We start from the raw sequence: 54,367 nt of genomic DNA on the forward strand, positions 1-54,367 counted from the left end.
TTTGCGGCTCCAGATGCTAAGGTGAGCTCCGATCGTTTTCGCTCGTTCTCGCATCCCGGGTAAACCCCAATGTCCAGGAATGCCGCCGTTTTGGACGACGATCGGCTCAATGCCGATGCCATCGTCTTGAACAAGTAGTCGAAGTTCGGCTTCGGTATAGTCCACTTCTACTGTGATTTTGCTTCCCTTTGAGTGTCGGAACGCGTTGAAGAGCGCTTCTCGACCAAGCTTGCTCAATTCTTCAACAACAATCGGATGAAGGCTTGCTGCTTTGCCATTCACCACAACGCTGAATCTGATTGAGCCGTCTTGCTGGAACCGTTGACCTGCTTTCGTAAACATGTCAGCGAGGTCAACCAATTCTTCTTCGTGCCGGACGTCCAGCACATGCTCGCGACCCTCCAACATCACATCGTCTGATTGCTCGAGAGCCTGCTCGAAGATCACTCTCGCCGGCTCGTGTCTTGGGAGCTGCGATGTTGCTGTTTGAAAGCGAAGAAGCAAACCCTGCATGCCCTGAAAGAAGGTGTCGTGCAGATCCCTTGCGATCCGCTCCCGTTCGTCCATCTGCGCGATGAGCCGTGCTTTCACCGCCTCAGAGGCTTGCTCAAGGCGCACGGTATACAGGATCCACAGGGAAACTAAGAGTACCGACAGGACGAACAGCTTGAACCAAAGTGTCTGGTAGGGTGCAGCGGCCACAACGATGTCGAGCGCTGCTCCAGTTGTATTCCACACCCCGTCGTTATTACATGCCATAACGGAGAATCGATAATGCCCTGGGGGAAGCTGGTTGTAAAAGGCACTCCGCCGCGTACCTACCTCCTGCCAGGTATCGTCCTGCCCTTCTAATTTGTAGCGAAACACTACCCTGCGTGGTTGAACGTAGCTGAGTCCGCTGTACTGAATCTCGAGGTCCTTAGTATTTGGAGGCAGCTCAAGCTTTCCAAGAGGAGTGGAAACTCTATGGTCAGCGAGCACTGTGTCGATGTGCACTGGCGGAGGCCGTGGGTTGTCGCGCAATCGCTCCGGGTCAATCATTTGCAGAACGACACCATTGGTGAACCACAATTTGCCCCCGACAGCCATGGCAGCACTTGGCTGCCCATCTTGCCCCCCGGGGAAAACACCTTCAAGCCTCCCGAATACGCGAGGGTGTACTCGAAACAGTTCATCTGCCCGAAGTCGTTGAAGGTCACCGGTGCTGACCCTCAGCAATCCGCACTCGCCAAATAGCCAGAGGTTCCCATCGCTATCGTCGAGTGCGGAGTAGATGGTCGAGCATGGTAAGCCCCGATCTTGATTCAGCACTCTCCACTGCTGCCTCGTCTTTAGAAAAAGCCCAATCCCCGTGCTGAGGAGCAGGGTGTTGTCGGGCGTTACCCTTAGATCGGTGACACCGAAGGAAACGGAGCTTGTTGGAATCTTGACGAAGGACCGTTGCCCATTCTTTAGGTAGCTCAGTTCCCCACTGTTTGCTCCAACCCAAAGTCCACCGTCCCTATCAGGCGCCAACCACTTTGCTCGATCCTTAGCGGGCAGCTCGATGGTTCGGACAACCTGGTAGTTCTCGATCTGGAGAAGCGTTCTCGCCCCGCTCCGAGAGAGGACTGCCCAAAGTGCGCCTGTCTCATCCTGTGCAATGGAGCTGATAGTCTCCGCCATGTGCTTCTGATCGCGCTCCCTGCTCGCAGGAACATCCCGTACACGGCCGTTGTCATAAACAAGTAGCTGGTTGTCTGAGGCAATCCAGACGCGGTGGCTCCTGTCCTCGTATAAGGCCCGTATAGTCTGCCCAACGTTCGCTTGCAGCGGAGTGATTGTGCCGGCGCGCCAAACATCGATGCCCCCATTTTCTGCGATCCAGACCGATCCATCGGGACGCGCAAGCACAGGACCATTCAAGCTTCGAGTCAGTCCCCTATGGGGTGTGTAATCCGCCACTGGAATGTCTCGAAAGCAGTCGACTCCTGCGATGGTGGCGACCCAGATGTTGCCCTCGGCATCCTCGCGCACTGCGTTCACTTGATCGCTGGAAAGCCCGTCACTCATCGTGAAATGATCGGCTTTGCCGTTCCAGATTCGGTACAGCCCTTCATCCACCGTACCTACCCAGAGCGCACCTTCCCTGTCCCGAAATAGGATGTTTGCAGTAATGCTTGAGCCATGGAAGCCAACAGCGTTGTATCCCTTCCAGCTGCCGTTCGCGTACTCCTGCACACCGCCGAACATGCCTTTCACGTCTAATGCCGCCAAAATCACTGTGGGCTGCGGAAGGAGATAACGGACACTGCCTTCGCCTAAAATTGTTTTAGGCTGTTCATTCAGAGATGACTGGACCTTGCCATCACGCCAGGAACGCACCGACGACGAGCCAAACCACTTTGCTCCCGCGCCATCTTCGGCCAGCGCAGTAGCAAACTTCTCGGGAATCCCCGCGTCTGCACCGAAGCAGCGCAGATCTGAGCCCACGACCTCGCATAAAGGTCCTTTACCATCTCGAATTCTCAGCCGCGTGACCCATATGGTCCCGTCACTTGCCTCGATTACGGAGCGGATCTCGGCCTGCCAGGTGGATACTTGAAGAAGCTGCCCATGCCGAATCGCTTGGAGGCCGCCAGGACCACCAAACCAGATTGTTCCATCTCGCGCGAGGACAAGGCTGTTCACACCGGCAATGCTTCTGCTCCTTGCAACGTCAGGTGAAGTAAACGACCCTCCCACCAGGCGGGTCAGATTGGTGCTGGTCCCCACCCAGATGTATCCATCAGCGTCCTGCAGGATCTGCGTAGGTGTGCCCTCAAAATTGCCTTCTTCGGTCCGCCACACGTTGTGTGCATATTGATAGAGCGCGCGCTGTGGATCGAGCGCTACAGCGAAGGTGCTCCACGTCGACCCCGCAAGAAGTAGGGCAAGGATCCTCAGCAGAAGGGCATACCCGCGGGTTCCTTCCGTGCGCAACATCGCGGATTTCATTGAGCACCCTCCTTCGTCTTCGCAGGCACCCCTGATGTTACCTCCCCAACTTCGCGCAAGGAACTCGAAAGAGCTATCCGTCATTGGCTCTCATGAGGCTCGAAGAAGAGTGCTCGGTGGGCTAGAATCCCCAAAAAGCGGCCATCCTGAAAGCGTTCTCCGGGTACAACCAGGTCGTTGGTGACTCCTTGTGGTGGTCATCTGATCCAACTTAAGTGAGGGAATTCTATGTTCCGGGAAGAGATTAGCCGGTCCAGTTCGGTCATCGTCCCAGACTTCCGTCCAGAACTTGCTTTCCCGAAACTTACAGAAGAACAAATCGACAAAGTTCGATTTTATGGAGTTGAAGAGACGCTACCCCCAAACCGACTACTCTTTACCCACGGTGCGCGCGAAACCGATATGTTTGTTGTTCTCGACGGCGCGATCACAATCTCTCTCCCGGTCGTCGGTGGGGAAAGAAAGATCATCGCGCAGTACAGAAGGTTTGACTTTACCGGCGAACTGGATCTTCTCAATTCGCAAGGGTCGCTTGGCGAAGCCAAGACGACTTGTAGGAGCCTCGTCCTTCGTATACCTCGCCTTCGATTTCAGCATCTGATGCGCGCCGAAGGAGAGATCGCGAACGTCATCACCTCTGCGGCAATCTGGCGGCGGGTCGGCATTCTTTGCGAGATCTCCGGTGGCGTGGAGCTGATGGGGAATGCGGGAGATCCGGGAATGCGGCTAGTGCAGCGTTTTCTCGTTCACAACGGCTATCCCCATCATATCGTCACAATCATCGGCGACGGTACTCGCCAACAAACTGCAAACACCAGCGAGGCATTCCCGCAAGTGACGCTCACCGACGGTCGAGTAATGCATCGCCCGACGATTGCGGAGCTGGCCGATGAACTGGGCATCACGGAACGACCTGATGCCGCGATGATCTACGATGTGGCGATTGTAGGTGCCGGTCCTGCAGGACTGGCGGCGGCTGTACACGCAGCTTCAGAAGGGCTATGCACGATTGTCGTGGAATCAACGGCTCCCGGGGGGCAGGCGGGAACCAGTTCAAAGATCGAAAACTACCTCGGATTCCCGACTGGCGTCTCCGGTCTACAGCTCGCAAGCCGTGCTCACTCGCAAGCCTTGAAGTTCGGAGTCAAGTTTGCCATCTCAAGAGAAGTCGTAACGGCTGAGCAGGTACATGGAATTCATATCCTTACTCTCTCCGGCAGGATTCTGCTCCGTGCGCGCTCGGTGGTCGTGGCCTCCGGAGCGCAATACAGACAGCTCGCAGTGCCCGACTATAGTCGCTTTGAAAATCAGGGAATCTACTATGCCGCCACTGCGATGGAATCGCAGCTTTGCCGCGACCGGCATGTAGTGGTGGTCGGAGGAGGAAACTCCGCAGGACAAGCAGCGCTCTTTCTTTCGGGCTTCGCATCGCAGGTGCATCTGGTTGTGCGCGGCAAATCATTGTCGACGAGCATGTCGCAATATCTCGTGTCGCGCATCGAAAGCTCGTCTCGCATCACGCTCTGCACGGAAACAGAGATCGTCAAGTTGGAGGGCGAGAAAAGCCTGGAGTGGGTTAGCTTGAAGGATCTCAGAACCCGGGAGACAATTCGCAAACCGATCAAAAGCGTGTTTGTGATGATTGGTGCGGAGCCCAATTCCGGATGGCTGTTCGGCACCGTCAAACTGGATCGAAAGGGCTTCATTTTGACAGGGGGTCCAGACGCTTTCAGTAGAAGTCCCTACGCGACCAACGTACATGGCCTGTTTGCAGTTGGCGATGTTCGTTCCGACTCTCTTAAACGCGTTGCATCAGCCGTTGGTGAAGGATCCGTTGTCATTTCTGACGTCCACCGATATCTAGCCGATCTAACCGCGCTTGTAGCTGCGGGAACCCTTCCTCCGATAGGGACACTTCATGGCGCTCAGGAAGTGATATAGCCTGAGGAATCTTGTCTGACGGACGCCAGGATCTCCTCAGACCCCACCTTGATTTCCTTGCGGTCAAACAATGACACAGGAATAGCCGCAGTCCTGATGAGGTTAAAGTTAAGGGCTGTTTGCTCGTGACCTGTGGGGTGCTGCTCTCTCCAGAGCTCCAGGAGCAGGGGCGGCATCGCGGAGAGAGCGGCTCTGGTGCGGTGGATCTTTGCATGGCAAGCAGGACACAATGCCAGCATCAGCTTCAGAATCTACTTGCCCGGCACCCGGTGATGCACGATGATCGAGCGCTTGTCCCGACCCGAGGCGTCACAGACCCGGCAACGGTACCCGTCTCGTTCCAGAACCGCTTCTCGCAGCCCTCCAAAATACTCCTCATCCTGCCTCTTAAGCGTGTAACAGGTTGCACACATGCCGAGCGCGAGTACCTTTGCGTTTCCGCAAGGACAGTGCAAGACCTGCTGACGGCCGCTCTTCAATTCCCTTCTCCTGCGACATACCGGTAGAGCGTCTGCCGACTGATTCCAAACTCGACGGCAAGCTTAGTCTTCGACTCTCCTCTACTGACCCGGCTCCGAAGCTCCTTCGCTTGGATGAGGCTGAGGGAATGCTTTCTCCCAACGTAAGCGCCCTCCCTCAACTTCGCAAGAGCGATCCCCTCTCGCTGCCGCTCACGGATCAGATCGCGTTCAAACTGCGCGAACGCTCCCATGACGCTCAAAAGCAGGTGTGACATGGGCGAGTCGGCCCCCGTAAAGGTCAGGTTTTCCTTCTCAAATCGAACGTGTACCCCACGCTCTGTTAGACCAAGCACGATTTTGCGGAGGTCGTCCAGATTGCGGGCCAGCCGGTCCATCGCATGACACACAACCGTGTCGCCGTCGCGAACATACTCCAAAAGAAGCTGAAGTTGGGGACGGTGCATGTCCTTTCCCGAAGCTTTATCAGTGAATCGCTTGTCAACCGTGATGCCGTCGAGCTGGCGAAGCTCTTTCTGGTCCAGGGCGCTAACGCGAAGGTAGCCGACCATTTGGCCTGGACGCCGCTTCCCTTTTGTCACACTAGGTTCTTTAGCCTTTACCATCTTGTGTCACACTATCAGAAATGCAACCTCTATGAGACGCAATTTTGTCACATAAGCAGCGTCTCGCAGGGGTATACCTCAGCAAAACCAGCGTAATAGGCGACAACGGCGTTTCTCGAGACCAATGCTGCTTTGCAGCTAAAAAACGCATACCTTCACCATTCGAATGCCTTTTCTCTCTCCTCGAAGCGCTCTGTGCTGCAGTTCAATGTGGCGCAACCATGCATCTTACGGGTAAAGGAGTATTCATGAGCAAGGAAGCAAACATCGCGGCACAGAAGAAGATGGGCGAGATCATCAACAGCTACCAGTTCGACAAGCTGAACGAAGTCATGGCTCCCAACGTCAAGGACCACGATCCTGCGGACGACCAGGGCCCCGGCCCTGAAGGATTCGCCCATTGGTTTACCCAATTCCATTCCGCCTTCCCCGATTTCAAGATTGCCGTCGAGCACCTCGTCGCTGACGAGGATAACGTGGCCTTCGCCTACACCATCACCGGCACGCAGGGCGGCCCGTTCAACGGCATTCCCGCAAGCGGTAAAAAGATCAAGGTTCGCGGGATGCAAATCTCCAAGTTTAATTCGGATGCGAAGATCGTCGAACGCTGGGGAGCTTCGCACGAAGTTGGCATCCTGCAGCAGATCGGTGGCATGAAGCCGGTTGCACACCTTGACGAGCCGCCCGTCATCTCTGCTCCAGCCTTGTAAGCATAGATCTCGTCACCTTGAGGAGGGGCTCCGTGCGGGAGTACCGCATGGAGACCTCCAGCCCGATCTCTCTTTTACCTGCCGCCTGCAATCTGCATACTGACCGTCGGCTATGCGTCTGTAGAAAAGCGTATTCTGAAGGGGGCAGCTCGTTTGAACGTGATCCCGTACGGAACCACTCTCAAAAGAGATCTGCATGGAATTGATTCAGGACTAAACCTTTGAAGGCGAGTTGCTGTCGATTGACGAAAAGCAATTCGTCGATTGCACCCTCATCAACTGCACTTTAGAGTATCGAGGGCTACCAGTCAGCTTCACGAGAACGCGTATGAGAGGATGCCGCTACGTCTTCTTTGGAAGCGCGCGGAGCACCGTCCATTTCCTGCAGGGCGTCGGGCTCATGACCCATGTGCTTGGCGAATGGGGGGAGCTTTCGGAGACTGTGAATTAGGCTAAGCCGCAGGTTCAGGACCAATCCCGTTCTGCGCACATTTAACCAATACGCTCTTCAGCTAGTAGTCCGGCTCTATCCGTGCCGCTAGAGCTCTGGGTCTCAACGGTCGGTCAATCGCCTGGCTGGCTATTCTTTTTGACCAGAGCGACCTTATCAGCCTGCGGACCCTTTTGACCGGTGATCACATCGAATTCGACTGGATCGCCCTCTTTCAAGGTCTTGTAGCCGTCAAGTTTGATAGAGCTGTAGTGTACGAAAACGTCGTTTCCACTGTCCCGCCCAAGAAAGCCGTAACCCTTCGCACTATTGAACCACTTCACCGTACCTGAGTATTGAGCCATGTTCGTACCTCGTTCTTGACCGTGTTTCGGACACGCGGCAGCTAAATGCATGCAGATGGATTGCGATGCGTGGTCTCTCAGTCCCGTCAAGGTTTGCGCGAGAACGAACAGACCGAGTCCTCACCTTTGTTGGAAAATCTAGAGATGGATTCGCTGGAAAGCTCTCATATCATCGCCGTTGAACGGCATAACACCGGGATTGTCATTCAATTTGCGGACGGAAACTGCTTCTTCTATTCGCAAGAGATGCTTCAGAAAATGCAACCCGAGGCGGAAGCCCTGGATGAGTCGAATGTCGCCTGGTAAACGTTAGGGCTTGTCTCTAGTTGCGACAACTTCATTAGGCCTGATCATGTTCCTTTGGTCTGTGCGAAGTCGCACAGACCAATTGTTATGCAAGACACGTCAGGAAGTGAACCCGGTATCGAAATGCAGGAAGTTTTCCAGGTGCTCACGGACCACGCGATAGCACTCACAAGCCTCGTCCTCGAGGCCTTTGACATCCAAAATCTGAATAGACCCACGATGGTAGTCGATCAAGCCTTTGGCTTTCAGGGCTCCAGCTGCGATAGAGACAGTGGAACGGGTACTCCCGAGCATCTGGGCAACGAACTCCTGCGCCATTTCTAGATGCTCCTGTTTCGCCCGATCGCCGCAGATGAGTAGCCAGCGTGCCAGGCGTTGCTCGTAGGTATGCATCGCGTTACAGGCGGCATTCTGAGTGGAAAGAGTGAGTTGAGACTGAACGTACCTCAAAGCCAAGTGTAGGAATTCACCGTGCCGGCGAAACTCCTCCTGGGCTGATCGGACGGGTACGGCATAGCCGGACCCACTCAACTGCATGAAGATTCGATTGAAGCTATGTTTGGCACCCATGAGAGCGGAGATGCCAATCACCGATTCATAGCCGAACATGCTGGTTTCCACCTGGGCTCCATTCTCGAAGCTTGTGGTCATCGAACCGATGCCTTCTTCCAGAAAAAAGAGGTGCTGAATCGGACGGCCCGGCACTTCCAGGTCATAAAGGACGGGAAGGTCGACGCGTCTGAGATGAAGACGACTCAACGTATCTGGATCCAGATGTTGCAGCAGCAGGTTCTTGAAGTTAGTTGCCATGAAGCCATCCTTCTCGGTTCATAGGCGGCTGCCGGTCACAGAGATCCCTTCGTCTTTTGTGAACTTGAATGCCGTTATGTTATCTAGAAAACAAAATCTAACAACAGCTTCACTGTACATGAATCGCGGAAAGTGAGCTGTTCTCCCTGATTTGTGCTGATCTTTGAGGCCTGAAGAGCATCTGTGCGAGCTCACACAGACGCGGACGTTGCTCATACGACATTCTTATCTCGCCGGTGCTTCATATCCAGTCTTCTCCGGTATCAAAGGGGGCCCTTTATGAACACGATACAAACGACGGAAAATCAGCACAGCCGGCTCATCTCGCAAGGCTTTGGACTGAATTCGTCCCGTCATCATCATGATGGTTTGCGCGAGACCGATGAAGATTTGATCGTGGCGCTTGGGTTCAGGGCTCCGCCCGTGCAAGACGGCAATAACTTCCGGCCAAAGAGCATTCTGCTGGTCGAAGACAACGATGATTTGAGAGAAGTTTGCGACATGTTTCTCAACATGGTCGGATTTAACGTGGTGGCATGTGCCGACGCGCAGATCGCGTCTTCGGCCTTCCGTTCAAGTATCCCTGTGGACCTGCTGTTGAGCGACCTCGAAATGCCAGGGCGCTCCGGCCTGGAGCTCGCTCGCGAACTCACCGGCATCCGCCCTTCGTTGCCGGTCATGATCGTTTCAGGCGCATTCATTACCAACGACATGTCCTCCGAAATGCAGATGCGGAACTGGAAGTTTCTCGCAAAGCCCTGTGGTCTGCCCGATATTCTTTCGAATCTGAAGACCCTGCTCAATGCCCAGCTCCAGGCTGCCGCCTAGGTGGTAAGCACCCAAGTCCAGACGCGGGTTCGCATCCATGACACCACACTGCTCGACGATGTGTTGCGAGGCGAGGAATGCGCGATGGAGCAACTTTTTGATCGTTACTCAACCGCTGTGTACTCAGTAGCGAAGCGCATCCTGCAGGATGCTCCCTCGGCGGAAGATGTCATGCATGACGTTTTTATGCAGATATGGCGAGAACCAACGACCTTCCTTATGATGGATGGGGATCTTGGAAACATCCTCGTGGTTCTGTCGAGGAATCGGTCTATCGTGGTCCTGCGTGACAGAGTCAGCAAGGGGATGCAAGTTGTCGCATCTGTGATCGATAGAGGTAAGAAGGTCGAACGAAGGAGCGCCACGGCGAAAGCCATCCTGACCGTTCCTTGTTCGGACGAAGACTTTCGGGCCTTAGACATGGCTTTCTATAAAGGTTTGACTCTCAGCGAGATCGCAGTAGGGACAGGGCGCTCGCCTCAGTCCATAAAGAAGAGTTTTTGTTTTGCCCTCCAGGCACTACATTTGAGCATGACTCCTCAGGTCGCCACAGGTGACCTGTAGGCGGCTTTGAGGTCGCCCATGCTGCATCGCGAATTTCGCAATAAGATTCTCCAAAGTCTCGACGAAAAGACCCTGGCTCGGCTTCGCTTGGAGCCCGTAGAACTCCCTGTTCGGCATCCTTTGGAAAGCCCGGGCCGACCGGTTCGAAACATCTTTTTCCTGGAATCTGGGATTGCAAGCGTGACCACGCTGTTCAAGGACGGTTTCGAGGTTGAGGCCGGAATGTATGGACGTGACTCGCTTAGCGGTATTTCCGCCTTCATGGGTACTCGTGAAAGCCTGAACGCCTCCTACATGCAGATAGCCGGTCACGGCTTCATGTGCGATGTAGAGCATGCGGCGACGGAATTTCAGCGTGCCGGCCACTTCCACTCGCTCGCTCTGCGAGCGGTACAAGCTCAGTTCGTCCAGTCCATGCAAAGCGCCGGCTGCAACGCACACCATGAGATTGGACCACGTTTCGCCCGCTGGATTCTGCTTTGTGCTGACAGAACCGAAAGCGCCACCTTTGCCCTTTCGCATGAGTTCCTCGCTACCATGCTGGGCGCTCGTCGAACGACGGTAACCGTCGCCGCTGGCAAGCTCAAAAGAGCCGGGCTGATCCGGTATACACGGAATAACGTTCAAATTATGGATCGTCCCGGTTTAGAAGCAATTGCCTGCGAATGCTACAGCGTTCTTCGTGAGCACCTGCGGAACCTCTCCGAATACGACAGCGGCCTGACACGGCCACCTGAATAGTTCCTGCTCCTGCTCCCGTCGCCCAGTCGGGTCGGTGTGGGACGTGGGCCTCAGCCGCGTACGATCCACAGCGTGCACAAATGCTGAAGCTGCTGCTCCTGCTGCGCGGCAACAGCGCATTATCGTCATCAACATCCCTTGGTACCTTTGCCGCGTGGTTACCTTCCGCGCTCGGTCTCCTCACCGCACGAAAGCGGTGCTTTCGGCCATGCCGCCGCTCCTCTTGGAACTGTGGCGTGAGCAGCATCCCAAAGGCCATGAACAGAAGCAGCTTGACTTCAGCTCGAAGAAGCCTGCGGCGAAACTGGTTCCACTCTTCAGGGACGAGAAGGAATCGAGCGGTTAGGGTTCCGGCTGCTGCTGGTGTAAGCGGCGTTTATAGAGATTTATCTGTGGGGCATCGGTCGCTCAATAAATGTGGGCGGACCAAAGAGCTTGTAGCCGTTCCACGTGCCGGACCGAAGGAGACTACCTTACCTTCCTTGTTGGATTGGTCTAGTGTGGGAGTAAGGGAAGCCTATGACAAGTCGCCATTTACTCGATCCGGAACTCGTTCCCTCCAGCCAAGAGATTCCCTTCATAAGCTTTAGCACTGACAAGCTCCCGCAACTGCGCGCCGAAATGCTGAAGAAAGCGATTGCGGCGTCCACAGCTTCCGAAAATCCCTCAGTTGCGACCGCCACCATCCATGTTTCAGGCTCAGAGGGCGCACCAGCGATTCGTGTTCTCAGCTATCGCCCGGTAGTCGCAGACGGCCCATTGCCAGTCTTGCTGCATTTACACGGGGGCGGCTTTGTCTCCGGCTCGCCGGAGAGGAAAGGGGCAGCACACCGCAAACAGTGTCTGGAGCTTGGGTGTGCAATCTTCTCGGTGGATTATCGCCTGGCGCCAGAGACACCATTTCCGGGAGCGATCGAGGACTGCTACGCAGTCTTGGGGTGGCTGACTGGAAATGCTGAGCAGCTTGGCATCGACAAAAGCCGAATCGCGGTTTCGGGCGAAAGCGCAGGCGGTGGTTTAGCGGCGAGCTTGGCTTTACTTGTTCGCGACCGCGCCGAACTGTCGCTTTGCTTCCAACATCTGATCTCCCCGATGCTCGATGACCGAACCGCCATCGAGACGAATACAAGCCCGTTTGCGGGTGAATTCGCGTGGACCCGTGAGAACAATGCGTTCGGCTGGTCCGCTCTTCTAGGGCCCGATGTGGGCAAAGTCGGTACATCCCCGTATGCTGCAGCTGCTCGGGCGTCAGATTTCAGCAGTCTTCCGCCAGCCTTCATTTCTGTCGCCGCTCTCGATCTCCTCATGGAGGAGCAAGTGGACTACGCAACTCGCTTGGTTAAGGCCGGCAGCCCCGTCGAGCTACACCTGTATCCCGGCAGCTATCATGGGTTCTCTTCTGCATGCCCTCGCGCAGAGGTTTCCATCGCTGCCGAACGTGATAGCCAAAGCGCTCTCAAACGAGCGTTGCACGGGTAAGGGCTTGAACTATCGTTCAGCGATCCGCTGATGTCCACGGCGGGACAAAGACACCTTCCATTGCCGACAGCGCCACAGTGATGCCGAAGCTATGAGCATTCCGGCTCTTCGCCGAAGAGCGGCCCCCCAAAGTCACACAGGCGAAGTTGACCCCCCTCGGATGCATTTTTTGGGCTGGCTTGGCTTCCTGGCTGGCGTGAGCGGCGTTTCTTAGGACTTAAATTCGTCGCTCACACAAGATGCTTGCTGAAAAGGTCCACCACACTCTGTGGAGCGTTGTTATCGAAGAATTTCTCCAGGTTCTGTGCAGTTTCACGAGCGAATCTTTCGCTTCGCGGGAAGAGTTCGTTCTCGTAGGCTGCAAATGCGGCTTCGTTGTCCTCAGGATGGGCAAGCAGGGCTCGAGCAAGTTCAGCGCCATCGTACATGGCGAGGTTGGCACCCTCGCCTGCGAACGGGCTCATTAAATGGGCTGCATCTCCGAGCAGGGTTACGCCTGGAACTCGTTTCCATCTGTGATCGACCGGCAGAGCGTAGATTGGCCGGAGCAATGGATCGACCTCACTGTCAACAATCAGGGCGGTGAGTTGCGGAGCCCATCCCAAGAATTCTTCCGCGATATGAGACAAGCTCGATTGAGCGTCGCGGGAATTGAAGGAAGCAATCCAGCTCTCCGGCTTTTTCAACGCAACATAGGTCTTGAGCGTCCCATCGGCGTTGCGATGCGCCAGGATGCCCTTGCCCGGGGCCACTGCCATACAGGTGCCGTTCCCGATTGCATCGGCGCTTGCTTTGTGGCGCGTGTCACCGTCAGAGAGAAAGGTTTCGATGAAGCAGGTGCCGGTATAAAGCGGTTTTGCCTCTGATACAAGTGGACGCACCTTTGACCACGCGCCATCGGCTGCGACCAGCACGTCAGCGAGAACCGTCGAGCCATTGGAGAAGGTCAGCTCATGTCTTCCATCAGCACTCGCGGATACGGAGGCCACCTTGTGACCCCATCGGATCATTTCCTCAGGTATGGAATCGATGAGCATTTTTCGCAGTTCGCCGCGATCTACTTCGGGCCGCTTGAGAGCATATCCACCAGGTTTGTCCAGGAGGATAGTGCCGTGTTTGTCCACCACGCGTTTTGCATCCTCACCCGGACGGACGAGGGACAGAAAGGACTCGAACAAACCCGCAGCTTTGATGGCAAGCTGTCCGTTGTATTCATGAAGATCCAGAAGACCCCCCTGCGCCCTTGCATGAGCCGAGGCTTCCGCTTCATAGACGGTAGCTCTCATACCATGGAGATGGAGAATCCGGGCAAGCGTAAGGCCGCCGAGTCCGGCACCGATGATTGTGATTGGGTGTTGCATGAGAGCGCCCCTTTTGAACGTAATCAGCCTTGTGGGCTGACCGTCGCAACTTGCACTGGGCAGTTGCATTCGGAGACGCTGGCCGAATCACACAGAACGCGTGATTGACTTGTACTCGACAACCCCTATCAGCCAATTGCTGACTCAGGAATCGTTTTTCGCGACTGTTGTAAGCTTAACGCATCTACACGGCTTGGCAAAGCCTATCGTGTTCTGGGCAGTCCTCCGCTCAGTACTAAGCCGATGCTTAGTACCGGTATGTCGCATTATCGCCAGTCACGGGACTGTGAAGGATGCCGGAATCTGCTACAGGTGCGTTGAGGCCGGGACCCATCTATATAGAGTAGGAACGGAAACACCCAGGTTGCTGGCCACGTCCCGTGCCGGAACTCCGCTGGCCAGAAGTTTCTTTGCTGCTTTTACTTTAGTTTCGGTCATCTGCCGTTTGCGGCCACCCGTGCGGCCGAGCTGGCGTGCAACTTCGAGGCCAGCACGAGTCCGCTCTACAATAAGTTCCCTCTCCATCTCAGCCAGGCTGGCCATGACATGAAAGAAAAACCGGCCTGAAGCCGTTCCGGTATCGATCGAATCGGTAAGGCTCTTGAACTGCACTCCCTGCTTCTGAAGGTCGCCAACCAGATCGACCAAGTGCTTGACGCTCCGCCCCAGCCGGTCAAGCTTCCAGACCACGAGGGTGTCGCCCGCTCGAAGGCTTTCCCGCGCCTGCATGAGACCCGGGCGCTCAGCTCGGGTCCCGCTCACCCGATCTTCGAAGATCTTCTTGCACCCAGCTTTCTGAAGGGCCTCGGTCTGCAGTTCCAGATTCTGATCCTGCGTCGAGACACGGGCGTAGCCAACCAGCATGCTTTGATTCGCAGATTTACCCGCATCGGCTTTCTTGCGAGGCGTCTTCTTCTCGGAACTCGTCAAAGCAGGCATAACGCGAGAATAGCATTTGAGAGTACATTTCGAGAACGGGAAAGGCCAATGATCTTTCCGTCTGCATTCTCGATTGCTCTTCCTCTCGTTAACCTTCGTTTGCGAGAAAGCGATTTCTGCCTAGAGCCACTGCTCTACCTCGAAGTTTCCTGGTTTGAGGCCAGTATCGGATCAGTCATCTGCAGCGACACCTCTGAGCCAGATACCTAATAAACTAAGTGCAGTTGGCGGAGGGTGATTTGGGGGATGGCAATCAGATAGAGACGAGGCAAGTAGAGCCTTCTGTCCCTTCGAATGGCAGTGGAAAGGCGTCGCGAAGGGTGGTGAGGGGCGAGGGGGAGATGGCAGACCTCACGCGAGCGTTCGACTGGGGTGCAACCCCTGTCGGGCCAGTGGAAGCATGGCCAGAGTCGCTGATCACCCTTGTCAATATGCTTTTGTCTTGCCAGCACTCGATGTTCCTCTGGTGGACGGATGAACTCATCCAGTTCTATAACGACGGCTACCGCGCAAGCTTTGGGTCGGACAAACACCCAAGAGCCTTGGGTGAACGGGCTAAGGAATGCTGGCCAGAAATCTGGTCGGCGGTCGGGCCGCTGCTTGAAGGTGTGATCAAGGAAGGCAAGACTGTCTCGTCCGAAGACCAACTATTTGCGATCTACCGCAATGGTCGCCTTGAAGACACCTACTGGGATTACACCTACAGCCCCGTTTTTGATGGAGCAGGCGAGATCCGCGGCATTCTCGCAGTCCTGACTGAAACCACGGCCAGGTTCGTGGCCGACCGCGAGCGTGAAACGGCTGAGCAGTTTCTCCGGCAAAGCGAAGAGGAGTTCCAGTTGGGGATGGAATCGGCTTCGCTGGGTATGTGGCATTACGATCCAAAAACTGACGTAGTAGTTGCGGACGAACGCATGCATAGAATCTTCGGCTCTCCCGATCCGAAGGGGATCGTGGATTACTGGCTTGATCTTCTACATCCTGAAGATAGGGAGGCGGTGGCGACTCACTTCGCAGGGGCACTCGCAGGAAAGCACCATTACGACCTTGAGTACCGAATCCTGCGCAATGGCGAAGTGCGTTGGGTACGTTCTAAAGGCAAAGTGGTCGGACCGGCAGGACGCCCTGAACGCATGTTCGCGATAATGGAAGACATTACCGATCGAAAGCAGGCCGAAGCAGCCTTGCGTCAGAATGAAAAGCTTGCCGCCGTCGGAAGGCTCGCAGCCTCGATCGCGCATGAGATCAACAATCCGCTCGAATCCGTAACCAACCTCCTTTATCTCCTGCGGGGAAGTCAGGATCTAAAAGAAGTCCAAGAGTATGCCGATATGGCTGAGCGTGAACTGCGCCGCGTCGCGCTGATTACCAATCAGACTTTGCGCTTTCATAGACAGTCGACCAAACCGAGCGAGGCCTATTGCTATGATCTCATCGGCGACAGCCTGTCCATGTTTCAGGGACGGCTAGTAAACAACCACATCTCGGTTGAGAAACGGAAGCGTGCAGAACACCCAGTGGACTGCTTAAGCAGTGAGATTCGTCAGGTGTTGAACAACCTGATTGGAAATGCAATTGACTCCATGCCCCTGGGTGGTCGCTTGCTTCTACGAAGTCGAGAAGCAACAGACTTCCAGACTGGCAAACGAGGGCTCGTCATTACGGTTGCAGATACGGGTGCTGGAATGAACGCTGAAACGAGAACGAAGCTCTTTGAGGCCTTCTACACGACAAAAGGAATCGGCGGAACAGGCCTTGGTCTCTGGATCAGCAAGGACATCGTCGGTCGGCATCACGGAAAGTTGAGCTTTCGCTCGCGAGACACGGCAGGAAGGAGCGGCACAGTCTTCTTGCTTTTCCTGCCTTTCACCACGTGATCTGACATAGACAGAGCAATTGTTCCCAAGTGGCGACACGCATCTTCTCTCAAACCAGCGTTTGCGAGAACATCAGGAACACTTTCACAAGGGCCGGTTTTGCTGGTGTTCGCTTGTACTAATGTCACAATAGCGTATACCCCATCCGTACATAGTGAACAGCTCATAGGTTTGATCTGGGCGTATCGCGTAAACCTCACATGTTGTTGGGCTCCGCTTTCGGCACTTGTATTTGCACGACAATCGATACAGTAGTGCAAGGAACTGTAGAGGAGCCAACTGCCGCAAATGCCAAATGATCCGAAGTTTCCCGTTCCAACAAAGATCTTAGAGCTGGTTGAACGTTTTCGAGACAACAGCGCTGCGTACAAGGCCCATACATACAACGAGACCCAGACCAGACGAGAGTTTCTTGACCCCTTTTTCGCTGAACTTGGATGGAACATCGAGAATAAAGAGGGGTATGCCGAGGCCTACAAGGATGTCGTCCACGAAGATGCAATCAAGATCGGTGAAGCAACAAAGGCTCCAGATTACTCGTTTCGGATTGGGGGAACTCGAAAGTTCTTCCTTGAGGCAAAAAAACCGTCCGTCAACATAAAGACAGACACCAGTCCTGCCTTCCAGCTGCGGCGGTATGGATGGACAACAAAGCTACCCTTGAGCATCGTCAGCAACTTTGAAGCTTTTGCGGTATACGACTGTAGGGTCAAGCCCGATCAGAAAGACAAAGCTTCTGTCGCCCGCGTTATGTACATCACCTACGACGAATACGCAGAACGGTGGCATGAAATCGCGTCTGTCTTCTCGAAGGAAGGCATTCTGAAGGGTTCGTTTGACAGGTACGCTGACGCCAATAAGTTGAAGCGTGGGACAGCTGACGTTGATGACGACTTTCTCAGCACCATCGAGACCTGGAGAAAAGATCTTGCCGAGAACATCGGCTTACGGAACAGGAACATCTCTCAACGGCCACTGAATTTTGCCGTTCAACGCATTATCGACCGCATCATTTTTCTTCGTATTTGCGAAGGCCGAGGTATAGAAGACTACGGACGGCTTCGATCATTGGCCGACCAGAAGAATATCTATACGCGCCTTGTTGATCTTTTTATGCAGGCCGATGATCGGTATAATTCTGGCCTTTTCCACTTCCGTGCCGAGAAGAGTCGGCATGAAGCTCCAGATGAGTTGACGCCCGGCCTCATCTTAGACGACAAGGTTCTCAAACGCATTTTCAGTAGTCTTTATTACCCCGAGTCTCCGTATGTTTTTTCAGTGCTTCCGGCAGATGTCCTCGGACAGGTATACGAGCAGTTTCTAGGAAAGATCATAAGCCTTACTTCAGGCCACAAGGCAGAGATAAACGATAAACCAGCCGTCAAGAAAGCTGGAGGGGTGTACTACACCCCTACGTATGTTGTTGATTTTATCGTCGAGAGCACATTAGGTAGTCTGCTCAAGGGCAAGACGGTAAAGCAGGCCTCAAAGCTGAAAGTTGTCGATCCCGCATGCGGTAGCGGATCGTTTCTGCTGGGTGCCTACGAGAAGCTTCTAGTCTGGCATCGTGATGCTTACGTCAACGACGACCCCAAGAAATGGGCGAGGGGAAGCCGCCCGACACTCGTGGAAGCGGCCTCTGGAGGTTGGAAACTCACCATTGCGGAGCGGAAGCGGATTCTAATCGACAACGTGTTTGGGGTTGATATAGATGCACAGGCAGTCGAAACAACCAAGCTTTCCCTACTGCTCAAGGTGCTGGAAGGAGAGACAAGCCAAACTATTCAGCCGGAACTGATCTACCAACGCGCTCTCCCTGATCTTGGCGATAACATCAAATGCGGCAACTCTCTTATCGCCAGTGACTTCTACCTGCAATATCAAACGGCCCTATTTGATGAGGATGAGCAGTACCGGATTAATGTCTTCGATTGGAAGCCCGAGTTTCCCGCAATCTTTAAGGCGGGTGGCTTTGACGTCGTGATTGGCAATCCGCCATGGGGAGCCCTTCTCAGTGAGCCAGAGCTTGACTATTTGCGCAACAAGGACAGTGAGATCATCGTTCGAATGATCGACTCTTTTATGTATTTTGTGCATCAGTGCACCGCCAAGCTGAACTCATCTGGTCGTTTTGGAATGATTCTCCCGGATGTTCTGCTATATCAGTCAGATAATCAAAAGTTGCGAAAGGTGCTGCTTGACCGTTTTACGCTAACCCATATTTTGAACATGGGGAATGTCTTCAAGAAAGTGACTAGACCGGCCTGCATTCTGACGCTTTCCAATTCCGCATCGCCAAAGCCGCAGGTACGGGTTGCGGATCTCTCTAGGTTGCCACAAGTACAGAAACAACGAAGCATGGTCACCGGATCGGGGATGACCTTGCTCGCGCAAAAGGAACTTGTCGAGCTTCCAGGAGCACTGTTTGTCACGACCAACATAGAGGGATACGCAGTATGGAAGACCGTAAACCTCGTTCGTCATGAAAAGCTGATCTCGCTGGTAGACGATGATGGCATTCAGCGCGGCGTCAGCCCTGACTTAAAAGAAGCCTTCTTGGTCACCGCTGCCGCAGCAAAAAAGGCTGGTTTGGAGATTTCGGTGCTCAGGAAGGCCTTGACGGGTGGTCGGCAGGTAAAACGCTACTTCATAGATCATCCGGATCTTCTATTGATCTATACGCAACGGACGACCGACTTGCAGGCTCTACCCAAGGTGCGGGCGTTTATTGATGGGTATAGGGATGCTATAACATGTAAAGAGGTTGAGAAGGGTAAACACTCTCTATATGCACTACACCGCGCTAGAGAGGAAAGGATCTTTCTTAAGAAGAAAAAGCTTATAGGCGTAATCACCGAGGATGAAATCGTACTTGCATTGGACGAGCAGCAAACATTTGTTACGGACGGATTGTATACTTTTGCAGTTGTTGACGGAGTTGATGTTCGCTACGTTATGGGCATTCTTAACTCACGTTTGTTCGTCTTCCTATACCGCTTACTTGCACTTGAATCTGGAAGAGTACTAGCGCAGGTGAAGCCAACACTCCTGGGTCAGTTGCCCATCCGCCTCCTCGACAAAGCAAAAACCAAAGAGAAGGCAGCACACGACCATTTAGTCCAACTAGTCCAGCAACGAATCGATTTGCTGGCGAAACGCAACATCCCTAAGACTCCCCACGAGAAAACCACTTTCGACAGACAGCTCACAGCAAGTGAGGAACAGATTAATGTGTCCGTAGATAACCTATATGGGGTGAAGCTGGAAGACTATGCCATGCAGGAAGCGCTTTTAGAAGATAGTGCTCTCACAGATCCGATGGTTGCCGACGCCTGATAAAAGTTCCCCAATCCCACCTCTCACGTAGAGCGAGCCCCTTCCATGAAGGCCAGTACAGCTGAGGATGCGCACTATTGACCCGCCGCCAGGTCATCGACGATGAAGTCCATAGCCCACTCCTGCCGCAGCGTGCGGAGCCGATACATCAGCTCGAACCAGTATCGGCTTGAGTGGCTATCAAATCGAGTCGTCTTCCGAAAAAAGGGAGGCTTGGTCAGCCGTTGCTTCGTTGGGGGCGATCCCCACCTCATCTTTTTCTACAGGCTCACCGGGTGGGGGAGCCTCCGCCATGCGCAGGAAATGCTTACCACTAGGCTCGATCACCTGTATGCCAGCCTTTCGAAGTCGTTCGATATCGTTTGGGGGCAACCAGGTGAAAATCACTAGCTGAAACATCAGCTTTGAAAGCTCGTTCGTTAACGAATTGAAAAGCAACTCGCGATGCTCGTCATCCGGATTCTGCTGTAGCGGCTCATCGAGAAGAACGAAACCTGGGTGGAGACCCCCTAACCCCAGAGATGCGTCAGCTAAGGCCATGCTGTATGCAGCGACGAGACGAGATTGATCACTAGCCGAGCCGAGTGCATGGAGGCGGCGCGCCCCTAAAAATGGCACATAGTTATCGTCAAGGCGCACCTTATCGAGGTTTTCCGGTGTCACACCATTGTGGCCAAGTTCACGAATGTAGCGAACCAAGGCCTCTTCGAAGCGGGCTTTGCGAGAGAGAACATCCGTTCTCACCTCATTCAAGGAATCTATAGCGTCTACTCGTTTTATCCACGCATCGACCTCTCCTTGAAGCTGGGCAATTTGTTTCTTCACCTCGACAACACGGTCTTGCTCTCGCTCTGCCGCCGACAGGTCTGCCGCCCGACGCGTTAGCTGCTCACGGACAGTTCCGATAGCATCCGCTACCGAGGTTATCGTTTGATCAGCCTCTTTCAGCTTCTCATCGATTACGGCGAGCTTTCCAGCCTGCGCCGCCATTGCAAGCCGTATACCTGTCTCGTTGCTTTTCATCAACGAACGATCTCTCCGAAGCCCCTCTATATGTGCCTCGACCTCTACTGACGATTGCCTAGTAAGCGCGAATGTAGACGGATCAAGATCCCGATGACACGTTGGGCACTCAACATGGTCTAGACGGCCAACACCTGTGCTTTTCAATCGCAATAGGTCCACAGCCGACTGTATCCGTCCGTCGAGACTGCCTCCCAATTCAGCAGCCTGCTTCCTCTGAAGCTTCAATGCGTTCAGATCAACATTCAACCGATGGCGTTCATTCTTCAGCTCGATGGCCTGCTGTGAAACCGCTGCCATCGTGGAGAGATCATTTGGGTCAATCGGGTCTGTTGTCAGAGCTTTCCGAAGATTGACTATCCGGCTCGCTAAAGAGGTAATGCGGGCATCCAGATCAACACTGGCACCAGCCTTAAGTGTCTCTAGCAGGCTGCTCTCTCGCCACCTTTTGGCAATACTGCTGATGGTCCCGTGACTCGACCAGGATACCCCCCAGCCTCGCGCGCTGAAGAGCGCGTTTACGCGACCAGCAACATCCTCGGCAGATTCTTTCAGGACAGCTCGCTGTTGAGCAGCTTCCTGTTGAAAAACTCGAAGAGCGATATTGTCTACAGCCCCAAGCAGATATTCGGTAGCAATCTCCCCAATCTGAACCTGAGAGTAGCGACTGACTTGGAGAGCCTGTACTGCCGTCCATCCTTCCTTTTGCTCGATATAAAACGAAGGTGCCAGGTTTTCAAGGTAAATTTCAGATGGCTCGCCTCGAAAGGTTGTTACCTTTGTTCTCGGCCAGTTCATCCATGCGAAAAAGAAGTGCTGGAAACCGCCTGCAACGTCCTGCATTGTCTTGCGCCGCGTTTGCATGACACTGCGCCGAGTCTCTCCGTCAGGGCTCTGTTCCGTGACTTCAATTTGTGTGGTTTCACCAACCACGGGACGAGTCAAGATCAGAGACCGACCATCCGAGTGCAGGAGTCCGATTGAACATTCTGAACTCTCAACCTTAGCTCCAGTCGCTATTGGCAAGTCGATCTCGTCCAGAACAGCGTCTGGGAAATAGGCGGCGTCGTTCGGCGATACTCCGAACATCACCTCCACGCCAAGACACCAAGCGACTGCCTTTGCGGCAAGGGACTTTCCGTAGGAATTGTGCGCAGAAATGACCTGCACCCCTGCCCCAAGGTTAAGGTGCCCCTCAAACGCTCCTTTGTCTGAGGTGCCGCGAACCGCGATAAAAGTCAATCGGATCACTGCCCCTCCAGCATAGACACGGTTATTCGGATGCTCTTCAGTTCTTGAAGCACAGCTCGTTCAGGCGTGAACATACCTTCTCGCTCAGAAGATTCCAGCACGTGAGCCAAGAAGAGGTTGCCGGGAATGGTGAGCAGATATTTCCGATCCCAACGCAAGATGCCGTTTGCCACCATAAACTGCACAACCTGATCGTACGTGCTGTCTCCCGTGTAGCCTCGACGAAGACGCTCAGAAGAACCAGGTAGGAAGTCTGATCCATTAATGGAGCGCGCCCATCGTTGAAGCGCACGAACAAGGATTGGGCGCTGCGCTACGAATTGCACCAGCTTTAGTCTTGCCGACTCAATGCGCAACGAACCGTCAGCTTCAGTCTTGCCGTGGATGCTAATTCCAAGCGCTATGATCGTCATTCTGTAGTCAAGGTCGTAGATCGGTGAAGGGGCTAGGCGTTGAGGGCGAACTACAGGCTTGGCATGGTCATGTAACAAGTCAGCAAGCTTGTCGATCGCCGTTAGATTTTCCATTTAGGACACCTTTTCCCAGTCAATGGGGCACAGGCCTATTAACCTTGCGATCTCACCGTTGCTCACGTCTTCAATCATCGATGCATAAGGACCGAACTCGACGGCAAGGATCTCTCGCGCCTCGGTCGCCATGTCTTTCAACTCCTTCCACGGTTCTGTAGAGCTCAGCATTCGCTGATTGACCCGCGTCAGAATTCTTCTCCGCCCCTCCTGCAGCGCCCGATGCAAATCAGGCAGTGTCTCATCTAGTTCTTGTTCAAAAGCAAGATTTACCCGCCAGTCGTGGCGGAAGTCCTCTGCGAGTCCATCTATGGCGGATTCCTTCCCCGGCCTGATCAGCTTCAAGGTAGCGATTTTGGCATCAAAGCCTTGTGGTGGTAGAAGAGCGATGGCATCTGCCGATGTCTTGACTTTGTCTGCCATCACCCTGCTCTGGAGAGCATATAGAGCCAGTTCATCAGCAAAGTACCGTTGGGAGAACTCCGTTGGACCGATAATCTGGACATCTACACCGGCAGCAACGAAGGTGCCTTGACTCGCTTGAACAAAGGCGGCAAGTGCAGTGTGGATCGGCCCAATGACCTTGTGACTTTCGAACCAGTTGCAGATCAGCACAATTTCTGTGATCTTGGCGCCTGCCGGAAGTATGCTGGGCAGTGCTTTGTTCTCTGCATGAAGGAGCTTTTTAGCTTTGCTCGTCAGCTCGCATAATCGAAGCAGATCATCAGAAAACTTCGAGATGATTGCCTTTTCCAGATCTTTCAACTTCTTGAAAGAGTTGGGGATGGGACCATAGCAGCAGTACGCTTTTTTGCCCTTATGCGAGAAGCCGTCTAAGCCCCCGTCTCCTTGCGGTTTGGCTGGTACCCGTTGGAAGCCACTGACAGTGCGTTCCAGATGAATGCATACCTCTGTCTCAAAGACAGAAGCGGACAAACCACTCAAACACTTCGCGTATTCGTCAATAGAAGGCATGGCAGACAAGGAGGACACTATCGAGCTTCTAAACAGTGTTGCATCTCGCCATGCGCGAGAGAAGGAGTAGGGCGGCTAGGCTCGTTGCTTCTTCCGTGGCGAAGCAGAGCGACGTTGAGGTAAATAGTCCTTGGGCAACTCATCGCCCTTGTCTGGCAAGTCGCTGCCGAGTTGATCTAAAACATTCATTGCTTCGAGTATTTTTGCGCTGTTTGGCAATTTTCGATTATGTACCCATTCATCGTGTTCTAGATGAGCAAGCCTTTCAGCTACGGCCACATTAATGAACTGGTTCAAAGACACACCTTCTTTCTCCGAAAACGCTTCGGCGTTCTTTCGGATTGAAGGCATGAGCCTTAGAGGAAACCTTTCGCCCGACGCTGCCTTGCGGGGTTCTGTCGCCATCACATTTCACCTTTCCGGAGAGCCGTTAGGAGCTCAACAGGAGAAAGAACAAGTATTCCGTACTGATTGCCAGGACGCTTGAAGTGCTTGGCGTTTTGGGTAACCAGTGCATCTGCCCTTCCGTTGATAGCCACATCTAGAATCATGTCGTCGTTAGGATCACTTGATAACGGACGTGGCTTTATAGACACTTGGACCGGTTCCGCTAGCTCCTCCAACGCCTCTATAAGGGTCAGAATCTTTCTACTCGTTTGTCGAGAAGCTGCCAGGTGCTCCGGACGGAGCGCTACATCCCGATATTCTGCAGCAATTTTGTAGTCCATCAGAATCATTAGGTCTCCCGACAACACAAGGCGCAAAACTTCGGCGGCAGCTCCTCTGTTTGAACGAAGTGCAGTGATCAACGACGACGTATCGAAGACTATCCGCACGGACAGAATGGTACCACGGGCGGCACCATTATAGTTATCTTGCAGTGACTTTCGGCAGCTCATCCCATCGCGTAGTCCAGCGCGGTGAACGGTGCTCAGCTTTCAGCTTCCATGCGGCATCCTTCGGCCCTCCCCCGAGGATGCGGACGGTATCGCGCCCGAGGGTGGCATTGAGCTTGTCCATGACCTTCCAGGCTTGTTCCCTGCGATCACGGTCCAGCTCGCCCCAGAGGGCCGGTTGCCGGATGGTTTCGGGCAGCAGCTCCGTAATCATGACGCCGCACTTCGAGTAGCGAAAGCCGTCCCGCCAGAGCCGTTCGCCCAGGCGCATGGCGAGGGCGACCACTTCCCCGGTGTCGTTGGTCGTTTCCACGAACCTTGCGGAGGCTCCATTCGAGTAAAAGGGATCGTTGTTGAAGGTGCTGGTGTGCATGAAGACAAAGATGTTTTCGGCGGCAACCTTGTAGCGGCGCATCTTCTCAGCTGCGCGGGTGGCGTAGCTTGCGATGGCCTCACGCATAGTCTGCCAGGAGATGACCGGAGCGCCGAAGCTGCGAGTGACGGCGATTCCCTTCCGAGTCGGTTCCATCAGCTCCAGCGGCAGGCAGGAGATTCCGCGCAGTTCGTAAACGGTGCGGCCACCCGTCACGGTCATCAGCGCCCGAGCGTCGTCAGGGTTCAGGGCCGCGAGATCGGCGGCCGTCTGGACACCCAGCTTGGCGAGCTTCGCCGCCGATGCTCCACCGATGCCCCAGACTTCATCGACGGGTACCGTGGGCAGCAGCTCGGCGCGTACCGAGGCAGAGCGCAAGTCGCAGACGCCCGCGTACTGCGGTCGCTTCTTTGCGATGAAGTTGGCCACCTTCGCCAGTGTCTTCGTCGGTGCGATGCCAACGCACGTCGGGATGCCCACCCAGCGATGAACGCGGTCGCGCAGCTCACGCGCAAGAGGCTCCACTTCCCTCTCGCCGAACTCGCCCAGGTTCAGGAAGCTTTCATCTATGGAGTAAGTCTCAATAGTGGGCACCATCGACAGCAGAGTAGAAGTGACTTTCTCAGACAAGCTCCCGTACAACGCGTAATTGCTTGAGAAGACCGCTATGTTTTCGCGCTTGATGATGTCCCGTATCTTGAACACGGGGTCACCCATTGCCACCCAAGGTCGCGCTTCCGCACTTCGAGACACGGCACAACCATCGTTGTTCGAGAGCACGATAACCGGTCTGCCTTCCAAATCGGGCCGGAAGACGCGCTCACAAGAGACGTAAAAGTTGTTGCAGTCGATGAGGCCGAAGACTTCGCCCATCAGGTTTACCGCAAGGTGTGGATGGCGTGTTTGACGACGCCGAAGACGTGAAGATCTTCCCCAATCGAAACGCGGATCGGCTGGTATCGAGGGTTGGCGGGTTCGAGCCACACGCAATCGGGACCACGACGCAGGCGCTTCACCGTGTACTCACCGTTGACGGCCACGACCACAACGCAGCCATTATCAGGTTTCGCGGCACGGTCCACGACCAGGAGATCGCCGTCGAGGATGCCGGCGTCTCTCATGGAGTCGCCATCGACCCGCATCAGGAACGTGGCGGCTTTGTTGTCGATTAGGAAGTCGTGGAGGTCGAGCGGTGTTTCAAGGTAATCCTCTGCTGGACTGGGAAAGCCTGCGGGAACGCTTCCATCAAAGTACGGTAGGACTAGAGGCCAGTTTGTGGTCCATTCCACCAATTGCAAGCTCATCGCGGCCTCCTATGTCAGGTATAGCAGGAAGGGCGAAGGAAAAGCGAAAGATAGTAACTGGCACTCTAAATCAGGGCATCTATATACATCAAATTATATCGCTTTATCGTTTTGAATTTCTAAATATATAAACTTTTAGAGAGGTAAAGCCCCATCTTCAGCAGCAGCAACGGCGGTTCGCAGGAGTTCCGGGCCGTTGTTTCGGACGTTGCCGACTTTGGGATTGGCTTCGAACATCTCCATTTCGTCGGAGTCGAGCGGTCGCAGCAGATCGACCGGGAGCTGTTCGGTTTGTTCCCTGTCCAGCCATGTGTCGTAGTCGCGAGGGTGGAGGATAACGGGCATCCTCGGATGGACCCGGCTCATTAGTTCATTTGCCTCAGTCGTCACGATAGCGAAAGACTGCAGCCAGTGCCCCTCTTTGTCTTTCCAGGCATCCCACAAGCCTGCAAGCGCAAATGTGCTTCCATTGCTCAGTTCGAAGGCATAGGGCTGCTTAGGCGGCTTGCCTTCTTTTGGCCATTCGTAAAAGCTGGAAACTGGCACAAGGCAGCGACGCTTCTTAAAAGGTTCTCGCCACGTTGGAGCCGTGGTAATCGTTTCCGAACGCGCATTGATCGTAGACAGGCCTTTGATGTCCTTAAGATCCTTCGTGAAAAATGGCACCAGACCCCAACGAGCGAGAATCAACTCTCGGTCGCCCGTTTCTCGACTCTGCCGAACAATTGGCTGATGGGTCGTCGGCGCTACGTTATAGTCAGCATCCGGCATTGGAAGCTCAGGCGGGTTGAGCCGCGCCCGAAAATGCTCCGCCAGTTTCTGCTTATCGCCTTTACGAACATAACGGCCACACATGATTTCAAATCTCCAGCTTTAGGGTAAGCGAGAGTGGGCTCCGTGTATGGAGCCATTCAGCCTGCTAGTGCTCTAGCCACTTGAACCTTCGGAACGGGGAAGGGCGGTTCCCTTCCCCAGCTCCCAGCCAGGACCGGCAAGAACGACCGCCCCTGTCTCGGAGACTCCCCATCCCAACGGGGACACCCCGTAACGCCCCCAAGCAAGTTGAGCGCGTACCGCGCGATGCGGAGACCAGGCCTTCCTGAGGGACTCCGTCCCTGGCGCGCGCAAGAGCCACCTTTATCTTCCGCGCTGCGCTTGTGCAGACCGGGCGAACTACCGCCCGCCCTTCGGGAAAGGAATCCGGCTCTTGCACTTGCCGCCCCTGCTGGCGTGGGCCAGGGCCAAGGCGTGTCTGTGAGAACAGCCACAGCCCAACCATTCAAATGCAAGAACAACCTAAACGGCTAACAGCTTAGCCACCTAACCATTGAGCAACACAGGAGAACACCATGATCAACAACCTGAACCGTTCCGCATTAATGGGCTATCTCGGAGCCGACGCCAAACAGGCCGCCAGCACCGCGCCCGTCACTTTCTCGATTGCCGTCTCTTCACATTGGACGGACAACTCGGGCGACCGGCAGACCCGCACCGATTGGCAGAACATCGTTGTCTTCGGCAATCTCCGCAAGTACGCAGAAAAGCTCAGAAAGGGAGACCGCGTGTACGTCGAGGCCGAGGCTCGGAACAACAACTACGAACGCAAGATCGGCACCGAGACCGTGAAGTTCTACGAAACCGAGTTCCTGGCCGCAGCCATTGAGCGGGTTGCTATCAGGACTGAGACCGACACGGACGAGTAAGCAGCGCGAAGGCTTAGCGGGGCAGTGCAGGAACACTGCCCCCAATCATCCACGATGCATATACCCCAGTCAGGAGTGACAAGGCATGCACACCGCAGCGATTGCAGAATCAGGATACCGGAACCTCCCTCTTTCCATGCTGGACGAATCCAGCACCAATCCCCGTCGTACCTTCGAGCCGACCAAGCTGGTCGAGCTTGCCCAAAGCCTTACTATTCATGGCCTTATCCAGCCCATCACGGTGCGACCCAAGGGAGAACGCTTCGAAGTCGTCGCAGGTGCAAGACGATTCCGTGCCGCGCAGATCGCCGACTTGGCTGACGTGCCGACCCGCATCCTCGAACTTTCAGACGAGCAAACCATCGAAATTCAGATCGTTGAAAACGCACAGCGCCAGGACGTTCACCCCTACGAGGAAGCGACCGGCTATCAGCGGCTTCTAGACTTTCCCGGCTACGACGTGGCAGCCCTAGCTTCGAAGTGCGGCAAGAGCCAGAGCCACATCTATGCGCGGCTTTCACTGCTACAACTCATTCCAGACGTAGCCGATGCCTTTCAGCAGGAACGCATCACCGCCAGTCACGCCAACCTGATTGCGCGACTCACGCCGGAGCAGCAGGCCGAGGCATTCAAGAACTGTTTCCGCAAGGACTGGCAGGACAAGGAAGGTCATCTCCTACCCGCGAAGCATCTCGCCGCATGGATCGACACCAATCTGTATTTAGCGCTGGCGGAGGCTCCCTTCCCTACCGACGACCCCACCTTGAACGCCGAGGCCGGGGCTTGCCTTACCTGCCCACGCCGCACCGGGTTCAACACACAACTCTTTGCGGATGTGGAGGCCGACCACTGCCTTGACGCCGCCTGCTACGGAAGCAAGGTCGCGGCAGTTATCGCACGAGAGATCGCTGCCAACCCTGGGTTAGTACAGATCAGCACCGAATGGAGGCCCGCCAACGAGCGTTCGGCAGGACAACTACTCCCCAATGACTACCGGCGCGTTCAGACCCCCAAGGAAGGCTCAGGCGAGGCCACACAGCCAGTGTGCTCCCATGCAACAACCGCCATCATCACGTACGGAGACAGCATCGGGAAGCGTCTGCCCATCTGCGCCGCTCAAGAATGTCCCGTTCACCGTCCAAGGCACACCGTTACCCCGGCGCCGGACTTCGAGCAGCGGCAGCAGGAGGCCCTATGCGAGCGCGAGGAACGGCAACAGCAGCGAGACAAGCGGGAGAAGGCTCTCCGCGCCCTCATCCTGCGCTTCCCTTCTACGGCGACCGAACAGCAGATGCGCTTTCTTCTGAAGGCGCTTGTAATCGGTGACTTAGAAAACTCACTTGAGCGGGTTGCAGCACGGCTGGATGACGATCAAACGGTCAACATGGCCTCAGATGACGTATGTGCCGAGGTAATCGACTCCCTTATGCCGTCTTCCCTGATGGGCTTCCTTGCGGAACTGGCCCTCGGGAGTCACGTAGACGTTCCTCAACCCGAGGAGCGCGACCTTTTGAAGGAAGCACTTTCTCTTTTCACAGCTCCGAAACCCATTCTGCCCCTGTTGCCACCGAAGGCTACGAACAAGAGGGCATTGAAGATACCGACGAAGAAATCCAGCAGACCGAAAGCGTAATCCGGTGTGGAGGCCGGGCTACCGGCTTCCACATTCCGTTCCCAGTGACGATCTCAACCCTCGAAACCAGCATCTCTGATCACGCATGTCCGGTTTGCTCTCTAATATCTGTTTAACGGAAGTAGTCATCTGGTGTGGTCTGCCGTGGTCAGCCATTTAGCCATCCAAATTGCTAGTGTTCTAAGCACTTGAACGGTCCGGACGGGAAGGGTAGTTCCTTTCCCCATCTCTATCCCAACGGAAATACCCGTAACGCCCCCAAGCAAGTTGAGCGCGTACCGCGCGATGCGGAGACCAGGCCTTCCTGAGGGACTCCGTCCCTGGCGCGCGCAAGAGCCACCTTTATCTTCCGCGCTGCGCTTGTGCAGACCGGGCGAACTACCGCCCGCCCTTCGGGAAAGGAATCCGGCTCTTGCACTTGCCGCCCCTGCTGGCGTGGGCCAGGGCCAAGGCGTGTCTGTGAGAACAGCCACAGCCCAACCATTCAAATGCAGGGCATTAAGATGTAATAGCATCTTAGATTGCTAGACATTTAGATTGTTAGCGTGCTATCATTAAGCCATTGGTGGTGCAGGAACACCGCCCAACCCGCTCAGCCACACAACCCATGTCAGGAGACGAAATGAAGAAGACAACTGCCGAACGGCCCAACGTTTACCAGATCGTTACAGACCGCGTCATTGCCAGCCTGAAGGACGGCATCATTCCGTGGGAAAAGCCATGGAAAGCACCCACGTTCGACGGCGGCAACTTCCCTCGCAACTTCACCACCGGCAAACCCTACAGAGGCGTGAACGTTTTCCTTCTCTGGGGCGCACGCTTCAGTTCCCCTTTTTGGTTGACCTTCAAGCAGGCGTTGGAGTTGGGCGGGAGCGTCCGCAAGGGTGAAAAGGGCTCGCAGATCGTCTTTTATAAACAGCTTCAAAACCGGAAAGACAAGTCAGACGATGCACCCGTCACAAAAAAGGGTAGCAAGGAAGACGACCGCGCTCCGTTCATCCTCACCTACTACACCGTCTTCAACGTAGAGCAATGCGACGGATTAACCATCCCGACCGTTGAACCGGCACCCGTGCTACCGATCGACACCGATGAGACCTGCGAAGCGATTGTTAGCGCCTGGGCTGGCCGTCCGACCATTCGTACCGAGGTAGCCAGCGAAGGACGCGCTTACTATCGTCCCACCACGGATTCGGTCCACCTCCCCGCACGATTCCGTTTCATCAACACAGCCCACTACTACGCGACACTCTTCCATGAATTGGTGCATAGCACCGGCCACGAAAGCCGTTTAGCCCGTAGCATCAGCAACCAATTTGGTGATGAGCTTTACAGCAAGGAGGAGTTGGTTGCAGAGACCGGAGCCGCTTTCCTTTGCGCCATCGCCGGAATCGCTACAAAGCACACCGAGCGGAACACCACTGCCTACATTCAGAACTGGATCAGCAAGCTTGAGCAGGACAACCGCTTGATCGTCCAGGCTGCAGCTAACGCCCAACGCGCCGTGGACCTTATCACCGGCCACAGCTTCGAAGGCCAGAACGCCGAGGAAGGGGAGGGAAGCGCCGAAGATACTGGCGCACCCTCTTTCCAACACTTTGAATTGTTAGCGGCCTAGACCTCTAGTATGCTGATGCTCTAACCATCTACCCACCCAACAGGTTAGAAAGGCACACCATGCATGTTGCTGTAGCCAGTTTCAAGGGAGGAGTCGGGAAGACCACGACGGCGATCCACATAGCCGCGTATCTCCAGACACTCGGCACTACTTTACTTCTCGATGGAGATGGTACCCGCAACGCAACCGAATGGGCACAACGCGGCCAAGGCCTGCCGTATCGCATCGCTGACGTGCGTTCAGCGGTTAAACTCGCACGAGAGTTTGAGCACACGGTGATCGACACCGGGCAGAGACCGAGCGATGCAGACTTGAAAGCCCTTGCTGAGGGTTGTGACCTACTCGTCATCCCCGCCGTTCCCGCCACGATGGACAGCGATGGGCTGCGGCAAACCATCGAAGCGCTTGCGGAGATGAAGGCCGACAATTACCGCGTCCTCATCACCAAGGCACCACCGCCACCGCAGGCCGAAGCGACAAATCTGCGTACCGCCTTGGAGAAAGCTGGGATTCCCGCCTTCAAGGTAAGCATTCCACTCTTAAAAGCGTTTGAGAAGGCAGCGGCGGCAGGCGTAATAGTCTCCGCAGTAGATGACCCACGCGCTGCGCGCGCCTGGGAAGCGTACGTCTCAACAGGAAAGGAAATCGTAGCGTATGGCCACACCCACTAAGACCACTGGTAGCCAGTTCGAAGGTCTACTCGCCCCTCGTAAACGTCCTCAGCCCGATGAAAGTGAGTCCACACCCATTGAAGCAAACGATACCGCTTCGAAGAGCCGACCGTCTGCTCCTAAGGGAGAAACAAAATCTTTGGCAAAGAGCAAGGATGATGCCTATCAGGGTAGGACCTTCTACGTCCGCAAGAAAACCTACGCTGAATGCGACTACATGCTGAAAACCAGCGATGATCCACGCGACATGTCTGACCTGGCAGAAGACCTATTGACGGCATGGCTTGCTAAAGAGGCTAAGCGGTCAGCACGCTAGTGTTCTAGCATTTAGAAGTGAGGACCAATGGAACGTCTTTCATCGATAGCCAGCAAGACCTTTGTTGACGATCTCCGAAGTGAACCAACGCCGTCACAGGGAACAGTTCAGGTCCCCAGCTCCACGAGCCTCGTGCCATCACCTCCGAAGAAGTTAGCAAAGGTCTCGAAAAAAGATGGCGCTAGAGACTATTCAGCAGAGCGTGAGGCTGCCCGTTTAAACACAAGCGACAGGGTGGCGGACCTCGCGGTATCAGGACGCGACCAAACGCTCGGGGACGAATACATCAAGCTCGCCCAGGCAATGATTCTCTGCACCCTTCCGCATAGCGCTACAAAGGAGACCAAAATCACACGGCGCGCTCGTCTAGGCGACGGTACTACGCTTGCCGTTACCTTCTCTGCAACGGCGGACGGAATCGGTCTACCCCACGGAGCCGACCGCAAGCTGCTCTTTTGGCTCTTGGATCGTGCTATCCGCAATGACAGCCCTTTTGTTCCTTGGTCGAGTGCCGCAGAGTTTGGCCGAGAAATGGGTTTGGAGAAGGGTGGACGAACGAACAAGCAAATCAAGGAGCGTTTCTCCCGAATCGCGGGTTTGGTTATCAGCATTTCGCGGAAGGGAACTGAAGCAACCGCGCTCGATACATTCCCTGTGATCGCCCGCGCCTATCTTCCGAACTCCATTGCCGGCGACACCAAGCAAGCGAGCTTACCTGAAATGGGCGATCGCTTTGGAGTTCTCCTTCATGCTCCGCTCTTCCAAGACATCAAGAAGCACAACATCGTCATGCCCCGCCGCCTCTGGTTGGATTTGAAGGGGCCGACTCCTGTCCAGGATCTCGTTTTCTGGCTCTATTACCGTTGCTATGCGGCATCGAGCGAATCAATTATCCCCTGGGATGCTTTGAGTGATCAGTTTCCGCAAACCGACTCTAACCCGTATCGCATCCGCCAGCATCTTCGGAAAGCTATCAAGGTGCTCAAGATTCTCTGGCCCGCTGCTCAGGTAAAAGAAGACCCAAGGGGATTGTGGGTAGCAAAAGCCAGTGCGGGAATGCTTGACGACGATGTGACCAAGAACCGCGTACGCAAGCTGTAGATTGCTAACGGTCTAGAAGGCTAAGATTCTATATACGCGAAAGCCCACCTACGTTATATTCAAGCACCTCGCAGTCTTCTAGGCTTTTAGACGTTTAGAGTGCTGTATACGCCAAAGCCCACCCCATAGCTTTTTTGACACCTGTTTACGACTTTTTTTGCCCTCAATAATCCTTTCAACCTCTCTTCGAGTGCGGAAGGTGGGCTTCCGCGTATAGAGATACATATCCGCTAAGAGCTTCATCCAGCAAATAAGGGCATTTCAACCCCTAAAGGTGGGCTTCCGCGTATTTCTCGAAGAACAGGGCAAAGGCTAGGCTAGGTTTGTATACGCGAATGTGATGTCAGAAATGACAAGCCGATCAAAGCGCAATGAGGTGGGCTTCCGCGTATGACCAATCAAGCAGTGGGCTTCCGCGTATGTCCGCAGGCTGTGGAGATTTCCACGGTCACAGGTGGGCCTCCGGGTAGTGCAATGTGGGCTTCCGAGTATGAGATTGTGGGCTTCCGAGTAGCGTAAAGTGGGCTTCCGCGTCGAAAACAGTGGGCTTCCGCGTCTCCCTATATAAGGAAGCATGAGGTACATGAGATCAAAAGAATAAGAGGTCGCAGGAGTAGGGCCTGTGGCCCCTGCGGAAATGTTAAAAACTTTTCTATTGATACTAAGAATCTTCACGTTTGAGGCCAGCAGGGAAGTCGGGCATTCTCAAAACGTCTTTAGAAGCCGGTGATGGCGAGGGGGTAAGTGACCTTGTGGACTGTGACTCTTCAAAATCTTGCCTCAGATGCAAGTACTCCGCATAACACTCTGAACAAGACCCGACGTGAAGCAGTGCTGGATCGTTAGGGCTGATACGGTCCTCGGCCAGGGCCTGCAAAGTGTCCTCTTCTGGGCAGCCCTTTCTCTCTGGGTTAGGAAATGATTCCCGGAGGAAGTCCTTCATCAGCTCTCGATTCACTTACTTTCCCTTTCCTCACAGCAAGATTGCCTTCTGGTTCAGGCTGTTTCTTACGCCGATTCCCGTCAACGACAATGGAAATCCGATCCTTCACTCGTTGCATCGCCTTCGCTGCGGCAGCGTAGTTCATATCAAGGAACGCTGCAATCTGGGCCGTGGATTCCCCCCGAGTGAGCAAGACGAGGATAGCGCGATCTCTTTCTTTGAGCGAGAGGGAAAGCTGTTCGAACAAAATCTTTGTTTCTACATCGATCGCAAATGACTCAGTCACGCCGCCGATGTGCTCCAGCTCTGACCCCGCGCCTCTCAATTCCGCGCGGCCAGCACCAGTCCTTCGCCAATCGCGCACTTTGCCACGAAGGGCCATATGGGCATACCGCCTAGGGGACCTGATGAGTTCGCCACGATCTCGCATGATCGAGCCAATTTCCTCAGCCCAATTCGCAATCTGAGCTTGATCAAAATCCGGATTGTCGCGAGTAACCCACACAAATGCGGTCTCGCAGGCTATTTGAAGTGTTGGACATAGTGGGACTCCCTTGCTGTCTACGAGATGCAACTGGGCCCTAAGCATGTGCTCTGAAGAAATTTGATGCAGGGGTGTCAAAAAGCCTCCCACTCAACGCGCCTATTAGTAGATGCCTAATCTACACCTTTTGTTCGCCTCGTTCAACGGACAACGGAGATAGCAAGGAGGTTCAACTTTATGTCTCTGACGGCACCATGAGACACAGTTTGCGGTGACACAGCAACAAGAACACGGCGGCGGAAGTCCCGCGTGTCGGTGAGGTCGTGCGCCGCAAAACTCCGTTACTTGGAGTGATTCACCACCAAGAAGGCTCTTTACAGAGCACAAACGAAGACAGTCAACAGCTAATACAGGAGAACTCCCTTGACCGCAACGATGAATTACCGCCTTTCAGCCATGGCATCCAGAACTTTCACCAAGCAGCGGGCTAAGGATGCTGCTCTCACACTCGGGCCTGTTTTGCTTGCAGTCGCAATTTCTCCCATCGCAGCTCACGCCCAGGGAAGTGTGGACGTGACCGGCGTTACTGCCGCAATGAAGACCATCGAAACGAGCTGTCTGCTTGGCGGCGCACTCGCCGTCGTGATCGGGATTGTCTTCGGAGTGTTCCAGTTCATGGGCCGAAACATCTCCGGAGGCTTCATGGCAATCGGCGGCGGATTGTTCGCCGGAATTGTCATTGGTTTTGCACCACAGTGGGTTTCCTCGCTCACCGGACAGAGCATTTAGCCATGCAGACAACCAAGCGTGGAGAGCCACTGGCGATCAATCAAGCCCTCAACAAACCCCGGCAGAAGCTCGGTCTGAGCTTGCCAATCTGGATGGGCATTGTGATTGCCTCGCTGATGGCTCTCCTGCTTCGGTTGTTTGTTTTATCCATCGTGATGTTCGTTGTGATTACCGTGGTCTGCTCGGTCATCATCCGCAAACACCCCAAGATGTTCCAACTGTGGGGCCTGAGCTGGACCCAGAAGAGCTACTATGACCCGCGCAAACGCTAATCCATGGTTCACCGACGCCGGGGCTGCCAACAGCATCATGCCCATTGTCCGCTTCGTCACACCTACCGTGTTTGCGAGCAAGACACGCGGCTACGGCTTGCTTTTTGAAGTCGATGGAGCCGACGAAGAAGGGCTCACCGACCCCGAGATAGCTTCCAAGATGCGAGGCGTCGAAGGCGGTGTACGCGGCCTTACGGAAGACTTCGGGCTCTACCAGTACATGCGCGTGACCTCCGGGTTCGAGATTCCGCGCCAGAAGAAGTACGCCGATCCCATCACCCAATCCTTTGTAGATCATCGGCTGGATTTCCTTTCAAAGACAGCCAACTTTCGCCGTATCGACCTCCACTGGTGCCTCACCCTAGAGCCCAAGTTGGCGTCTCCATTCGCGGCCAAGCCGAAGGATCAGGCCGACGAGAACGACCGGCTCATCTCCCAGCTTCAGAAGGCAGCAACCATTCTTGAAACGCACCTGAGCAGCGTCATCGGGTTGAAGGTTGTAGGCAAAGAGAAAGCCTTCAAGTTCTTTGCGGAGTTGTTCAATCTTGAAGCATGGGCAGGGCACATCCCGCTCGTTTCAGACCAGGGAGTAGACCAGCAGATCGCCACAAGCGCGGTGTCCTGGCACAACGATCATCTGCGAGTAGGGAAGCGCCATGTGCAGATGTTCTCCGCGTCGAGCACGCCCGCCGTGTCACAGCCCTGCCTCTACAGCAGCATCACCAATCTGACCTGCGACAGCGTGCTTTGCACCACATGGAGGCCGCAATCTTCCTCCACCGTACGCAAGGAAATCAGCGCCCAGGAGAAGTGGATTGACTTCTTCAAGGTCGGCATCTTCCAGCGCATCATGGCCGGGAAGAACTTCGCCCAGCTCGACCAGGGCGCGGGTGCAAAGGCGGCTTCGGAAGGTGTGGACGATCTTGGTTTAGTCGTTAAGGAGTTGGGCAAGAAAGCTCAGGGCAAGTACACTGTGACGCTTCTCCTCTCGGCTGAAAGCGGGGAAGAACTCAGGGAGAATACGCCACTCGTTCACCGGACTTTCGTGGACGCCCAGGCGACCGTGATCGAGGAAACCATCGGGAACCTCTCAGCGTTTTACGCGATGTTCCCCTTCAATCAGCGCTACAACGTCTTTTCCCTCTGGCTTGGAGAGGATCATCACGCTCGTCTCTACATCGGCAAAGACAACCGCAGCCGCCAGCTTATCAATCAAGCGGTGCGGGTCGAATTGCAGGAGACCGGGAGGCTTGGAGCGGAGCAAAAGACTTTCTTCGTTCTGGCCCATCGTTCCGACATGACCGGCGCGGATCGAGGGTGGGCAGCGCGGTACAAAACGGGGGACATCCTTATATACGAGAAGGGCAGCAAGGCCCATGGGATAGCCAGGAACAGCACCGCCGTTGTGCTTTCCGCAGACGCCAGGAACAACACCATTACAGTCCAGCAGGACGGCGGGAAGGCCATTACCTACGATCCAAAGCGGTTAAAAGGTGTGAACGCCTACCGCGAAACCCAGAAGGAGTTTGCGACCGGCGATCGGATACAGTTCACAACGAAAAACAAGGATTTGGGTGTCAACAACCGCGATCTAGGCACCATCACCAAGCTCGAGACCGGACAGGTTACCGTCCAGATGGACGGCAGGAAAGAACGCACCGACCAGTTCGACCCGGCCAAGATGAGGCACTTCGACCACGGCTACGCCGTCACGTCTCACGTTTCGCAAGGGCTTACCGAGGGCCGCGTCATCGCCAATATCGACACGGATTCGGCCCGCTCTCTTATCAATACCCGGCTAGCCTACGTCGCGGTTTCGCGTGCGGAGCACGACGCGAGGATCTACACCAACGATGCGGACGGGCTTGGAGCACGGCTGGCAACCGACATCAGCAAAACCTCCGCCGTGGACTTCCGCAAGTCTCCCGACCCAGCTCCACAGAAGAACACCGTTGTCCAGGTGCGTGAGTATGCCGACCCAAACCATCGCATCGCAGCGGTTGCGCTGGCCTACGCAGAGCACCCTTCCAACAGTGTCGTCATCGCCAAAGACCCAGCCGAGCGGCGGGAGTTGAATGAACTTATCCGAGCCGACCTGCAAGCGTCGGGGACCGTTGCACCGGATAGCAAGGCTCTTCCCGTCCACATCGAGAAGGAATTGACGAACCCGAAGCTGGCGGCTCAGTACGCCCCCGGCGACATCATCCAGTACCGCCAAGGGAGCCCAGCCAGCCAGGGAATTCCAAACGACAGCGCCGCCGTGGTCGTTGCCACGGACACCAGGAACAACCAGCTCACCGTCAGGACCTCTCACGGCGACGAGGTGATCTACAGCCCGCATCTCACTACAGCCATGACCACCCAAAGCAAGGTCTACCGCGAGGAACACCAAGAGTTCGCGCCGGGAGACCGAGTACGAATGTCCCAACCCAATGCCTCGCAGGGCATCCGAAAAGGCGACTTTGGCACCATTGCCGCCATCGGAGATAACCTAGAAGTACGTCTCGACAAGGGCGAAAGCGTGCGACTGACCAAAGAACAAGCGAAGCACATCGAACACGGCTATGCCGTTGACAGCCTCAAGACGGGTGCTCCAGACAGAGTTCTTATCAGTCAGGATGGATCGTTCCAAGCTACATCCGAGTCCGTTTCGCTCTCCCGCACAGGGCGGGAGGTGAGTGTCTACACGTCTGATGGATCAGCTCAGGCGAACGCTGTAGCTCTCACCATTGCACTTCCGGAACAATTGAAGCCTGCCATTGCCCTTCAAGTTCAGCAGCAAAGCGAAGCTCCTTCCAGCGCCATTGCGCTGGATCAAGCTCCTGTCGTCCAGCATCGCCACAGTCGTGGGCGCTAACCTTCAAAGGATCAACCATGCGTTTCCTCTCCCCCACCCGCGCCCTTGTCACCGCTTCCCTTGTTTGTGCATTGACCCCTGCCCCGGCCTTTTGCGCTCCAAACAACCGGGCCATTCGTGACCAGCTCGTAGCCCTCTACCCACTCACCAGGGTAGGAATGAATGGTTTAGCCGGTTTCGACTACACACGGGTCACTGAGCCAGGACCTATCCTAGCCGTTCGGCTTCCCGGCATTTACGCCGACGTTGCGAACACCAAGAACGCCATCATCGAGACAAATTACACGAATGGACAGATCACTCAGGCGACCGACTTTGCCGCCGCCTTCGGTGGCAATACCAGCCATTCGCGCACGCTTGCTCCGAATGAGAAGGTCTATGTCACGCAGATCACCGTGAAGCGGGATGCAGCCATGTTCGAATTGCTCACCGTCGATGTCGCAACCTTGGGAGATGGCCGAGGGACCCGTTATAGAGCCGAAGTGAACGTCAAGCTCCCAGGCCTGGAGAACATGACGCCCGAGGACATGAAGAAGACCATCGACACCATCATCACCGACCCAGCCACAGCTTCAACCGTCGAGAGCAAGACCATCAAGCTCGGTATGAGACCTGACGAGGTGAAGAAGTCGCTCGGCAACCCAGACAAGATCGTTGATCTTGGGGCAAAACAGATCTACGTCTACAAAGACATGAAGGTGGTTTTTCTCAACAGCCAGGTATCAGACGTTCAGTAGGTTCGTTCTTTGGAGGAGGAACTATGCCAGTAGGAAAGCGTTGGTGTGGCGCTATGCTCATCGGAGCAGGTCTAATGCTTTTTGGGGCCTCTCATCAACATTGGCAAGAGTGGGCAGGCTTCGCAGTGTTTGCCGCCGGTATCGTCCTGATCCTGCCCAAGTCGATTACAGGAAGTCCTACACCGTAAACGCGTCTTTTTATCTTGTGTCCTTACATAAATACATGACCGTTGTCGGGACGGTGGCAATGTGGGAGGGGCCGGTTCTTTGGTCCCTTCCAAGCGCCGGTGGGAAGGGTGGGACAGCTTCACCGTTCCACGCTTTCCATGGACGCGGCATTTCCACGGTCCGTTTGCCGCTTGTCTGATGCCGGATCGCATGGTACGCTTATGTTGTTCATTGCAAAAGGTTTACGTCTGATAACGGTCATTCTGTATAGTTGACCTGTAGCGGCTCGATAGAAATGTCATGGTCCAGCCCATTAGAACTGTCAGGTTCTAAGGATGGGATGGATCTCGATGAGCGAGCGCGATCTGAGGCGGATCGAAGTGTTGAGTGACGTGCGGGCTGGGCGTCGGACGGTGGCTGCGGCGGCAGCCGTGCTCGCGATCAGCGGGCGCCAGGCGTTTCGGCTGCTGGCCCGCTACGAGGCCGACGGCGGCAGCGGGCTGATCCACAAGGCGCGTGGAAGAAGATCCAACAGAAGTCACAACGAAGGCATCCGGAAGTACGCGGTCGAACTGGTCAAGACCAGGTACGCGGACTTCGGGCCGACGCTGGCGACCGAGATGCTGCTGGACAAGCATCAGCTCCGGATCGGCAAGGAGACCTTGCGGCGATGGATGATGGCCGAAGGTTTGTGGCTGTCGCGAACACAACGGAGAACCTTCCACCAGCCGCGGCTTCGACGCGAGAGCTATGGCGAACTGATCCAGATCGATGGCAGCGACCACCGCTGGTTCGAGCAACGCGGTGAGCCCTGCACGCTGCTGGTCTTCATCGACGACGCGACCAGCAAGCTGATGCAGTTGCGCTTCGTGCCAAGCGAGAGCACGGACTCCTACTTCGCGGCGCTACAAGGCTATCTCCAGACGCACGGCTGCCCTGTTGCCTTCTACTCGGACAAGCACACGGTCTTCCGCGTCAACAAGCCGGATGCGAAGGGCGGCCAGGGCATGACACAGTTCGGCCGCGCACTGGCAGAGCTCAACATCGAGATCCTTTGCGCGAACTCCAGCCAGGCCAAGGGCCGCGTGGAGCGAGCCAACCGCACCCTGCAGGATCGGTTGGTGAAGGAGCTTCGCCTGGCGAACATCAGCGGCATGGCTGCGGGTAACGAGTTCCTGCCAGGGTTCCTGGAGCGGTTCAACGAGAAGTTCGCGCTGGCCCCGGTAAGGACCGAGAACCTGCACCGAAGGCTCAACGTGCAGGCTTCCCGACTGACCGACATCCTGTGCCATCGTGAGCTGCGTCATGTCAGCCAGCAACTCAGCCTGGCGTACGACCGGAAGCAGATCCTGCTGGAGCGCAGCGAGCTGGCCGACAAGCTGCCCGGCCAGTACGTCGAGGTCTACGACTTCGCCGACAGACCGCTCGAGGTGCGCTGGAAAGGCCACTTGCTTCCCTATCGGGTCTTCAGCAAAGACCAGCGTGTGAGCCATACAGCAACGATCGAGAACAAGCGCCTGAGTCATGCGTTGACGATTGTCAGGGCGCAGCAGGAACTCAAGCGCCCGACTACGGTGCTAACCAACAGCGCCAAGGGTGGGTACAAGAAGCGCGGCCGGCAGATCTATGGGCCAGACTATGTCGAAAAACCGCCGGCGCCCAAAGCTGTGGAAATATGCAAAATCGCCAAGTGCGGCGATTTCACACATTCCCACAGCACGACGGCTACGGCTCTATACTGACATTTCTAATGGGCTAGCCACCCTGTCATTCCTAACGAGCTACAACATGACCTGTAGCTGCAAAGTAGGAATGTCAGATAGGTTGGGACATCGGGTAATCGGAATAACCTGTCGCGTCTGAGGCGTAGACGGTGGTCCAATCGACATCTGCTAAGGGCGCGCCGATCTTGTAGCGCTCCACAAGGTCGGGGTTCGAGATGAATGGCCGTCCGAAGGCGACGAGATCCGCTAGGCCCGATGAGATCAAGCGATTGCCTCGGTCGCGATCCATCATCACGTTTGCGATCAGGGTGCCTTCATACAATGGACGGAAGTGTTCGAACATGCCGTCGCCGGTCAACTTCTGGAGTGGCGTGCCTGTGAAGTCTGTCATGTTCCCCATCAAGAGAAGGTGCGAGAGGTGGTAGCCGCTCAGCTTTTGGATGGCATATTCCGCAATTGGCAGCGTTTCTTCGTTTGCTGCAAAGGCGCCGCCTTCGTGCATCGGGCTAAGCTTGATTCCTGTCCTTTTGTTGCCCACGGTTTCCACTACCGACTCGACTACTTCGAACAGAAAGCGCGCACGATTCTCAAGCGCGCCGCCGTAGGCGTCCGTCCGGCGATTCGTCGACAGGTTCATGAACTGGGCGATGAGATAGAGGTAGTTAGCGAGGACCTGTACACCGTCGAAGCCTGCCTCGATCGCGTTCCTGGCGGCACGGGCATAGTCGCGCACCGTGGTTTGGATCTCCTCCGTAGTCATGGGGCGGGGAGCAACCGTGGGCTTCCTCCCCTCGCGGGTCACAGACACCTGGCCCGGATCGACGTCGGATGCGGATAGCGGCACCGCACCGTCGCGAAGCTCCGGGTGTGAGATGGCGCCCGTGTGCCAGAGCTGGGCGATAATCTTCCCGCCTCGCTTATGGACTTCGTCCGTCACCTGACGCCATCCGCGTACATGCTCCGGGCTCCAGAGGCCTGCTGTATCCGCCCATCCAAACCCATCTGGACTGATGGCGATGGCCTCAGAGATGATTAGGCCGGCGGTCGCCCTCTGGGCATAATATTCAGCCATCACGGCGGTGGGCACATGATCGACCGGATGTGCTCGCATACGGGTGAGAGGTGCCATGACGATCCGATTCGCGAGCTCAAGATCGCCCAATCGGTAGGGGGTAAGTAGAGGCTGTTCAGACATGGTGCTTCCTCGAAGTTTCACAGTTCGGCGGGTTCGGGTTTAAACTCGATCGCATCGACACGAGTCGGATAGAAGGCAAGATGATCGCGGATGAGCGCTACGGCTTCGTACGGGTCTTCGTAACTCCACACCGCGAACTCCGACTTGTTTCCGCCGGTAGGAATCGAGAAGTAGGTACAGTCGCCCTTGTAGGGGCAGTAACTGTAATGTGTTGTCCGTTCCAGAAGCGACATGTCAGCGTCCTCACGCGGTATGTAGAAGACCGGCGGATAACCCCCTTCTTCAAGAACGAGGGCGCGGACGCTCAGGGCAATAACCTTATCCCCGACCAGCACGCGCACTCGACCGTTGGCCGGCGCGATCTCGATAGGGTGATCCGGCCCTGGAATCCTTACTTCTTTTGGTCGCAGAATACGTTCCGTGCTCATAGCTTCGAACCTCCGTCCACAGGAATGCTCGCGCCTGTGATCCAGCGGGACTTATCTGACGCCATGAATGCGATCACATCGGCTACGTCTTCAGCCTGCCCAATGCGCTTGAGTGCCTGCATACTCAACGCCAGTGCTTGCCCACCTTCCGTCTTGGTGAAGTTGGACATGTCCGTGGCAATGACGCCCGGTGACACCGCGTTGACCCGAATGCCTCGGACCCCAAGCTGTGCCGCCCACTGACGAACCAGGGTTTCCAGCGCGCCCTTGGTCGCCGCATAAGCCGGAAGTGACGGAGAGCCGCTCGCGCCCGCTTCACCCGGAGAGTATCTGGCGGCAAGCGACGTCGTAACAACAACGCTGGAGCCGTACTTCAGCAACGGGATCAGCTTCTGCATTAGGAAGAAGGGCGCTCTTACGTTTGTGGCGAACAGGTTGTCAAAGTCTTCAGGTGTATGGGACTCCATCGACCCCGCCTTTGAGATACCCGCATTGAGGACCACAATGTCGAGGCCTCCTTCAGCCAGCTTCTGCACCTGACTGACGAGATGCTCAACGCCGTCGAGCGTCTCGAGCGGTGCTTCCAACAGGTCAGCCCGACCGCCTTCGGTCACAATCTGCTGCTGCAACTCCAGCGCAGCATCTTTCGATTTACCAAAGTGCAGGAGGACGTGTGCACCTTCAGCGGCGATCGCCAGGGCTGTTGCCCTGCCAATCCCCCGGGAGGCGCCCGTGATCAACGCAAGTTTTCCTTTGAGAGTCATGTTTCGTTCTCCTCACTTCCGTCTTTGGTGGCGGCGCGTCTTGCAACGCACCGCCGCGCTCTTGGTTATGCATTCAAGAAGCGATTTGCTTCGAATATAAAGTCGTCGTGGTATTCATACCAGGAACCATGGTTGGCGTCCGGATACAGGATCAGCTTCGCGTTTGGCAGGTTCTGCACAAGATGCAGCGAGTTGACCGTGTAAACGATGACGTCGTGGTTGCCGCTTACGATGAGCGTGGGCTGCGCGATGCTTTTTAGGTAAGCAAAGCGCTCACCCGGATGGGCTCCCCACTCGCCAACGGCTGCGATCTGTGCCGGTGCTACCTTTTCGCTGATTGCGGCGTCACGGTCTTTGGTACGTGAGAGATAACGCTTCAGGAATTCCCGTCCGGCTGCCTGGCTTTTCTCTGAATCTGTGAAGAACACCTTGAGCCACATGTTTTCCGGCGGATTGTAGGAAGCGCCAAACACGCTGGCCGTCTCCGGCGTAATGTATCCCGTACCGTTGCCGGCGTCCTGGTTTCGCGGCGCCGTCCCAATAAGGATGAGCTTGCGCACGAGTTCGGGACGGTCCACCACGATTTGCTGCGCTACCATGCCACCGATTGAAAAACCAAGAAGGTCAACCTGCGTCATGCCAAGGGCATCGATGAAGAGCTCAGCGTTCTTCGCCATCCCGGCAAAGGTCGAGGGAACTTCGCCCGTCGAACTGGCGATGCCGGCGTTGTTGAAGATGATGACCTCGCGCTCACGAGCGAGTCCATCCAGAACCGCAGGGTCCCAGTTATCCAGATTGCCGGTGAAGTGTTGGTTGAAGACAAGAGGAAGATTGCCCTTCTTGCCCCAGCGGCGGTATGCGAAACGGATGCCATTTGTTTCGACGAACCGGGTAGGAACGGTGATCGCTGTACCTTCTGATCCATTGTCGCTGCTAGAACCGGAGGATTCGGCGAAGGACTTCCCGCCTGCCAAGGAAGCCGCTGCGACGGCGGCAGAACCAAAGACAAAACCACGACGGGAGACTGCAGAGCGACTGTCTGCGCTAAAATCTAAATTTTGCATGTTATCCTTTCAATACGTACGAACGTAGTAGTAGATGGTCGGGAGATTCACTACGATGCAGAGATTTTTTGAAACTACGCCGTGTGCCCGCAAGCAGGAAAGAGCAGTCACTACTGCGCGTCATTGCGGCGCTCATCTCTGCACGAGTGGAGTGGTAGTACTGAGGTTCTTGCGAAATAACCGGCAATTTCCCGAAAGTAGCTAAGCAGATAAACAGCGACTGGTAACAGTCCTATAGTCCTCGCCGTAGCCCGCGAGTTGCAGAAAGGTGAATCGTGCCGAAGTCGTCGCATAGAGAGAAAATCCTCGTAGAGGGAATGCGGGTGATGCACAAGCAAGGCTTCGCGGGTTCGAGTGTCCGCGATATCACCAAAGCTGCAGAGGTTCCGCAAGGATCCTTCACCAATCACTTCTCCTCGAAAGAAGCCTTCGGCATCGAGGTCCTCAACATCTATTACAAGAGCTGCTTCGGCCTCACAGGGCAGACACTCTTAAACGACGCGCTTCCACCGCTGTCACGCCTTAGGAAATGGCTTGATGGCATGTTGGATACGATGAACAATGATGATGAGTGGAATGGTTGTATGTTGGGGAACTTTGGAGCAGACCACTCGGAGGGTACGAATCAGTTACAGGAGCGCGTCCGTGAGATTTTCCTCGAATTGCAATTCAATCTCGGATACTGCCTTAGGGCAGCAGTAAAAGTGGGCGAATTGCCAAAAGGAACCGATGTCATTGGTCTCGCGGCATTCATTCAGTCTTCGATTGAGGGTGCGGTTCTTGTCTCTAAAGCGATCAAGAGTCGGCTTCCGATGGAAGCTCTTCGCAAGGTTCTTTTCAACTCCGTCCTACTTACTCATCAAAACTGATCTATGGGGCCGCTCTTCTGTGCTCTTTCGAGAAATGATAGGACCTCCTTCGGCTGGCGGGTACAAAGAGTGCTCCAGGTAATGCCGAAGCGCTCTGTCAGGTGGGCCAACTTCGAGTCGTAATGGGGCAGGGCCATAGAGCCATTCTCCGACAGACTATATGGGTTACGAGGAAGCGCCCACAGGATAGTCTGTGTAGCCCTTGGCATCGAAGGTATAAAACGAGTCGCGATCGTACTCCGATAAAGGAATTCCTTCACGAATGCGCCGGGGAAGGTCGGGGTTGGAAATGAAGTGCTTGCCGAAAGACACCGCATCAGCGTCCCCATCGCGGATGATGGTTTCTGCTGATTCGGGTGTGAAACCTCCGTTCGCGATCAACTTTCCGCCATAGGACATTCTGACCATATGGGATGCCAGTCGACCCGTTTCAACTGACTCTCCTTCATGCAGGGCCTTCCCGCGGATGCGGGGCTCCACCACATGCAGATAAGCTAGCTCATAGTCATTCATTCGCTTTGCAACAGCGGTGAATAAGCCGACGGTGTCGCTGTCATGCATCTGGTTAAACACGCTGCCTGGAGCAATTCGTACGCCAACGCGATTTCGCGGCCAGACTGACTGCAGCGCCTCCACAACCTCACACAAAAGACGAAGGCGGTTCTCAATCGAGCCACCATATTCGTCCTCTCTCTGATTGCTGCCATCCTGAAGAAACTGATCGATCAGGTAACCGTTGGCCGCGTGCAGCTCGATCCCATCGAATTCAGCTTGTTGAGCCCGCTTGGCAGCGGCGGCATAATCCTCCACAATGCTCTTGATCTCGGGCACAGAGAGAGCACGATGAGGGGAAGGTTGTATCCAGCCACTAGGCGTCGACACCAGCTGTGTTTCGAGCTGCCAGTAAGAGGGATTTACCGATGCGGAGACGGGGTCCAAAGGTTCGTGAAGGCTTCTATGCGACGCCCGGCCGGTATGCCAGAGCTGCGCTACCATCAGCCCTCCCTTATTATGGACTTTGCCCAGAACGTTTTTCCATCCCTCGACCTGTGCCTCGGTATAGAGACCCGGAGATCCAAACCATCCTGTGCCAAGTTGCGAAATGTTCGTTGCCTCACCGATGATGAGACCACCATCGGATGCCCGTTGCTCGTAGTACAAAGCCATGAGGTCATTTGGAATAGATCCCGGCCAGGTCGATCGCGACCGAGTGAGAGGCGGCATTACCACCCGATGCTTCAGATCGAAAGCACCCAATGAGACACCTTCCACAAGGCGGCTGCTAGTGAATACGCTTTGTGCGGGTTTGCTGGACATCACGATGTTCTCCTGTTCCTACCACACGTTTCGGTTGTGCAAGTCCGGACGTGATCGCTTGTTTAGCCTTCAACGGTTCGAATTCGCAGGCTCTGCTGAGTGCCGCTGGAAGCATGAGTCACGCTTAGTTGGCGCCATCGCCACGCAGTTGGAAGTCCTGACTTCAAAACCTACTGAAAGAACAACCTGTCCAGTTTGATTGTGACGACCGGCGGGCTGCCGATTTTATTACCTTCTATATCGGCTGCAAATACCTCGCGTACTGTTGGCACCATGATTCCGTTGATCTGTTGATAGGCGGACGCATAGTTGACTCCAACAATGCCGCCCAGAATATCTACTGCGTAGCGGTGACGCCGCAGGAGACCATCAGGCCCGTAGTAGGCGTATTGAACGTTCGTGTGGGTTTCGATGTGATCCGGAAAAGTGATTCGAAGAACTCTCCATGTCTCACCACCCTCATGCCATGCTTCAACTTCCTCAGTCTGAAATCCCGGGTAAGAATAAAGGAAAGGTGCGGTCAAGTATTGCCACATCGCGTAGCCAATGAAGTAACCGGCCTGAAGCTCCGTCCATGGATATCCTGGTCGCTCCATGATGGACTGGCGAGGGTCCTCCAGACGAAGTGGACGTTGCTCTGGAGCGAACAGTGACATCCCGAACGAATCAAATAGCATTCGTTCTTTCGCTGTATCCGAGTGCATCATCACATGTTGGCGTTTGAGCGACAGAGACAGTCTGACGTTAGGCAAAATCGTTGGGACACCTACCTGGGCCCACAGAGAACCCCCTAGAGTTGTGTCCACGATCAGATCGGATAGCTCGCTCCATCGATTCATACCACCATGTGCATCCAATACCAAGTCGAGCAATTTACCTGCCATACTTTACCTCTTCGTTCGTACTAAGGGTCGCGGCGCCACCATCCACGAACCACGTCTTATATCGCAGATGGCAGCCTCTGCCGCCCACACGCACTTTGCAGATTGCGACTTCGATCCGTCCAGTGATACATGATGTCGTCCAACGTTTTCTGGGGTGGTAGTACCTGCTTTGAAATCAGAGTGCTTAGTTCGTCTGGCGCTGGACGAAAGTGCTCCGATGTCGGTCATCCCAGCGAAGGCAACAGCGGCAAGATGCATGCAGCTTGATCGCGCTATGCGGCCACTTCGTTCGTCCTGACAGATCCATCACTTGCGCATTGGAAAGAAGGGGGTTCAAACGGCTTTGGCAAGGCTTGGTTGCCTCTGACCACCGTCCTCCCCCCTATCACATCAGGCACCTGCCGCACCGGAGAAGAGAGCCAGCATATGGTCGTTAAGCCCATTTACAAAGGCATGCTCTGAGGGACCAGGGTTAGCGCGCAACGGCTTTGCCCTCTCAACGACAATCTCGTCTGCGTCAGTGCCCAACACTTGCATGGTTTCCGCAATGAACTCGTCGAGAGGCATTGCCTCAGCTGCTTCCTGGCTGTTCATAAGGTCAGTGCGTACCCATGGAGGAGCGATCTCGAGAACACGCACGCCACTCTTTTCCAGCAAGAATCGTTGAGACAATGCGTACGAGTGCAGAGCCGCCTTGGTAGCGGAATACACTGCGGTCAGCGAGAGCGGCACAAACGCAAGAACTGAAGTGTTATAGATCACGGTTCCCTTCGTTTTCTTTAGCTGATCGATAAGCGCGGATGTCAGACGCACGGGTCCAAGAAGGTTTGTGGTTACCGTTGAGGTGAGCAACTCTTCGTCGATTGCCCCCGCTGCCTGGTCTGGAAGCATGATGCCGGCATTGTTGAAGAGCACGTTGAGATCGGGGTACTTCGCGATAAGCATTGATGCCATGGACTGAATGCTTTTGAGATCGGCAACATCAAGCTCAACCGCTTCCATCCCTGGGTTTGCAGCAACGACGCGATCGAGATGGCCCTTACGACGGCCCGAAATAATGACTTTGTTGCCGAGTTTATGAAGCTGCTCAGCCAAGGCGCAGCCAATGCCGGACCCTCCGCCAGTGATGAAGATCGTGTTTCCGGTTAATTTCATGGTGTTCCTCTTTCTTTCGATTACTTAGTTGAAGGTGGTTTAGCAATTAATGTTCACTACTGATCGCAAGATCCGCACCATGTTACAACCCAGCCTGCAGACTGAGCGGCTATTCACGCTGTGAACCGATCACCGAACATCGGAAGGCCGCTCACGGACTCTGCTTGGGTTACTTCGTCTTGCAGAACATCCCAGTGCTCTTGCAAAAGGCCGTTCTCGAAGCGGACAACATCCGCCGCGATCCACGCCGCAGGCCTTCCATGCCCACTGAAACGTCCATGCGCGATAACGTAGTCGCCCTCAGCGACGATTAGTTGGTTCTCATACCTCAACGTGCTTGGAGCGGACCGAATAAGATTGAAGAGACCATCTCGTCCCGGCCCAATATGGGCACTGTGCTGTATATATTGTGGCGACCAGAAAGCCGCCGCTCCTTCGTAGTCACGCTTGTTGAAGAGAATGTCAAAGGCCTCGAGCACTAGCGCCTTGTTTTCTTCCGGGGTTGTTGGTGGCATCGTGTGGCTCCTGTACTTCGCTCTGCTGTTACCTGAAGCTGTCAGATTGGTACCTGTATAGCCGTGTAGAGCGTCTTGTAAACAAGGTCGGATCCTGATGTCCCAGTCCCTTCGCGAAGGGATCGAAGCCAGGACGAACTGGTAGTGAACTCGAATGAGCAGGTTGGCCAGCGCCTCTGGTCCCTCCGACGATCGCCGAATAAATGAGTGTGCGCTGTATATTGCACCCGACTACAGCTTGGAACCGCCATCGACCCTCACGGTATCTCCAGTGATCCAGCGGGCCTCGTCCGAGGCAAGAAACGCTATGACACCGGCGATGTCTTCTGGTTCGGCTACACGCTTAAGCGCTTGCATGTTCATGGCATAGTCGCGGCCCTGGTCCGTTTTTGCAAACTCAGACATGTCCGTTGCGACGATCCCGGGGGCGACGGCATTCACCCGGATGCCACGAGGTCCGAGTTCGTATGCAAAGTGCTTGACCATCGTGTCGAGGGCTCCCTTCGTCATGGAATACGCGGAGAGACCGTCAACGGCAGCGTGAGCGGCAAGCGAAGATGTAACGACTATACTGCTACCGTTCGCCAGGAGCGGCAGAAGTTGTTGAACCAGGAAGAACGGTGCACGGACGTTTATGGCAAATAGTTCGTCAAACTCCTCGATGGTCGTTTTGTCGATCGTTCCTGGTCTGGAAATACCCGCATTGGCAACGAGGATGTCGAGACGATCACCGAGGATGCTGCGAACATCAGCTGCGAGTAGACTTGGCCCCTGGGGATGGGTCATGTCGCCAGCAACTGCCTGACCGTGGCCTCCGTCTGCCTTGATTTGAGCAACGACGGCTTCAGCTTCCTTCGCGCCTCGTCCGTAATGAACGAGCACATTTGCGCCGGCCTTCGCGATGGCCAAGGCACTCGCGCGCCCGATGCCTCGGGAAGCCCCTGTTACAAGTGCAGTTTTTCCAGATAGATCGTTCATTGCAGATCTCCTATAGATCTCAAAGCGGTTAGAGGGAGGCGCGACCTCACAGGGTATTGGAGCAGCTAGAGCTTCTAGCGCTGGACGAGACTGGTCTGGCCGAGGTGATAGGACAGGTGATTCGTGCGTGTAAGCAAAATCGATAGCTTGTTGCGAAGAGGATCCTTGGCATAGTCCTCGTCTTTTACAGATGTGTGCTTTTCCAACCACTCATCCGGCGACAGGCGGGTGATTCCCGCACTCAACTGGTCGCTCACAAGCTTCCAGGCTTTACGAACCTCTTCTACAGGCGGCAGACCGCTAGCTCCGTCGGCGGAGGTAAGAAACACTTCATCAAACGCTGGCGCAATCCGCTCTCCTACGCCGAGAAGGACGCTCATGCGATCGTGCATTGCGGTCAGGTGGCCCCAAAGATAAATCAAGCGGTTGCGATCAGGAGCTACGCGGTACTGCAGTTCCTCTTCGCGGAGGCTGTTGAAGAACTTGTCGGCTCTCTCCAAAGTTCCTTTCCATACGCCCACTGCATTTGCTACAAATACGGAGTCGGTTGCCATGATGCAGATCCTTTCCTGATCGTGTGGTGTCTTCCACTTGAGGCCAGCCTCGAACGAGCTAAATGTTCCCTACTGCATTTCACAAACCGCGTTATGCTGCAGTCTTACCGCCATCAACCGCGAAGGTGGCGCCTGTGATGAATGAAGCTTGGTCGGACGAGAGGAACACAATTGTGTCCGCGATTTCTTCAGGATGACCGACGCGCTTGAGCGGAACCGTCGCAGCCAGACCAGCCTTGATCTCTTCCGTGCCCGTAAACCGACTCAACATACCCGTATCGATCGGTCCCGGCGCAACCGCATTCACCCGTATCCCAGAAGCGGCAACTTCCAGCGCAGCTGACTTTGTTAGGCCCTCTACTGCGTGCTTGCTTGCAGAGTAGACGGACGCATACGCCGCACCTGTCTTGCCGTAGCTGGACGAGATGTTCACAATGCTGCCCTTTTTTACGGCCTGCATCGCACGGATCTCGTGCTTCATGCTCAACAGTGTGCCTAGCACGTTCGTCTCAAACGTTGCGTGAAAGGTTTCAGCAGTCTGGTCCACGACTAACCCAGGCTGACCTTCTGTCCCGGCATTATTGACAGCAATGTCTAGGTGACCGAACCGTTGCACCGTTTGGTCGACTAGGTTACGAACGTCGTCTTCACGCCGAACATCCGCTTTGATGTATTCAGCCTCAACGCCGAGAGCACGCAACTCCGTCACCAACTTGTTTCCCGCATCATCTGTGCGTCCTGAGACGATGAGGTTTGCACCTTGCTTCGCAAAGGCAATCGCAGTCGCACGTCCAATGCCTGTAAGCGCGCCTGTGATGAGAACGATTCTGCTTGACATAACTTTCTCCTTTTCATGCGTTCGTTCGCTTGATCTCCGAGCTGCAGATACGGTACATACCGTATCTATTTACGTAGGATAGGATATGAGTTGTCTCGTTAAAGATTCAGAGAGTTGAGAAGTATGGGCAACGATGCCGGACGCGATCAGACAGCTCCTCCGAAAGGAGGCAGGCCGAGGAGCGTAAAGCTTCATCGTGCGATCCTCAAGGCGGCAGTCGACCTGGTGCTCAGCACTGGTTTCCGGTGCTTGAGCATCGACGCGATTGCTGCAAAGGCTGCTGTCGGTCGTATGACTGTGTACAGACGGTGGCCGAATAAGGCAGCCATCATCATGGACGCGTTCGTTGAAAGAGTGGACCCGGGAACTTTGTTCACTCCCTCTGTCTCGTTTACAGAAAGCATCCGCCTTCAAATGAGGACTATGGCCAAAGCTTTCCGCGGTAAAGATGGGGCGCTTATTCGCGCTCTCCTCGCGGAAGCGCAGTTTGATCCCGAGCTGGCGAAAGCTCTGCATGATCGCTGGACGATGCCTAGAAGGAAGATGGCAGTGGAGTACTTTCGCAGGGGTATGGAGCAAGGACTGATCCGAGCAGATATTGACCCCGACGCAATGATTGACCTGCTTTATGCGCCGCTTTACTATAGACTGCAGATGGGAACCGGACCTCTGTCTGACGCATATGTCGATGAAATCTTTGAGCATGGAATGCAAGGTCTCCTTCCCAATCGGGGTGCTCGATCATGACGCACTCATTGATCCTTCGCTGAGCTGGTCATCAACAGGCCCAACTGGACATCCGAACCACATCACAGAAGTTTCTCGGCCGGAACGCACTTTCTTTGTCCGCCATAACGTCTGCCGTCACATTTCCAAACGTGATCTGGGGTTTACGCTTGATGCCTTCGTAGAAGGCCTCGATAATGTCCTCTTTGAAGGACGGCGAACGAGGAAACGCCTTCACGACGCCTGAGCGACTCTCGATGCTGTAGTCGGCATAGTCAACCCCAAGAACATCCATCTCAACCCCGGCACTGGTAAGCGCGACCACGGGACTCATATACCGGGGAATTTCAGGCGTTGTGTGGAGTGCAATCGCTGTCCAGACCTCGTGTGCGGCCTGTTCACCGATCCCCCGTTGGTGGAGAAACTCCACCGCCGCATTTGCCCCGTCGACCTCAAATCGATTCTGCATGCTACTATGAGCCCGGGTCAGCCCAAGATCATGGAACATTGCGCCTACGTAGAGCAATTCGGGGTCGAATACCATCCCCTTCCGCGCACCCATCAGGGCCCCGAAGCAATAAACTCTGCTTGAGTGGTTGAACAACAACTCACTCTCTGTGTCCCGGACGAACTCTGTGACCTCTCGGACCAGAGAACTGTATGGCAAGCTGATTCCGCCTTGCCAAGCTAATGTTTCCGTAATGACGCTAGCGCTCATTGTGCCCATCCCGTCTGACTTCGCCCTGCCGTAGTCACGACTGTAGGTTCGATCGTCGTCGGCTGAAAGACCAATTGAAGCCAGGTTGATCTAGCCCTTTCGGGCTGCAGCGCACTTTACTGTTACGGGCTGCAGCAACAATCGCCAACGTTTCCCAGAGGTGATCTCGCAGGACCTGGCAAGCAGAAGATGATTCACAAAGACAACAACGGAGCATGAGCGCATTTACGCCTACGCCGTCTTACGGGAACCGAAAGACGGTCTTGCACTCGTCGGAAGTAATATCAAATCAGCATTTGCCATGGCTCTCGGGAAGATGATCGTAGCAGCCCCTTCGAGCCGGGCACATTGAAGCCACCTTCGCTAAGATGGATGTGGTTGGCTGGTGCTGACCCGCTTTGAGAGCAAATAGGGAGAACACATGTGCGAACGTGGCCTTATTAGAGTTCTGATCGTAGATGACCACCCGATAATGGTCGCTGGACTCTCCGGTGAGATAAACGCACAGAAGGACATGCAAGTCATTGCAGAAGCGGCCGGAGGAGAAGAAGCGGTACGCCTCTTCCGCTTGCATCGTCCGGATGTAACCCTCATGGATATAAGGATGCCGGGCATGAATGGCATCGAAGCCATCACCACGATTCATAGGGAATATCCACGAGCCAGAGTTGTAGTCCTTTCGTCGTCGGCCGGTGACATACAGGTGCTCAGGTCATTCAAAGCTGGTGCGGTCGGCTATCTGCTCAAGAACCTGCTACGAACGGAACTCATCGAAACCATTCGGCTGGTTCATGCGGGCCATAGAAAGATTCCCCCTGAAGTTGCGCAGCAACTTGCTGTACATGCAGCCGAAGATGCCCTAACGTCCAGGGAGCTTGAAGTACTTCGTGGCGTCGTCAAAGGACAATCCAACAAAATTATTGGTTCGGAGCTGAACATTGCAGAACACACCGTGAAGAACCACATAAAAAACATTCTTTTCAAGCTGGACGCGGACGACCGCACCGGCGCAGCCGTCATAGCGTTGCGACGAGGTTACATCGATCTCTGACGAAGCGAAGCCATTGGCTCAACCTCTACAGCAAAGGTCGTCGAAGCCAAAGTAGTAGGCAAATCTATTTACTCTTGAACGCCCTTAACCAGCGCCTGCAGTGACTTGTCACGTGGTGCCGCATCTTCACCATGTGGCTCTGCCGTCTCTGATACGCCACTGCGGCAGGAACCCGGATCTCTATTTTGGTTCCAGTGTG

At 55.1% G+C, this 54,367-nt stretch carries 51 protein-coding genes and 1 pseudogene; 25 read left to right on the plus strand and 27 right to left on the minus strand.

Translation table 11 applies throughout. From position 1 onward, the window contains the following. Positions 1-2,976: ligand-binding sensor domain-containing protein (locus tag OHL20_RS24520; protein ID WP_263385939.1), on the minus strand; the 2,976-nt coding region annotated here is incomplete at its 3' end. A 228-nt stretch (positions 2,977-3,204) separates the two neighbouring features. On the opposite strand from OHL20_RS24520, the gene OHL20_RS24525 reads away from it, so the two are divergent. Then, positions 3,205-4,917, plus strand: coding sequence for an FAD-dependent oxidoreductase (locus OHL20_RS24525; protein WP_263385940.1), 1,713 nt, complete (start codon positions 3,205-3,207; stop codon positions 4,915-4,917). A gap of 475 nt (positions 4,918-5,392) precedes the next feature. Here the strand turns inward: OHL20_RS24525 and OHL20_RS24530 are convergent, their stop codons facing one another. Continuing rightward, positions 5,393-5,977, minus strand: coding sequence for a recombinase family protein (locus tag OHL20_RS24530; protein WP_449555765.1), 585 nt, complete (start codon positions 5,975-5,977; stop codon positions 5,393-5,395). A 272-nt stretch (positions 5,978-6,249) separates the two neighbouring features. On the opposite strand from OHL20_RS24530, the gene OHL20_RS24535 reads away from it, so the two are divergent. Then, positions 6,250-6,711: an ester cyclase gene (locus OHL20_RS24535; protein ID WP_263385942.1), complete on the plus strand. Its 462-nt coding sequence runs from the start codon at positions 6,250-6,252 to the stop codon at positions 6,709-6,711. 564 nt (positions 6,712-7,275) lie between these two features. Here OHL20_RS24535 and OHL20_RS24540 read toward each other — a convergent pair. Next, positions 7,276-7,506 (minus strand): cold-shock protein, encoded by a 231-nt coding sequence (locus tag OHL20_RS24540; RefSeq protein WP_263385943.1) that lies wholly within the window; start codon positions 7,504-7,506, stop codon positions 7,276-7,278. A gap of 144 nt (positions 7,507-7,650) precedes the next feature. On the opposite strand from OHL20_RS24540, the gene OHL20_RS24545 reads away from it, so the two are divergent. Then, positions 7,651-7,812 carry a hypothetical protein gene (locus OHL20_RS24545; protein WP_263385944.1) on the plus strand — a complete coding sequence of 54 codons (162 nt, stop codon included), beginning with the start codon at positions 7,651-7,653 and terminating at the stop codon, positions 7,810-7,812. Positions 7,813-7,911: 99 nt separating this feature from the next. Here the strand turns inward: OHL20_RS24545 and OHL20_RS24550 are convergent, their stop codons facing one another. Beyond that, complete coding sequence (locus OHL20_RS24550; protein ID WP_263385945.1) at positions 7,912-8,622, minus strand: Crp/Fnr family transcriptional regulator; 711 nt, start codon at positions 8,620-8,622, stop codon at positions 7,912-7,914. 279 nt (positions 8,623-8,901) lie between these two features. Here OHL20_RS24550 and OHL20_RS24555 point away from each other — a divergent pair, with 279 nt between their 5' ends. From OHL20_RS24555 to OHL20_RS24575, 5 genes are all read left to right on the plus strand, one after another. Then, entirely contained in the window at positions 8,902-9,450 is a 549-nt protein-coding gene (locus tag OHL20_RS24555; RefSeq protein WP_263385946.1) for a response regulator, read from the plus strand. Between the two features lie 84 nt (positions 9,451-9,534). Continuing rightward, positions 9,535-10,014 (plus strand): sigma factor, encoded by a 480-nt coding sequence (locus OHL20_RS24560; protein ID WP_263385947.1) that lies wholly within the window; start codon positions 9,535-9,537, stop codon positions 10,012-10,014. A gap of 180 nt (positions 10,015-10,194) precedes the next feature. After that, positions 10,195-10,755 (plus strand): Crp/Fnr family transcriptional regulator, encoded by a 561-nt coding sequence (locus OHL20_RS24565; RefSeq protein WP_263385948.1) that lies wholly within the window; start codon positions 10,195-10,197, stop codon positions 10,753-10,755. A gap of 43 nt (positions 10,756-10,798) precedes the next feature. After that, positions 10,799-11,101 (plus strand): hypothetical protein, encoded by a 303-nt coding sequence (locus tag OHL20_RS24570; protein ID WP_263385949.1) that lies wholly within the window; start codon positions 10,799-10,801, stop codon positions 11,099-11,101. A 173-nt stretch (positions 11,102-11,274) separates the two neighbouring features. After that, on the plus strand, positions 11,275-12,234 hold the full coding sequence (locus OHL20_RS24575; protein WP_263385950.1) for an alpha/beta hydrolase: 960 nt from the start codon (positions 11,275-11,277) through the stop codon (positions 12,232-12,234). A 230-nt stretch (positions 12,235-12,464) separates the two neighbouring features. On the opposite strand, the gene OHL20_RS24580 is transcribed toward OHL20_RS24575, so the two are convergent. Beyond that, positions 12,465-13,595, minus strand: a complete 1,131-nt coding sequence (locus OHL20_RS24580) for an FAD-dependent oxidoreductase (RefSeq protein WP_263385951.1) — start codon at positions 13,593-13,595, stop codon at positions 12,465-12,467. A 306-nt stretch (positions 13,596-13,901) separates the two neighbouring features. After that, the gene (locus tag OHL20_RS24585) at positions 13,902-14,534 is read right to left on the minus strand and encodes a recombinase family protein (RefSeq protein WP_317891009.1); all 633 of its coding nucleotides are present in this window, start codon (positions 14,532-14,534) and stop codon (positions 13,902-13,904) included. A gap of 341 nt (positions 14,535-14,875) precedes the next feature. Here OHL20_RS24585 and OHL20_RS24590 point away from each other — a divergent pair, with 341 nt between their 5' ends. Both OHL20_RS24590 and OHL20_RS24595 read left to right on the plus strand, forming a co-directional pair. Then, a complete protein-coding gene (locus tag OHL20_RS24590; RefSeq protein WP_263385952.1) occupies positions 14,876-16,411 on the plus strand; it encodes an ATP-binding protein in 1,536 nt (511 codons plus the stop codon). A gap of 288 nt (positions 16,412-16,699) precedes the next feature. Then, positions 16,700-19,747: an Eco57I restriction-modification methylase domain-containing protein gene (locus OHL20_RS24595; protein ID WP_263385953.1), complete on the plus strand. Its 3,048-nt coding sequence runs from the start codon at positions 16,700-16,702 to the stop codon at positions 19,745-19,747. A gap of 180 nt (positions 19,748-19,927) precedes the next feature. Here OHL20_RS24595 and OHL20_RS24600 read toward each other — a convergent pair whose 3' ends face one another. The 8 genes from OHL20_RS24600 to OHL20_RS24635 form a co-directional block, all read right to left on the minus strand. Beyond that, a complete protein-coding gene (locus OHL20_RS24600) occupies positions 19,928-22,021 on the minus strand; it encodes a hypothetical protein (protein WP_263385954.1) in 2,094 nt (697 codons plus the stop codon). Next, on the minus strand, positions 22,018-22,548 hold the full coding sequence (locus tag OHL20_RS24605; protein ID WP_263385955.1) for a hypothetical protein: 531 nt from the start codon (positions 22,546-22,548) through the stop codon (positions 22,018-22,020). Before OHL20_RS24605 ends, OHL20_RS24600 begins: the two co-directional genes overlap by 4 nt. After that, complete coding sequence (locus OHL20_RS24610) at positions 22,549-23,541, minus strand: hypothetical protein (RefSeq protein WP_263385956.1); 993 nt, start codon at positions 23,539-23,541, stop codon at positions 22,549-22,551. A 57-nt stretch (positions 23,542-23,598) separates the two neighbouring features. Continuing rightward, complete coding sequence (locus OHL20_RS24615) at positions 23,599-23,928, minus strand: toxin-antitoxin system HicB family antitoxin (protein WP_263385957.1); 330 nt, start codon at positions 23,926-23,928, stop codon at positions 23,599-23,601. Continuing rightward, a complete protein-coding gene (locus tag OHL20_RS24620) occupies positions 23,928-24,422 on the minus strand; it encodes a putative toxin-antitoxin system toxin component, PIN family (RefSeq protein WP_263385958.1) in 495 nt (164 codons plus the stop codon). Before OHL20_RS24620 ends, OHL20_RS24615 begins: the two co-directional genes overlap by 1 nt. After that, complete coding sequence (locus OHL20_RS24625; RefSeq protein WP_263385959.1) at positions 24,394-25,665, minus strand: Y-family DNA polymerase; 1,272 nt, start codon at positions 25,663-25,665, stop codon at positions 24,394-24,396. Before OHL20_RS24625 ends, OHL20_RS24620 begins: the two co-directional genes overlap by 29 nt. 5 nt (positions 25,666-25,670) lie before the next feature. Beyond that, positions 25,671-26,096, minus strand: a complete 426-nt coding sequence (locus OHL20_RS24630) for a LexA family protein (protein WP_263385960.1) — start codon at positions 26,094-26,096, stop codon at positions 25,671-25,673. A gap of 135 nt (positions 26,097-26,231) precedes the next feature. Next, complete coding sequence (locus tag OHL20_RS24635) at positions 26,232-26,951, minus strand: SOS response-associated peptidase (protein ID WP_263385961.1); 720 nt, start codon at positions 26,949-26,951, stop codon at positions 26,232-26,234. 494 nt (positions 26,952-27,445) lie between these two features. Between OHL20_RS24635 and OHL20_RS24640 the strand changes: the two genes are divergently transcribed. The 6 genes from OHL20_RS24640 (at position 27,446) to OHL20_RS24665 (ending at position 33,138) form a co-directional block, all read left to right on the plus strand. After that, positions 27,446-27,799, plus strand: a complete 354-nt coding sequence (locus tag OHL20_RS24640; protein WP_263385962.1) for a single-stranded DNA-binding protein — start codon at positions 27,446-27,448, stop codon at positions 27,797-27,799. 85 nt (positions 27,800-27,884) lie between these two features. After that, a complete protein-coding gene (locus OHL20_RS24645; protein ID WP_263385963.1) occupies positions 27,885-29,432 on the plus strand; it encodes a ParB/RepB/Spo0J family partition protein in 1,548 nt (515 codons plus the stop codon). A gap of 622 nt (positions 29,433-30,054) precedes the next feature. After that, on the plus strand, positions 30,055-31,050 hold the full coding sequence (locus OHL20_RS24650; protein ID WP_263385964.1) for an ArdC family protein: 996 nt from the start codon (positions 30,055-30,057) through the stop codon (positions 31,048-31,050). Between the two features lie 59 nt (positions 31,051-31,109). Continuing rightward, on the plus strand, positions 31,110-31,721 hold the full coding sequence (locus tag OHL20_RS24655) for a ParA family protein (RefSeq protein WP_263385965.1): 612 nt from the start codon (positions 31,110-31,112) through the stop codon (positions 31,719-31,721). After that, positions 31,705-32,037 (plus strand): hypothetical protein, encoded by a 333-nt coding sequence (locus OHL20_RS24660; protein ID WP_263385966.1) that lies wholly within the window; start codon positions 31,705-31,707, stop codon positions 32,035-32,037. Before OHL20_RS24655 ends, OHL20_RS24660 begins: the two co-directional genes overlap by 17 nt. 462 nt (positions 32,038-32,499) lie before the next feature. Then, positions 32,500-33,138 carry a hypothetical protein gene (locus OHL20_RS24665; RefSeq protein WP_396272932.1) on the plus strand — a complete coding sequence of 213 codons (639 nt, stop codon included), beginning with the start codon at positions 32,500-32,502 and terminating at the stop codon, positions 33,136-33,138. 911 nt (positions 33,139-34,049) lie between these two features. Here the strand turns inward: OHL20_RS24665 and OHL20_RS24670 are convergent. Beyond that, complete coding sequence (locus OHL20_RS24670; RefSeq protein ID WP_263385967.1) at positions 34,050-34,463, minus strand: sigma-70 RNA polymerase sigma factor region 4 domain-containing protein; 414 nt, start codon at positions 34,461-34,463, stop codon at positions 34,050-34,052. 525 nt (positions 34,464-34,988) lie between these two features. On the opposite strand from OHL20_RS24670, the gene OHL20_RS24675 reads away from it, so the two are divergent. The 6 genes and pseudogenes from OHL20_RS24675 to OHL20_RS24700 all read left to right on the plus strand — a co-directional run. After that, a complete protein-coding gene (locus tag OHL20_RS24675) occupies positions 34,989-35,354 on the plus strand; it encodes a hypothetical protein (protein ID WP_263385968.1) in 366 nt (121 codons plus the stop codon). A 2-nt stretch (positions 35,355-35,356) separates the two neighbouring features. After that, positions 35,357-35,626: a VirB3 family type IV secretion system protein gene (locus OHL20_RS24680; RefSeq protein ID WP_263385969.1), complete on the plus strand. Its 270-nt coding sequence runs from the start codon at positions 35,357-35,359 to the stop codon at positions 35,624-35,626. Continuing rightward, on the plus strand, positions 35,607-38,483 hold the full coding sequence (locus OHL20_RS24685; RefSeq protein ID WP_263385970.1) for a VirB4 family type IV secretion/conjugal transfer ATPase: 2,877 nt from the start codon (positions 35,607-35,609) through the stop codon (positions 38,481-38,483). The genes OHL20_RS24680 and OHL20_RS24685 overlap by 20 nt, the downstream gene beginning before the upstream one ends. 17 nt (positions 38,484-38,500) lie before the next feature. Further along, on the plus strand, positions 38,501-39,220 hold the full coding sequence (locus OHL20_RS24690) for a hypothetical protein (protein WP_263385971.1): 720 nt from the start codon (positions 38,501-38,503) through the stop codon (positions 39,218-39,220). Positions 39,221-39,243: 23 nt separating this feature from the next. Further along, a complete protein-coding gene (locus tag OHL20_RS24695; RefSeq protein ID WP_263385972.1) occupies positions 39,244-39,408 on the plus strand; it encodes a hypothetical protein in 165 nt (54 codons plus the stop codon). Positions 39,409-39,723: 315 nt separating this feature from the next. Further along, positions 39,724-41,010, plus strand: a pseudogene (locus OHL20_RS24700) (ISNCY family transposase); the annotation flags it as partial. A gap of 193 nt (positions 41,011-41,203) precedes the next feature. Here OHL20_RS24700 and OHL20_RS24705 read toward each other — a convergent pair. The 4 genes from OHL20_RS24705 to OHL20_RS24720 form a co-directional block, all read right to left on the minus strand. Next, positions 41,204-42,307, minus strand: a complete 1,104-nt coding sequence (locus OHL20_RS24705; RefSeq protein WP_263385973.1) for an alkene reductase — start codon at positions 42,305-42,307, stop codon at positions 41,204-41,206. Between the two features lie 17 nt (positions 42,308-42,324). Beyond that, a complete protein-coding gene (locus OHL20_RS24710; protein WP_263385974.1) occupies positions 42,325-42,735 on the minus strand; it encodes a DUF427 domain-containing protein in 411 nt (136 codons plus the stop codon). Continuing rightward, entirely contained in the window at positions 42,732-43,499 is a 768-nt protein-coding gene (locus OHL20_RS24715; protein WP_263385975.1) for an SDR family NAD(P)-dependent oxidoreductase, read from the minus strand. The genes OHL20_RS24710 and OHL20_RS24715 overlap by 4 nt, the downstream gene beginning before the upstream one ends. 65 nt (positions 43,500-43,564) lie before the next feature. After that, positions 43,565-44,563 (minus strand): alpha/beta fold hydrolase, encoded by a 999-nt coding sequence (locus OHL20_RS24720; RefSeq protein ID WP_263385976.1) that lies wholly within the window; start codon positions 44,561-44,563, stop codon positions 43,565-43,567. 275 nt (positions 44,564-44,838) lie between these two features. Here OHL20_RS24720 and OHL20_RS24725 point away from each other — a divergent pair, with 275 nt between their 5' ends. Beyond that, positions 44,839-45,432 carry a TetR/AcrR family transcriptional regulator gene (locus OHL20_RS24725; RefSeq protein WP_263385977.1) on the plus strand — a complete coding sequence of 198 codons (594 nt, stop codon included), beginning with the start codon at positions 44,839-44,841 and terminating at the stop codon, positions 45,430-45,432. Positions 45,433-45,597: 165 nt separating this feature from the next. Here the strand turns inward: OHL20_RS24725 and OHL20_RS24730 are convergent, their stop codons facing one another. From OHL20_RS24730 to OHL20_RS24760, 7 genes are all read right to left on the minus strand, one after another. Beyond that, the gene (locus tag OHL20_RS24730; protein WP_263385978.1) at positions 45,598-46,749 is read right to left on the minus strand and encodes an alkene reductase; all 1,152 of its coding nucleotides are present in this window, start codon (positions 46,747-46,749) and stop codon (positions 45,598-45,600) included. 170 nt (positions 46,750-46,919) lie between these two features. Continuing rightward, positions 46,920-47,633, minus strand: a complete 714-nt coding sequence (locus OHL20_RS24735) for a hypothetical protein (protein ID WP_263385979.1) — start codon at positions 47,631-47,633, stop codon at positions 46,920-46,922. A 390-nt stretch (positions 47,634-48,023) separates the two neighbouring features. Beyond that, positions 48,024-48,788: an SDR family oxidoreductase gene (locus OHL20_RS24740; protein WP_263385980.1), complete on the minus strand. Its 765-nt coding sequence runs from the start codon at positions 48,786-48,788 to the stop codon at positions 48,024-48,026. Positions 48,789-48,901: 113 nt separating this feature from the next. Then, positions 48,902-49,303: a nuclear transport factor 2 family protein gene (locus OHL20_RS24745; RefSeq protein ID WP_263385981.1), complete on the minus strand. Its 402-nt coding sequence runs from the start codon at positions 49,301-49,303 to the stop codon at positions 48,902-48,904. A gap of 231 nt (positions 49,304-49,534) precedes the next feature. Then, positions 49,535-50,281, minus strand: a complete 747-nt coding sequence (locus OHL20_RS24750) for an SDR family NAD(P)-dependent oxidoreductase (RefSeq protein ID WP_263385982.1) — start codon at positions 50,279-50,281, stop codon at positions 49,535-49,537. Between the two features lie 74 nt (positions 50,282-50,355). Further along, positions 50,356-50,835 carry a DinB family protein gene (locus tag OHL20_RS24755; RefSeq protein WP_263385983.1) on the minus strand — a complete coding sequence of 160 codons (480 nt, stop codon included), beginning with the start codon at positions 50,833-50,835 and terminating at the stop codon, positions 50,356-50,358. A 91-nt stretch (positions 50,836-50,926) separates the two neighbouring features. Further along, positions 50,927-51,673: an SDR family NAD(P)-dependent oxidoreductase gene (locus tag OHL20_RS24760; protein WP_263385984.1), complete on the minus strand. Its 747-nt coding sequence runs from the start codon at positions 51,671-51,673 to the stop codon at positions 50,927-50,929. A 123-nt stretch (positions 51,674-51,796) separates the two neighbouring features. Between OHL20_RS24760 and OHL20_RS24765 the strand changes: the two genes are divergently transcribed. Continuing rightward, positions 51,797-52,420: a TetR/AcrR family transcriptional regulator gene (locus OHL20_RS24765; protein WP_396272940.1), complete on the plus strand. Its 624-nt coding sequence runs from the start codon at positions 51,797-51,799 to the stop codon at positions 52,418-52,420. 31 nt (positions 52,421-52,451) lie between these two features. Here OHL20_RS24765 and OHL20_RS24770 read toward each other — a convergent pair whose 3' ends face one another. Further along, on the minus strand, positions 52,452-53,126 hold the full coding sequence (locus OHL20_RS24770) for an HD domain-containing protein (protein WP_317891010.1): 675 nt from the start codon (positions 53,124-53,126) through the stop codon (positions 52,452-52,454). Between the two features lie 412 nt (positions 53,127-53,538). Here OHL20_RS24770 and OHL20_RS24775 point away from each other — a divergent pair, with 412 nt between their 5' ends. Further along, on the plus strand, positions 53,539-54,168 hold the full coding sequence (locus tag OHL20_RS24775) for a response regulator (protein ID WP_263385986.1): 630 nt from the start codon (positions 53,539-53,541) through the stop codon (positions 54,166-54,168). Positions 54,169-54,367: the final 199 nt, after the last annotated feature.

This window comes from Granulicella arctica (assembly GCF_025685605.1).
Lineage (GTDB): Bacteria > Acidobacteriota > Terriglobia > Terriglobales > Acidobacteriaceae > Edaphobacter > Edaphobacter arcticus.

Excerpts from the sequence above, each read along its gene's own strand:
- OHL20_RS24525 (WP_263385940.1), top strand. The coding sequence starts at position 3,205 with ATGTTCCGGGAAGAGATTAGCCGGTCCAGTTCGGTCATCGTCCCAGAC.
- OHL20_RS24535 (WP_263385942.1), top strand. The coding sequence starts at position 6,250 with ATGAGCAAGGAAGCAAACATCGCGGCACAGAAGAAGATGGGCGAGATC.
- OHL20_RS24540 (WP_263385943.1), bottom strand. The coding sequence starts at position 7,506 with ATGGCTCAATACTCAGGTACGGTGAAGTGGTTCAATAGTGCGAAGGGT.
- OHL20_RS24545 (WP_263385944.1), top strand. The coding sequence starts at position 7,651 with ATGGATTCGCTGGAAAGCTCTCATATCATCGCCGTTGAACGGCATAAC.
- OHL20_RS24550 (WP_263385945.1), bottom strand. The coding sequence starts at position 8,622 with ATGGCAACTAACTTCAAGAACCTGCTGCTGCAACATCTGGATCCAGAT.
- OHL20_RS24555 (WP_263385946.1), top strand. The coding sequence starts at position 8,902 with ATGAACACGATACAAACGACGGAAAATCAGCACAGCCGGCTCATCTCG.
- OHL20_RS24560 (WP_263385947.1), top strand. The coding sequence starts at position 9,535 with ATGGAGCAACTTTTTGATCGTTACTCAACCGCTGTGTACTCAGTAGCG.
- OHL20_RS24575 (WP_263385950.1), top strand. The coding sequence starts at position 11,275 with ATGACAAGTCGCCATTTACTCGATCCGGAACTCGTTCCCTCCAGCCAA.
- OHL20_RS24580 (WP_263385951.1), bottom strand. The coding sequence starts at position 13,595 with ATGCAACACCCAATCACAATCATCGGTGCCGGACTCGGCGGCCTTACG.
- OHL20_RS24585 (WP_317891009.1), bottom strand. The coding sequence starts at position 14,534 with ATGCCTGCTTTGACGAGTTCCGAGAAGAAGACGCCTCGCAAGAAAGCC.
- OHL20_RS24590 (WP_263385952.1), top strand. The coding sequence starts at position 14,876 with ATGGCAGACCTCACGCGAGCGTTCGACTGGGGTGCAACCCCTGTCGGG.
- OHL20_RS24595 (WP_263385953.1), top strand. The coding sequence starts at position 16,700 with ATGCCAAATGATCCGAAGTTTCCCGTTCCAACAAAGATCTTAGAGCTG.
- OHL20_RS24605 (WP_263385955.1), bottom strand. The coding sequence starts at position 22,548 with ATGGAAAATCTAACGGCGATCGACAAGCTTGCTGACTTGTTACATGAC.
- OHL20_RS24615 (WP_263385957.1), bottom strand. The coding sequence starts at position 23,928 with ATGGCGACAGAACCCCGCAAGGCAGCGTCGGGCGAAAGGTTTCCTCTA.
- OHL20_RS24620 (WP_263385958.1), bottom strand. The coding sequence starts at position 24,422 with ATGAGCTGCCGAAAGTCACTGCAAGATAACTATAATGGTGCCGCCCGT.
- OHL20_RS24625 (WP_263385959.1), bottom strand. The coding sequence starts at position 25,665 with ATGGGCGAAGTCTTCGGCCTCATCGACTGCAACAACTTTTACGTCTCT.
- OHL20_RS24630 (WP_263385960.1), bottom strand. The coding sequence starts at position 26,096 with ATGAGCTTGCAATTGGTGGAATGGACCACAAACTGGCCTCTAGTCCTA.
- OHL20_RS24635 (WP_263385961.1), bottom strand. The coding sequence starts at position 26,951 with ATGTGTGGCCGTTATGTTCGTAAAGGCGATAAGCAGAAACTGGCGGAG.
- OHL20_RS24640 (WP_263385962.1), top strand. The coding sequence starts at position 27,446 with ATGATCAACAACCTGAACCGTTCCGCATTAATGGGCTATCTCGGAGCC.
- OHL20_RS24645 (WP_263385963.1), top strand. The coding sequence starts at position 27,885 with ATGCACACCGCAGCGATTGCAGAATCAGGATACCGGAACCTCCCTCTT.
- OHL20_RS24650 (WP_263385964.1), top strand. The coding sequence starts at position 30,055 with ATGAAGAAGACAACTGCCGAACGGCCCAACGTTTACCAGATCGTTACA.
- OHL20_RS24655 (WP_263385965.1), top strand. The coding sequence starts at position 31,110 with ATGCATGTTGCTGTAGCCAGTTTCAAGGGAGGAGTCGGGAAGACCACG.
- OHL20_RS24660 (WP_263385966.1), top strand. The coding sequence starts at position 31,705 with ATGGCCACACCCACTAAGACCACTGGTAGCCAGTTCGAAGGTCTACTC.
- OHL20_RS24670 (WP_263385967.1), bottom strand. The coding sequence starts at position 34,463 with ATGGCCCTTCGTGGCAAAGTGCGCGATTGGCGAAGGACTGGTGCTGGC.
- OHL20_RS24680 (WP_263385969.1), top strand. The coding sequence starts at position 35,357 with ATGCAGACAACCAAGCGTGGAGAGCCACTGGCGATCAATCAAGCCCTC.
- OHL20_RS24685 (WP_263385970.1), top strand. The coding sequence starts at position 35,607 with ATGACCCGCGCAAACGCTAATCCATGGTTCACCGACGCCGGGGCTGCC.
- OHL20_RS24690 (WP_263385971.1), top strand. The coding sequence starts at position 38,501 with ATGCGTTTCCTCTCCCCCACCCGCGCCCTTGTCACCGCTTCCCTTGTT.
- OHL20_RS24695 (WP_263385972.1), top strand. The coding sequence starts at position 39,244 with ATGCCAGTAGGAAAGCGTTGGTGTGGCGCTATGCTCATCGGAGCAGGT.
- OHL20_RS24705 (WP_263385973.1), bottom strand. The coding sequence starts at position 42,307 with ATGTCTGAACAGCCTCTACTTACCCCCTACCGATTGGGCGATCTTGAG.
- OHL20_RS24710 (WP_263385974.1), bottom strand. The coding sequence starts at position 42,735 with ATGAGCACGGAACGTATTCTGCGACCAAAAGAAGTAAGGATTCCAGGG.
- OHL20_RS24715 (WP_263385975.1), bottom strand. The coding sequence starts at position 43,499 with ATGACTCTCAAAGGAAAACTTGCGTTGATCACGGGCGCCTCCCGGGGG.
- OHL20_RS24720 (WP_263385976.1), bottom strand. The coding sequence starts at position 44,563 with ATGCAAAATTTAGATTTTAGCGCAGACAGTCGCTCTGCAGTCTCCCGT.
- OHL20_RS24730 (WP_263385978.1), bottom strand. The coding sequence starts at position 46,749 with ATGTCCAGCAAACCCGCACAAAGCGTATTCACTAGCAGCCGCCTTGTG.
- OHL20_RS24735 (WP_263385979.1), bottom strand. The coding sequence starts at position 47,633 with ATGGCAGGTAAATTGCTCGACTTGGTATTGGATGCACATGGTGGTATG.
- OHL20_RS24740 (WP_263385980.1), bottom strand. The coding sequence starts at position 48,788 with ATGAAATTAACCGGAAACACGATCTTCATCACTGGCGGAGGGTCCGGC.
- OHL20_RS24745 (WP_263385981.1), bottom strand. The coding sequence starts at position 49,303 with ATGCCACCAACAACCCCGGAAGAAAACAAGGCGCTAGTGCTCGAGGCC.
- OHL20_RS24750 (WP_263385982.1), bottom strand. The coding sequence starts at position 50,281 with ATGAACGATCTATCTGGAAAAACTGCACTTGTAACAGGGGCTTCCCGA.
- OHL20_RS24755 (WP_263385983.1), bottom strand. The coding sequence starts at position 50,835 with ATGGCAACCGACTCCGTATTTGTAGCAAATGCAGTGGGCGTATGGAAA.
- OHL20_RS24760 (WP_263385984.1), bottom strand. The coding sequence starts at position 51,673 with ATGTCAAGCAGAATCGTTCTCATCACAGGCGCGCTTACAGGCATTGGA.
- OHL20_RS24765 (WP_396272940.1), top strand. The coding sequence starts at position 51,797 with ATGGGCAACGATGCCGGACGCGATCAGACAGCTCCTCCGAAAGGAGGC.
- OHL20_RS24770 (WP_317891010.1), bottom strand. The coding sequence starts at position 53,126 with ATGGGCACAATGAGCGCTAGCGTCATTACGGAAACATTAGCTTGGCAA.
- OHL20_RS24775 (WP_263385986.1), top strand. The coding sequence starts at position 53,539 with ATGTGCGAACGTGGCCTTATTAGAGTTCTGATCGTAGATGACCACCCG.